This is a genomic window from Bradyrhizobium sp. 1200_D9_N1_1, assembly GCF_052075915.1.
GTDB classification, from domain to species: Bacteria; Pseudomonadota; Alphaproteobacteria; order Rhizobiales; family Xanthobacteraceae; genus Bradyrhizobium; species Bradyrhizobium diazoefficiens.
This window is the reverse complement of the sequence record NZ_CP197226.1, coordinates 5,690,073-5,746,407: the sequence shown is the minus strand read 5'-3', so window position 1 is coordinate 5,746,407 and position 56,335 is coordinate 5,690,073. Positions and strand designations below refer to the sequence as shown.

Here is a 56,335-nt window from a genome sequence, read left to right as displayed (position 1 = left end):
AGCCCGTAGGCGTGGCTGACTGCAACGCGCCCCTCCATGCCGAGCGCGCGCGTGCGTGCCGCAATCTGCTCGATCTCGAAGGCGCCCAATGTGCCCATGTCGTGCAGATGGATGTCAATGTCGACGCCGTGCTTATTGGCGACGCCGAACACGACGTCGAGATGCTTTTCAACGTCGCGATCGAAGCTCGCGGGATCGAGCCCGCCGACGAGGTTGGCGCCAAGCCCGATGGCCTCGTCGAGCAGTTGCGCCGTGCCCGGGCTCGACAGGATGCCGCTCTGGGGAAAGGCGACGAGCTGGATGTCGATCAGGCCGTTGTATTCCTCGCGCACGCGCAGGATCGTCTCGAGCGATTTCAAGCCGACCGAGCCGTCGACTATGACGTGGCTGCGCATCTGCGTAGTGCCGTGTCCGATGCAGAGATCGAGCTGGTTGCGCGCCCGCACGTCCATCGGCGCGGCCTCGGCCATGTTCTGCGCCTGGAAGGCGACGCGTTCGTGCACGTTGAATCCGTCGGCGCACGGCTTGTGCGGCCGCCAGGCGTCGCCATAGAAACTGGTGTCGAGATGAATGTGGCCTTCGACGAAGCCGGGAACGACGAGGGCATCTTTGAGGTCGATCGTCTCGGCACCGGCGGGTGGCTGGTCAACGGACGTGATTGCGGCGATGCGTCCGTCCTTGACCGCGATGTGATGGCGGGTGCCGCCGTCGAAGCGTGCGTTGAGGAAGAGTGTGTCGAAGGCCATCCGGTTCCTCCGTTGGATGATCTGCGGAGTGTTGCGCGGGCCGCGGGGCGGGCGCAAGGCACGGCAAGGCGAGGGCTGCTCAGCGTCCGGGGCTGAACAGAGTGGGCCGCTGCCGCGCAAAAGTCTGCCGGCCAGCCTTGAAGCCCATCATGACATCAGGAAGCTCGGCGATGGCGAAGCGGCTGTCTTGCGTGTCGAGCACGATGAGATCGGCGGGATTGCCGACCTTGATGCCGTAATCGCCGAGGTTCATCAGCCGTGCCGGCAGTTCGGTCACGAGATCGAGGCAGATGTCGAAGTCGCTGACCGAGGCGTGGGCGACGTTGGCGTAGAAATTCGCCATCCGCAGCAGCGAGGCGTCGCCGAACGGCGTGAACGGATTGAGCACGTTGTTGGTCGCGACCGAGCACAACACCCCGTCTCCGGCGAGCTTGTGGGCGAGCGTCAGTCCGCGCGGCGCGTTGTGGGTGGCCTCGCGCCCCATCAAATAGAGATCGGTCGCGGGCAGCACGGTGACGGCAACGCCGGCTTTCGCCAGTTGCGCGGTGGCAGCTTTCAGCGGCTCCGGCGGCAACGCGGAGAGTTTCGTGGCATGACCAACCGCCACGCGTCCCCCGTAGTTGCGCCGCTCGGTTTGCCGGCACACCTCGTCGAGGTGCCACCAGGACGGGTCGAGGTCGAAATCGAGATGGAGATCGACGTCGACGTCGAATTCCTGCGCGAGATTGAAGATGCGCTCGAGGTGAGTATTCGGGTCGGTGTCCATATAGGGACAGCCGCCGATGGTCTCGCCGCCGTCGCGCAGCGCCTGGATCAGCAGGTCCTCAGCTCCGGGGTCGTTGGTCAGGCCCTCCTGCGGAAAGACGCAGAGCGACAGGTCGATCGCCCAGGCATAGTCGCGCTTGAGCGCCTTGACAGCTTCGAAGCCACGCAAGCCGATACGCGGGTCGATCTCGACATGCGTGCGCATGCGCGTCGTGCCGTGCACGATCGCGCGCTCGAGCACGCGGGCGCCGCGCGCATAGACGTCCTCGACCGTAAAGTCCTTTTTCATCCCGGCAACGGCACGGATCGCCTCCGAGACGCTGCCGTGATTGTGCCCGCAGCGGCCGAGCAGGCAGGCCTTGTCGAGGTGGATGTGGGTGTCGACGAAGCCGGGCAGGGCGAGGTGTCCGCCGACATCGACCTCGACGGCCTCGCAGGTCAGCCCTGGCTCGATCGCGGCGATGCGGCCGCCCTTCACGCCGATATCGACGGGTGCGGCGGATGATCGCAACAGCGTGTTCCGGAAGATCAGGTCGAAGGCGGTCTGACTGGTCATGGCACTTGCGGGCGGAATTTAGAGCAATCAGCCGAGATTGGCGGCTCCAGATTGTCGGCAGTCTAGCGAAGGAAATGTTCAAAATATATGCACGGAATTCGCGGGAGTGGCGTTAGTATTCCGCAAACCCGGGAGAATTAGCATGTCCGTTGCCGCACGAGCCGAAACCGCTCCGTTGTCCGATGCCGCGATTGTGGAAGCCTATCTTACGGCATCGATGATCCCTGATCCCGATGCTGCGGCAGCCTATATGGCGCCGGGTACGGTGATTACCTTCACCGGCGGACGCGAGTTCGATCATCCGCGCGGCCCGACAGGCTTCAACGCCAAGCGCTACCGCTGGGTCAAGAAGAAGATGGACCGATTCGACGTCTGCCCCGGCGATGGCGAAACCATCGTTTATAGCGTCGGCACGCTTTACGGCGAGTGGAAGGACGGTACACCGTTCGAGGGCAACCGTTACATCGATCGCTTCGTGGTGCGGAACGGCAAGATCACCAAAATGGACGTCTGGAACGACAGCGCGGAGCGCATCCTGGTCCAACGGAGCATCGACGCGTAAGGGCTATCTCGGTGCCCGGGCCGAGCCGCTCCGCCGGAGACAACTGCCGCGCGTCATATCGAAAGTCGCGATAGCTGGTAGACGCGGCCTCGTCTGGCGGCTGGCGCATGTCTGGGCTATCACCGCCGCGATCGCGTCTCGACACGAGTCGACGACCCCCTTGAGGAGCAGCCGATGCGCTTACCCACCGTTATCCTGGCCCTGACATGTCTTGCGGGCGCAGCTTCAGCCGAAGACCTGTCGGGCACGCTCCAGAAGGTCAAGGAGACGAAGAAGATCACGCTCGGCTATCAGGAGGCGTCCGTTCCCTTCAGCTATCTGGACGGAAACCAGAAGCCGGTCGGCTTTGCCATGGACATCTGCCTGAAGATCGTCGACGCCGTGAAGAAGCAGCTTGGCATGCCCGACATCGTCGTCGAGACTCTCGCGGTGACGTCGTCGAACCGCATCCCGCTGATGGTCAACGGCACGCTCGACCTGCATTGCTCGGCGACCACCAACAACGCCGACCGCCAGAAGCAGGTCGCCTTCACCAACACGCACTTCCTCAGCGCGACGCGGTTTGCTGCGAAGAAGGCCGCCAAGATCAACACCATCGACGATCTCAAGGGCAAGGCGGTCACGGCAGTGGCCGGGTCGGTCAACCTGACCCAGCTCGCCAAGGTCAACACCGAGCGCACTCTCGGCATCAACATCATGCCGGCCAAGGACCAGGCCGAGGCCTTCCTGCTGCTTGAAACCGATCGCGCCCAGGCCTACGCGCTCGATGACGTCCAGCTCGCGGTCGCGATCGCGCGCTCGAAGGAGCCGGCGCTGTTCATGATCAGCGAAGAAACGTTCTCGAAGCCCGAGCCCTATGGGATCATGCTGCGGCGGGAGGACGCGCCGTTCAAGGCACTCGCCGATCGCGCCACGGCAGAGCTCTACGCAAGCCCGGAGATCGAGGTGCTTTACAGGAAGTGGCTGGAATCGCCGACGCCGCCGAACGGCCTCAACTACAACGTCCCGATGTCGCCGGCCCTGCGCAATGCCTACAAGAAGCCGAGCTCGAGCGCCGATCCGGATGTCTATGTGGTGAACTGAGGCGAGGGTGGTTTTCACCTCTCCCCGCTGGGGAGAGGTGGGCACTGCGAGCTCAGCTTGATCTAAGTTAGCGCGTCCGCGGCGTATCCAGTAACTGGCCGGCCAGCGCCGCGCCGATTGCTGCAATCGCAGCCATCGCCAGCGCCCAGGTCGCGAACAGCCGATGACCGATCAGCGCGCCGCTCAAGAGCGGGGCGCTGATGTTTGCGCCCGACATCAGGGACTGATTGAGGCCCATGATCATGCCCTGGCGGTTGACCGCGGTCGAGCGCGACAATTCCGCGGTCAGCGTGCTGCGGGCGAACATGGTGCCCACGATGATCAGCGTCAGATAGATCGCGAGCAGGCTGACATTGTTGCCGGCCGCCAACCCCGCGAATCCAAGGCCCATGCAGGCGAACGCTGCCATCACGATGGCGCGGTCGGAAGCGATCAGGTTCGCGCGCGCGATCAACAGTCCCTGGACCATCATGTTGATGAAGCCCGCATAGGCGAACATCCAGCCGAGCTCGCGTGCCCCGAAGGGATGCCCGTCCCAGGAGAACCGCGCCGAGAGGAACAGGCCGATCTGCGACAGGAACATCGAATTGACGAAGAAGAAGACGATGAGCAGGCCGAGCAGTCGCCAGGCGTAGCGCATGCCGAGCAGGCTGCGCGTCAGCGTCGGCTCAGGCACGCGATGCTGGTAGAGTGGCTCGGAGGCCGGATGATCGGGCGGGAGCAGGGCGATGGTCGCGAAAATGCTGATCAGCGAGAGCGCCGCCGCAGCCCAGACTGGCGCGGTCTGGCCATAGTGCACGAGGAAGCTCGACAGCGCGGGGCCGAGCAGCAGCCCGGTTCCGATCGCGCCGCTGGTCATGCCGAGCGCCTGCTTGCGCGTTGCCGGCGCGCTGTGCTCGGCGGCGTAGGCGTGAGCGACCGAGATGTTGCCTGATGTCAGGCCGTCGATGATGCGCGCCAGGAACACCATTGTCAGGTTGCCCGCCACTGCCAGCAGCACAAATCCAATGAACGTCCCGATTTGGCTGACCAGCAGGACCTTTCTGCGACCGTAGCGGTCCGAGAGCATGCCGACCACGGGGCCGGCAACGAGCTGGCAAACGGCATAGACCGAGATCAGCGCGCCGAGCTGGAAGGGCGTGGCGCCAAGTCGCTGCGAATAGAATGGCAACAGCGGCAGGATGATTCCCATTCCCGTGGCATCCACGGCTACGACGACGAAGGTCGGGACGAGCGCCAGCGCGCTCTCGCCCGCTATCTCCTCTCGCATCTCAGTCGCGGAACCCGGTCCCATCCTGCGTTGTTCCCGTTCGCATTTGCGTGATCGATCGCGCTACGTCGGGTTATATAGTTGCAGGCTAATAGTTCGTGTCCTATCTAATTTGCATGGCTCCCTCGCAAGGCTTTATCCATGCCGAAATCGGCCGGCTCATCACGCGCCTCGGCAGGATGTGGCGGCGCGAGTCCGATCAGGCCTTGTCCGATCACGGCCTGTCCTATGCGACCGCGATTCCGCTGCTGCTGCTGTCGCACCAGGGTGAGAACGTGCGTCAGGGCGTGCTTGCCGACGAGCTCGGCATCGAGGGGCCATCGCTGGTGCGTCTGATCGACCTGCTCCAGGCCGAAGGCCTGGTGGAGCGCCGCGAGGACCCGACCGACCGGCGTGCCAAAACGCTACATCTGACGAAGGCGGGCGAGGCGAAGGTCGAGGAGACCAATCGCGTGCTGCGTAGGGTGCGGGCAAGCCTGCTCAAGGATATCGGCGCGGATGAACTTGCGATAACCTTCGAGACGCTCCAGCGCATCGAGCAGCGGGCCGGTCGCCTGCATGAAGCCAAGATGTTTGCCAGGACGTTTGCAGAGTCGAAATAGTCATGCGCGCAGACGAGCCGTTCCTGGTCCGCCACGCGGACCTCGTTTTCGCTTTGAAGACGTTCGCCGCGTCGATGCTGGCGCTCGTCATCGCGCTCGCCATGGACCTGCCGCGGCCCTATTGGGCGATGGCGACAGTCTACATCACCTCGCAGCCGCTGGCGGGCGCGACCAGCTCGAAGGCGTTCTTCCGGGTGATGGGCACGCTGGCTGGCGCGGCCATGACGGTCGCGCTGGTGCCGAACCTGATCGATGCGCCGGAACTCCTCTGCCTCGCCATCGCGCTCTGGGTCGGGCTCTGTCTTTATCTCTCGCTGCTCGACGGCACGCCGCGCAGCTACGTCTTCATGCTGGCCGGATACACGGTCGCGCTGATCGGCTTTCCCTCGGTGTCGGAGCCCGGCGCGATCTTTGACACTGCGGTGGCAAGGCTTGAGGAGATCTCGCTGGGTATCATCTGCGCCAGCCTGGTCTCGACCATCGTATTTCCCCGCAGCGTCGCGCCTGCTGTCGCTCACCGGGTCGACGCCTGGCTGGCGGACGCGCGCCGTCTCAGCCAGGTCGTGCTGTTGCGCGAGGGCACCAGCGAAACGCATCGCGCCAAGCGCCTCAAGCTGGCGACCGACATCGTCGAGATCGACACGCTCTCCACCCATCTCGCCTATGACCGGCTGACCGATCGCAATGCGGTGACCGGCCTCGGTGAAATCCGGCTGCGCATGCTGACGCTGTTGCCGGTGATCGCCTCGCTGGAGGACCGGCTGGCGGCGCTCGGCGAGGAGGCCTTGCGGCGGCAACCCGGGCTGAAACGGCTCCTGGAGGATCTCGCGCAATGGATCGCGAGCGATGTCGGCGCGCGCCAGCCGGCCGAGCGAATCCGGGCCGCGATCTCGGGGCAGCAGGCGGTGCTCGACGACGGCGCCGACTGGGAGCGGATCATCACCACCAGCCTGTTGTTGCGGTTGCGCGAGCTGGTCGACCTCTCGCGCGATTGCCGTGCGCTGACCGAGGCGATTGCAGAGAGCCGCAATGTTGCAACGATCGACCTGGCCTTTCATTCCGAGGCCGGTGCCGCGCCCGTCCGCCACCGCGACCGCGGCCTTGCATTGTGGTCGGCGGCCGGCGCGGTCGTGGCCATCCTGATCTGCTGCGCGTTCTGGATCGGGACCGGCTGGCCGGACGGCGCATCGGCGCCGATGATGGCGGCGGTCGCATGTTCGTTCTTCGCCGCGCAAGACGAGCCCGCGCGCTTCATTCGCAGTTTTGGTCGGTGGTCGCTGGTCGCCATCGTCGTCGTTGCGGTCTATCTGTTCGCGGTGGTCCCTGCGATCTCCCATATCGAGGTCCTGGTGGTCGCACTGGCGCCGACCTTTCTGCTCTACGGCTTCTTGATCGGCCGTCCGGCTACGGCGGGAACCGGGACGGCGCTCGCGGCCAACACTGCAACCCTGCTTGCAATCCAGTCGACCTACAGCGCGGACTTTGCGTCCTACGCCAATTCCGCCGTTGCCTTCTTCGTCGGCATCGTCGTCGCCGAGATCGTGACGCGGATCGCGCGCGGCGTCGGCGCGGAATGGATCGCCAATCGCCTGGTGCTGTCGAACTGGAAGTCGATCGCGGTCGCCGCCGAACGGCGCGGCAAGCGCGACCGCGCGGAGTTTGCGGGTCTCATGCTGCACCGGCTCGGGCTTCTGGTGCAGCGTATCGCGTTTCTGTCGGAGAGCGATCGCCGCGATACCGACAGCCTCGTCCAGCTTCGTATCGGGATCAACATCATCGACCTGCGCCGCGCGCGTTACGGGCTTGCGGCATCCACCATTGCCGTCATCGACGACATGCTCGATCGGCTCGCCGTCGCTTGCCGCGGCTACGCGGGCGACGGAATGCCGGCCGAGCTGCTGACCAGCGTCGACCGGGCGCTGGCCCAGGCGGTGAAGGACCCCAATGACAGCGCGCGCGAAGACGCCCTGATCGGCCTCGTCGGCATCAGGCGTGGCTTGTTTCCGGATGCACCGGCCTATCGGCCGCGCGCAGAGAGTGTTGCGGCATGAGATATGTGATCGACATCTACGGCGTGCTCGTGCCGTCGCTGCTGCTGTGGATCATTGTTGCTTACGTCCTCAGCGCGATTCTGCGCCGGCTCATGCAGCGCTTCGACCTCTACCGGCTGGTCTGGCACCGCGCGCTGTTCGATTTTTCGATCTTCGTCTGCCTTCTCGGCGTCGTCGTCTACCTCTCGGAGTATCTTTCATGAAAGGCAATTTCGCCTGGCTCGGCCGCCTCGCGCTGACCGTCATCGTTGTCGTCGCCGCGCTCGCAGTGGGCCGCGAGCTCTGGGTCTACTACATGGAGCAGCCCTGGACCCGCGACGGCCGCGTCCGCGCCGACGTGGTCCAGGTCGCGCCCGACGTGTCCGGATTCGTGACCGAGGTGCTGGTCAAGGACAACCAGAAGGTCCGCCGCGGCGACGTGCTGTTCCGGATCGACCGCGAACGTTTCGCGCTGGCGCTGCGCCAGGCCGAGGCGTCGGTTGCGGGTCATCAGGCGACGCTCGATCAGGCCAATGCCGATCTGAAGCGTTACAACGCGCTGACGACCGACGCGGTGTCGCAGCAGAAGCAGGAGCAGGTTCTCGCCACCCAGCTCCAGGCCAAGGCGGCCTTCGATCAAGCCGTGGCCGATCGCGCGTTGGCGCAGCTCAACCTCGACCGCAGCGAGGTCCATGCCTCCGTGAACGGTGTGATCACCAACATGGACCTGCGCCCCGGCGCCTACGTCACGGCCGGGAAGGGCGTGATGGCGCTGGTCGATACCGACACGCTGCATGTGGAAGGCTACTTCGAGGAGACAAAGCTCGCGCGCATCCGCACCGGTGACAAGGTCCGGGTCCGCCTGATGGGCGAGAAGGTCACGCTGTCAGGCCGCGTCGAGAGCATCGCCGCCGGCATCGAGGACCGCGACCGCGCGGAGGGAGCCAGCATGCTCGCCAACGTCAACCCGACCTTCAGTTGGGTGCGGCTGGCACAGCGTGTCCCGGTGCGCATCGCGCTCGATCCGGTGCCGGAGAACATGTCGCTGGTCGCCGGTCGCTCCGCGACGGTGGAGGTATTGGACTAGCGCAGCGAGCAGATGGATCGCGCCTGGCTTGGGGAAAAGCCGGCAATAAGCGTTTCAATGCCAAATCGTAGGGCTAATCCTGATTCGCGTGTGTGAGTCGGGGGAGCGTATGGGCGTTTGGTTTTTAGTCCTAGCAGCCTGCGTCGTCGGCGCGTTGCTCCTTTTGGCATTCTGCCGATAGGGCCGACTGCGGATGTTCTTGTTGCCGCGAAACATCAGCGAGCCGCTGAATAGCGGTTCCAGACTGATGGTTTTTGACTGTGCATGGATGAGCGCGTTCACTTCCAGCGTTGGAGGCGGACGTGAGTTGGTTGCTTGTGCTTATCATCGCTGCGAGCGCAATGGTGTTGATCGCTCATGCGATTGACGCGATGCGTTCCTGATACTCTTTGAGACCCGGTTTCATCGGTAGTCAAGTAAGCCAAGAGAATGTTCCGCGGCCAGCGAGTGTCAATTTGAGGAACTTGGCCCCGCGAGCCAAGGTTGTCACAGCAGGAGGAATACGATCATGCTTATGTTTTACCTGCCGATCATAATCTTCAACGCAATGCTCGAAGCAATTACGAAGCAGAAGAATGTGCCGGTATCCATCGATGAGCCGCCAAGCTTCGATTAGACTCCGATCTCAATGCGTTGGCTTCGATGCTTGCTGAGGCCAACGTCTCCTCAGGCATTTGAATACTTCTTCAGCTCGAACCGTGCGATCTGGTTCCGGTGTACCTCGTCCGGGCCGTCAGCAAGGCGCAGCAAACGTGCGGTGGCATAGGCCTGAGTCAGGCCGAAATCGTTCGAGGTGCCGCCGCCGCCATGGGCCTGGATCGCCCAGTCGATGACCTGGCAGGCCATGTTGGGCACGGCGACCTTGATCATCGCGATCTCGCTTTTCGCCACCTTGTTGCCGACCGTGTCCATGGCGTAGGCGGCGTTCAGCGTCAGCAGCCGGGCCTGCTCGATCATGATGCGGGCTTCCGCGATGCGCTCCTGCGTCACCGTCTGCTCGGAGACCGGCTTGCCGAAGGCGACGCGGCTGCGCACGCGGCGGCACATCTTTTCCAGCGTGCGCTCGGCAAGGCCAATCAGGCGCATGCAGTGGTGGATGCGGCCGGGGCCGAGGCGCCCCTGCGCGATCTCGAAGCCGCGGCCTTCGCCGAGCAGCATGTTCTCCTTCGGGACGCGCACATTGGTGAAGACGACTTCGGAGGCGCGGTCGGGTACGCCGTAGAAGCCGAACACGGGGAGGGGACGCTTCACCTCGATGCCTGATGTATCCATCGGCACCAGGATCATGGATTGCTGCTTGTGGCGGTCCGGATTGTCAGGATCGGTCTTGCCCATGAAGATGCAGATCTTGCAGCGCGGGTCGGTCGCGTTGGTGGTGTACCATTTGCGCCCGTTGATGACGTAATGGTCGCCGTCGCGCACGATCGAGCTCTCGATGTTGGTCGCGTCGGACGAGGCGACCGCAGGCTCGGTCATGGCGAAGCAGGAGCGGATATCACCCGCGAGCAGCGGCTTCAGCCAGCGCTCCTTGTCCTCTTTCGTGCCGTAGCGCTCCAGCACCTCCATGTTGCCGGTGTCGGGCGCCGAGCAGTTGAACACTTCGGGCGCAAGATGCGAGCGGCCCATCACTTCGCAGAGCGGGGCATATTCGAGATTGGTGAGGCCCGCGCCGTGGCTCGATTCCGGCAGGAACAGGTTCCAGAGGCCTTCCGCGCGCGCGAGCGGCTTCAGTTCTTCGACGACGGGATAGACCTTCCAGGGCCCGAGCTCCTCGGCCTCGCGGTAGAACCGTTCCTCATTGGGATAGATGTGCCGGTCCATGAAGCTTTCGAGCTTGCGCTTGAGCTCGACGACTTTGGGCGACATCGGGTAAAGCATCTTACGTCTCCTTGATCGATGGACGGCGCGGACTTCAGCGTGATCGCGTGCCGCTTCAAGCGACGCGGTATTCCCTGAACTTCTCGCGCAACGCCGATTTGAGCACCTTTCCGGTGCCGGTCATCGGGAATTCGTCCAGAAACTCGACGGCGTCAGGCATCCACCAGCTCGCGATCTTCGGGCGCATGTGGTCGAGCAGCGCCTTGCCGTCAACGGTCGCGCCCTTCTTGCGAACCACGAGGAGCAGGGGGCGCTCCTGCCACTTCTCATGCGCAATCGCGACCACGGCAGCTTGCAGCACGTCGGGATGAGACAAGGCGACGTCCTCGAGCTGGATCGAGGAGATCCACTCGCCGCCGGACTTGATCACGTCCTTGGAGCGGTCGGTCAGCGTGACGTGGCCCTGCGGGTCGATCACGGCCATGTCGCCGGTGATCAGCCAGCCGTCGCGGTCGAGGCCTTCGTCGAGCTTCATATAGCCCGAGGCGACCCAGGGACCACGGGCGCGCAGGTGGCCGACGGTCTTGCCGTCGCGCGGCAGCTCAACGCCGCCGTCGTCGACGATGCGCAAGGCGGTGCCGAAACAGGCCCGGCCCGAGACCTGTCGGCGGTCGAACTTCTCCTTGTCGCTGAGGTGCTCCGAGCCGGGACGCAGGCCCGGCATCGAGCAGCCCAGAGCCTCGGTCATGCCCCAGGCCTGGATGTAGTCGATGTTGTAGTCGCGCTTCAGCTTCTCGACCATGGCGCGCGGCGGGGCCGAGCCCGACGACAGCGTTGCACGCAGGGTGGAGAATCTGTTGCCGGTGCGGCCGAGCCAGTCGAGCAGGATCAGCCAGAAGCTCGGCACCCCCGCCGACAGCGTCACCTTCTCGCCTTCGAGCAGCTCATACAGCTTGTCGGGCTCATAGTTGCGGCCGGGCAGCACCAGCTTCGAGCCGGTATAGGGCGCGGTGAACGGCATATTCCAGCCATTGCCGTGGAACAGCGGCGCCATCGGCATCATCACCTCGCGTACCCCTTCGATGTGTCCCGGAAGGAAGTCGAAATTGCAGCAGGTCATAGTCTGCAGGATCGCGGCGCGGTGCGAATAGATCACGCCCTTGGGATTTCCCGTCGTCCCCGAGGTGTAGCAGATGGTGGAGGCGGATTTTTCGTCGAACTCCGGCCAGGTGAAGCCGGTGTCGTTCTCTCGTCCGAGAAGCTCCTCGTAGCAATGGACGTTTACAAGCTTCGTCTCCGGCATCCGCTCGCGCGAGGACATCACGACGTAAGCCTCGATCGTCTTCAATTGCGGCGCGATCGCCTCGACGATGGGCAGCGTGGCGCGGTCGACGAACAGCAGGCGGTCTTCGGCGTGGTTGATGATGTAGACGAGCTGCTCGGGAAACAGGCGCGGATTGACGGTGTGCAGCACATAGCCCATGCCCGGCGCGGCATAGAACATCTCGAAATGGCGGTGGGTATTCCAGGCCAGCGTGCCGACGCGGTCGCCTTGCTGCATGCCGAGACGCTTCAAGGCCAGCGCCATGCGCTTGATGCGTGGATGAGCGTCCGCATAGGTGTAGCGATGGATGTCGCCCTCGATCTGGCGCGCGACGATCTCCGCCTCGCCGTGATAGTCGGCGGCGTACTGGATCAGGCCGCTGATCAGGAGCGGCATGTCCATCATCAATCCCTGCATCATTTCCTCCGGATCGCCATGTCGTTGCATGGCGCTTGTGATTTGCGCGCGAGGTTACCGGAACGTCACGCGCCGTTCACGCAAAAAACGGCAGACGTGATTGCATGCGTCACTTTTTCAAGGCTAACGTGAGGAGAGCTGCCGGCGAAGCAGCGTCTGTCGTGGAGGAAATGGATGTCAGCGGAAAGACACAAGACCGGCGCAGCCGGCGCACCTACGGTCGATCTTTCCGCACTTCGCGCGCGCTATCGCGACGAGCGCGATCGCCGTCTGCGCGCCGAGGGCAAGGCGCAATATGTCGAGGTATCAGGCGATTTCGGCCGCTATCTCGACGATCCCTGGGCCGATCCCGGATTTGCGCGCGAGGCCGTTAGCGAAGCGACCGAAGTGCTCATCGTCGGCGGCGGCTTTGGCGGTCTGCTCTGCGGCGCGCGCCTGCGCGAGGCCGGCATCGCGGATTTTCGTATCGTGGAAAAGGCCGCCGACTTCGGCGGCACCTGGTACTGGAATCGCTACCCTGGTGCGGCCTGCGATACCGAGAGCTACATCTATCTGCCGCTGCTGGAGGAGACCGGCTACATGCCGGTGCGCAAATATGCGCGGGCGCCGGAGATTTACGAACACTCCCGCCGCATCGGCCGCCACTTCGGCCTGTACGAGCGCGCGCTGTTTCAGACCGTCATCTCGCGCATGGAATGGCGGGAGCAGGAGGCGCGCTGGCTGGTCGAGACCGATCGCGGCGATCGCATCCGCGCGCGGTTCGTCATTCTGGCCGGCGGCCCGCTGAGCCGGCCGAAGCTGCCGGGCATTCCCGGCATCGAGAGCTTTGGGGGACACAGCTTTCACACCAGCCGCTGGGACTACGCCTACACCGGCGGTACGGCTGAAGGCGGTCTCGCCGGCCTTGCCGACAAGCGCGTCGGCATCATCGGCACCGGCGCCACCGCCGTGCAATGCGTGCCGCATCTCGGCCGCTCGGCGAAGGAGCTCTATGTCTTCCAGCGCACGCCGTCGGCGATCGGCGTGCGCGACGACCGGCCGACGGATCAGACCTGGGCGGAGAGCCTCAGGCCCGGCTGGCAGCGCGAGCGCATGGACAATTTCACCGCGGTGATCTCGGGCGAGCCGTTCGAGCAGGATCTGGTCCAGGATGGCTGGACCGGCCTGCTTGGCGAGATCCTGCTCGCGCCGCGCCGCCAGCCGCAGCCGGTGACCTCGCTGGAGGAGGCGTTGAAGGTTATCGAGCAGGCCGACTACCGCAAGATGGAGGAGATCCGCGCGCGCGTCGATGCGGTGGTGAAGGACGAGGCGGCCGCTTCAGCGCTCAAGCCCTGGTACAAGGCGTTCTGCAAGCGGCCGTGCTTCCACGACGAATATCTCGACACCTTCAATCGCCCCAACGTGCATCTCGTCGATACCAAGGGGCAGGGCGTCGAGCGCATCACGGAGAATGCCGTGATCGTCGATGGCAAGGCCTATGAGCTCGACTGCCTGATCTATGCCAGCGGCTTCGAGGTCGGCACCGATTACGCCCGCCGCATGGGCTTCGAGGTCTATGGCCGCGACGGCATGAGCCTGTCCGAGCGCTGGCGCGACGGCGTCAGGACGATGCACGGCTTCTACAGCCGCGGCTTCCCGAACTGCTTCCTGATCGTCACGGTGCAGGCCGGCCAGAGCGCCAACTTCCCGCACATCATCGACGAGCAGTCGCAGCACATCGCCTATGTGATCGATCAGGCGCGCAAGCGCGGCGCCAGAACGCTGGAGCCGACGCTCGCTGCCGAGAACGCCTGGGTCGAGGAGGTCGTGAAAGCCGCGCTCGGCCGTCAGACTTACTTGGCCGAATGCACGCCTGGCTATTACAACAACGAGGGCGTGTTCGATCCGATCGCGGCAAGAAACAGCCAATATTGGCGCGGGCCGGTGGCGTTCCTGCGGCTGCTCGACAAGTGGCGCAAGGAGGGCAACCTGGATGGACTGGAATTGACCTACGGGACGGCCGCGGAGGCGGGCGGCACCCCGGCTCCGGCTTGAGCGGCATGATCCCGGCCCCGTCAGGCGCCACGCGGCTCCACGTCATCGTCGGTGATCCCATCGCGCAGGTGCGCTCGCCCGCGGGCGTGTCAGCCGCCTTCGCCGCACGGGGGCACGACGGTATTCTCGTGCCCGTTCAGGTCGCCCCGGGGGATTTGCCCGACTTCCTCTCGGTGGCGGCGCGATTGAAAAATCTCGACGGCATCGTCGTTACCATCCCGCACAAATTTGCCTGCTACCAGGCCTGCACGAGTGCGACCGATCGGGCGCACTTCCTGCGCACCGTGAACCTGATGCGCCGGCGCGCCGACGGCTCATGGCATGGCGATATGGTGGATGGCCTCGGCTTCGTCGGCGCAGCGCGGGCAAAGGGGATCGATCCCGGCGGCATGCGCGCCCTTCTGGTCGGCGCCGGCGGCGCCGGCTCGGCGATCGCGCTCGCGCTGGTCGAGGCCGGCGTCGGTGAGCTCGCCATTCACGACAGCATGGCCGAGCGCCGCGACGCGCTGATCGGCCGGCTCAATGGGCTCGGCAAAGCGCCGGTGCGGACCGGCACCATGGACCCCGCCGGCTTCGACTTCGTCGCCAATGCGACGCCCGCCGGGATGAAGGACGGCGACCCGCTGCCGGTCGACGTCGCGCGCCTTGCGCCAGCCGCCTATTGCGGCTGCGTCATCACCAGGCCCCAAGTCTCCCCCTTCATCGCCGCGGCTCGCAAGATCGGCTGTGTCACCGGGACCGGTACCGACATGTACCAGCAGCACCAGAGCATCATGGTGGATTTCCTGCTGGGAGCGGAGGCTGGGTGACTTGCGGACGTCGCGACTTGCCGGTGTCAAGAGCTTTGCTTGGATCGATTGGTCCTGTCGGGACTTGAGCGATCGCAACCGACGTAGGATCATGCGCGCGCGCGAGCCGGTCGCGCCCTAAGGAGAGGAACGAGCAATGATCAAGGGCAGGATAGTCGCGACGGCGGTGATTGGCGCGGCCGCGCTGCTTCTCTCTCTGCCTGTGGCCAACGCCGCGCAATGCGGCAGCTCGCCGGCCGGGTTCGAAGGCTGGAAGCGCGAATTCAGCGCAGAGGCGCAGGGCAAGGGCATTGGCCCGACCGCGATCTCGGCCCTGATGCAGACGAACTACGCCAGCGCGACCATCGCAGCCGACCGCGGCCAGCGCAGCTTCTCGCTGTCGCTCGACCAGTTCCTGGCCAAGCGCGGTGCCACCACCATCGTCGCCAAGGGGCGCCAGCTCAAGCAGTCGCAGGCGGCCTTGTTCGCCTCGATCCAGCAGCGCTACGGCGTTCCGCCCGGGCCGCTGATCGCGATCTGGGGCATGGAGACCGGCTTCGGCAGCCAGCGCGGCAACCAGAACATGCTGTCGTCGATCGCGACCCTTGCTTATGACTGCCGTCGCCCCGAGTTCTTCACCGACCAGCTCTATGCCGCGCTGAAGCTGATCGACCGCGGCACCCTGTCGGGCGCGACCCGCGGCTCCATGCACGGCGAGGTCGGCCAGACCCAGTTCATGCCCAAGAACATCCTGGCCTATGGCACCGGCAATCTCGAGGTTGCCGCCAATGCGTTGAACTCGACCGCGAATTTCCTGAAGGCCCATGGCTGGCGTGCGGGAGCCGGTTACCAGCCGGGCGAGCCGAATTTCGCCGCGATCGAGGCCTGGAATGCGGCCGGCGTCTATCAGAAGGCAATTGCGTTGATGGGACGACAGATCGACGAGGGCGGAACGGCCGCCTCGCGCTGACGGGAGCCCCGTTTCAAACGGGGCTCTCGATGCTTGTTTTGATGCGTTTTCTTGACGCGAACCGGCATCCACTTCGCTCGAAAACGCTCTTGCTCAGCAAGGCGTGATGCGCCGGCGCGAGAAAGTTGTTGCTATCAGGAACTGACGGCATGAGGTTTGCTTTGATCAGATTCAGGGCTGGGCATGAGGAGACTCAACATGGCAACCCAGATCGTGATGGACCAGACTGGCGACACACGCCACGAGTTTGATCCTGGCAATGCCGAAGCGCTGGCGCGGGCCGAACAGCGCTTTCGGGAGCTGACCGGAGCCGGCTTCACCGCCGCCTTCCGTACCGGGCCCGGCGAAGTGACCCGTATCAAATCGTTCGACCCGACCGCGCAGGAAACGCTGTTCTATCCCCGCTTGGTCGGCGGTTGATCTGAGCTGCCCATGTTCGCGGCACTCCGGTTCCGCGCGCCAGCGCGTGCTCGTTTGCATGCGCTGCGCGAACTCTACCGTCGCTTCTTCGGCGAGAACACGCCGGATGCGCGCGGCCGTCGGCTTCTGGCCGATTGGCTGTCACCGGCGCAGCGCGCCCAGTTCGAGCAGCACCGGTATTTCGACGTGATCGGCTGCGATACCGGCAAGAGGTATCGCATCCACTACGGCACGGCCGCCAACGTCCACGAAATCGACGACGCCGGCATGGCAACGATGGGATGGTGCTTCGTCCCGACAGGCTTCCTCGTGCCCGGCGACGTGATGCTCGCGCAGAAGATCGCGCTCGAGACGGATGAAAAGTCAGCGCTGGCGCTCGCCAACAGGTTTCCGCCGGCAACGCATTCGGAGCATTTTTACCGGCGGCCGTTCTAGCGCAGGGCGCTCAGGAGTGCGTGGTGCGATAGGCATCCAGCGCATGCGCCGCGAAGACGCCGATGCTGCAAAGGGCGAGGAGGGCGGAGATCAGCTCGATCATAGCTCATCCTCCCGCGGCGGCTGGGCGACGAGATTTTGGCAGCAGGAATAGTCCAGGATCAGATTGAGAAGGAATTGCATGGTGGCCGTCCCTGTATGATTTTGACAACCAGATAACCGGCCATCTGTTTCAGGCGTGTTTCGTCGCTCCGGAAAAGGGGTTTCGCGGGGAACCCTGGGCTGGTTTGTGCGCGGCAGGCCCGCTACATCGCGCTTTTAGTTCAATTCCTTCGGGCCGCGCGTCTTCGCGGGCGGTCCTGCTTTGCGAGGCAAAATCATGGCGCAGGTCGAGTGGTTCGACGATCTCAGCATCGGGATGCGGTTCAAATCGCCGGAGGTCGAGGTCACCGAAGCCGACATCAAGCGCTTCGCGGCCGAGTTCGATCCGCAGCCGATGCACCTCGACCACGAGGCCGCCAAGGGGACCCTGTTCAATGGGCTCGCTGCATCAGGATGGCACACCGCCGCGATTGCCATGAACCTCGCGATCCAGACCCGGCCCTTCGGTCCGCATCCGCTGATCGGCGCGGGCGTCGACGGGCTGCGCTGGACCATTCCGGTGCGGCCCAATGACCGCCTGCATCTGGTCGGCGAAGTGATGAGCCTGACGCCGTCGAAGTCGAAGCCGCAGGGCATCGCGCTGGTGAAATGGACGATGTTCAACCAGAACGGCGAGGAGGTTTACACCTTCACCCCGATCGCGATCGTGCCGCGGCGAGCCTAGGACGCAAGCCGCCTGCCGCTGGCCTTGCCCGCGGCCTGAAGCCCTTGCGGGTCGTCGGCAGAGGTGGTCATCTCGGCCTCGGGAACACGCTGGAGGCCGACATGAGACGATTCCTTCTCGCCGCCGGAATGCTCGCAGGCGCCTTGAGCGCAGCCGCCTTGAGCTCGAGGCCCGCGCTGGCGCAACAATCCAAGGTCGGCGACTGGACCATCGAGAAGCGTACGCAGGATACGCATTGCAATGCGAGCCGCGGCTACAAGGACAAGGAGGACGAGAACCGCGACTACGTCATCGTCATCACCTATTCCGACAAGGCCATCGTGATCGTGATGATCTACGACGGCTGGGAGTGGGACAAGGTCGGCGAGATCCTCCGGGCCGACGTCGCCACCGATGACGCCGATATCATGAAGAAGGCGAAGTGGGAGGTGATGGACAAGACCACCGTGCGCGGCATCTTCGAGTTCGACCAGGCGATCATGGATCGCCTCTCGAAGGCCAGGCGTCTCACGCTCGATTTCGAGGACGATGACGAGGACAGCATCGAGATGCAGATCCCGCGCGCCGGCGAGGCGCTCGCCGCGCTGAAATTCTGCGAGGAGAACCGGAAGTAAGTCGCAGAGGCCGGTCCGCAAGGCAGGCAGGCGACAGCAGGCGATCGCCGCGAGCGGGCGCGTGACTCTTCGCACACTGTCCGGTCGCTGTTCGCATTAATCCTAGTCTTTGGCGGAAACGTCCAAGCCGCATCCTGCGGTTGACGTTACGCAAGGATGATGTTCGATATTCCAGCATTGCGCTGTCGCATTTTTTCTCCGTCCAAGGCGGCGATCGGCCGGCCTGCCTCCCTCAGTTCCCGACGCGCTCGTCCCCCTCGCCACCGGGGCAACACGCAGACCCCATCGTCCATCCGATGACGATCCTCCAGGCAAACCGGTTCTCGTCGCTCGTCGGCGAGATCTATGATGCAGCGGCCAATCCCGCGCTGCGGAGCGCCGCCTTGGAGCAGGTTTCGAATTTCGTCGGTGGATGTGCCGCGACCATCCTGTCCAGGGATGCAGCCAGGCTCTCGATCGAGATCCACGAGCATTTTGGCACAGACACTCGGTTCCGTCAGCTCTATCGCGACAGATATGTCGAACTTGATCCCTTGCTCGACCGCCATCTCGACTTCGCCGCGGGCCAGACGGTCGGCGTGGCCGACATCATGCCCCAGTCCGACTTCGAGGCAAGCAGCTTCTACCGAGAGTGGGTGGAGCCGCAGGGAGCGATAGACCTCGCAACCGTGACGCTCGAGAAAACGGTCGCGCGCACCACGATCTTGCAGGTGCTGCGTCACCGGTCCCGCGGGACCGTCGACGACGCGATGCGCGAGCGTATGCGCCTGCTCGCGCCTCACATCCAGCGGTCGCGGGTCATGGGTCGCCAGATCAGGGCGCGCTCGCATACCGTGGACGATCTTGCCGATGTCCTGGACGGACTGAGCACGGCGATCTGCCTGCTCGACGCAGAAGGGAGAGTCGTCCATGCCAACGCGTCGTGCCGTCAGCTCTTCGTCGACGCCAATCTCCTCGCAATGGTCGGCGACAGAATAGTTGGCCGCAACACCCAGGCTGACAAAATATTCCGCGGCCTGTTCGAATTTTCCGCGGATGCAGGAACTCATTCAAACGGTCGCCGTCAGGTCGAGCTCGTGACATCGTCCGACGGACATCATTATCTGCTCCATGCCGTTCCGCTGAGGCGGGAGCGCCATCTGCCGCGTGACGGAGCTGCCACCGTGCTCTTCGTTCAAAGGGCCACGATGGTGTCATCGCTCGTGCCCGATGCGATCGCAGTGGCGTTCAGGCTGACGCCGTCCGAATTGCGCGTGCTGATGGCGATCGTCGAGATCGGCGGGGTTCCCGACATTGCGGCCAAGCTCGGTATCGCCGAGACGACGGTGAAGACGCATCTCAGCCGGCTGTTCGAAAAGACGGGCGCCGGCAGGCAGGCCGACCTCGTCAAGATCGCCGCCGGATTTGCGGCACCGTTTGGGCGGCAGACCGGCGCCGGCGATGCGGTGTGATCCAATTCACATCGCGGATCATGAGTTCGCGCAATCTCAATCCATTGTGATGAGCAAGGTGCGTGTGTCCTCCGAACGTATGACGCGTATCATTTGATACTTTCGTATATGGCCGCCACTTGAAATGAGAAGGGCAGCGTGCGCCACGGAACATTGCGCACCGGCACCGAACGCGCGTGCGGGGAGACGACAGCGCGTGGCCGGGCCTGCTCGTTGGTTGGAGAGATTGCAGTGAGCGGCAAGGATGAATTTTCAATTTTCAATGTTTCAACGGACCACATTCCCGAAGACGAGCGCGTACCGCTCCTGCGCGAATTCTACTGCCGCGGCGTGCTGAAGGCGGAAGTCGAGGTAAGGGAAGGAAAGCCGGCCGCGGCGAGCTTCACGTCCCACGTCTTGCCGGAAGCCCAGTTGCTGATCGGCGGATTGTGCGGAGCGCGGGTCGTTCGCACGAAGCATCTGGTTGCAGATGGCGACGACAGTCTCGCCCTGATCGTGAACAGGTCGGGCGTTCTCGGTATATCCGAGCGAGGACACGATTTGAGGCTTCGGGCGGGAGAGGCGGTCCTGACCAGCGCGGAGGACGTCACGATCTTCGAGCGCCTCTCGCTCGGAAGCGGCTTCTCGCTGCGCGTGCCGAGACGCGTGCTGGCCCCGATGATCGTGGATGTCGACGATGCGGTGATGCGCGTCATCCCGGAGAGCACCACCGGGCTACGGCTGCTCGTCGACTACGCGATCGCGCTGGTGCACGAAAAGGTGCTGGCGGTGCCTGCGATGCGGCAGCTCGGCGTCGCGCATCTGCATGATCTCCTGGCGCTCGTTCTCGGCGCCACGGATCACGCCCGGGAATCGACCGGACGGCGCGGCATCAAGGCGGCGCGACTCCAGAAGGCGAAATTCCTCATCGTCAACAATTGCTGGCAGCAGGATATCTCGGTGGCAAATGTTGCCCAAGAGCTCGGCGTGACCCCGCGCTATCTCCAGCGGCTGTTCGAGGCCGACGGCAAGACCTTTTCGTCCTTCCTCACCGAGCAACGCCTCAAGCGTGCCCATCGCATGCTGCGCGAGCCTGACTTCGCCGAGCGGCCGGTGAGTTCGATTGCCTACGATGTCGGTTTCGGAGATCTCTCTTATTTCAACCGCTGCTTCCGGCGGGCCTATGGCGCGACGCCGAGCGACGTCAGGAGCGGCGAAGCGCTGTAACGCACCCCGACCGGATTTAGTAGATCATGACGCAGCGTTGCGTGCGGAAACGGCGCCTGAAGCCGGAGTGTTGAATGCACCGTTTCTTCTTCGACCTCCTGGTCGGCAATATCGTGAAGATCGACCCGGGCGGCATGGTGTTCGAACATGCCAAGACGACCATCGTGGTGGCTGACGAGATGGCGCGGCATCTTTTCGTCTGGCGCGACGACCTGCGCGATCGCGACGCCTGGATCCGCGTCAGGGACAACAGCGGGCGCGAGATCTATCGCGCCGCGGTCTGGGCCGAGAGCGCGGAGAGGGCGGGCTGGGACCAGGTGTAAGCCGCGCAGGCGGTGTCACAACTCTGCACCAGTTCCGGGCGAAGCGCGCTCGGTTCGTTCTGAGCCGCGACCCGGTCGCCTCCGTCCAAGTCGAATACGACGGACATTTCTGCTTTAGCGCTCAGCGAATCCAATTCGCAGCGGCAGCCTCCTCCGTTTGGAGGGGGCTGCCGACAACGTGCCTGTGCGCCGGTGGGGCGAGATGGCGGCGACCGAGGGACTGGAAATGAATGTGACGGCAACGGCGATCTGCTGACGCCGACGGCGCGGCTGCGCTACGTCGCGGGCCGGTTCGATGGCTACAGCGAGACCGGCTCGGCGCAAGGCCTCTCGGTCGGCGGCCGCACGCTGCAGGATTTCGAGGAGCGCGGCGAGGTCGATCTGTCCTGCGTGACCAGCCTCGCCGGCGGCGAGCTCAAGGCCAACATCCATTGCGGCGTCATCGCGCTCCAGCGCGTCGGCGACACCACCATCAGCACGGTGCTGCTCGGCCAGAACTTCTCTTTCGTGACGCCCGGTAGCCGCAGCACGGTGGTGCCGTCGCCGGCTTCGGCTTCGACTACCGTACCAGCCGCAACGTGTCCGTGTTCGGCGCGGTCGAGGGCATGATGATGTCCGACCAGAGGCGCACTGGCACCGCGAGGGGCGGCGTTCGCGTCGCGTTCTGAGCCGGCATTAGCCCCGGCGGCTTGAACGCGACGCCCGCCGGCCGGGCTCCATCCGCCCGGCCGGCGCATCCTCCGATCGGAGGATGCCGCGTGCCGCGGTTGTGGTACGCTTGGTGATATTGATCACTCATGCCATTCATTGCCATGCACGGACCTCGTAAGCTGCCCGTTGCTGGATTCTCGAATCCGCTCGTCAACTGATCGGTGAAATCACGATCGGAGTTGAACCTTTTGGTCCCGTGACAGACTCAACTAAGCCGCCGGGCACGAAGAACATTCCACAGTCTCGATGTTTGACCACTGGCTCTTCCAATGCCCCGACCTCCCAAACATGACGAGTTGATCGAGAGTATATATGACGCGGGTCTCCACCCTGAGTTGTGGAGCGACGTCGTCGTCATGGTTAATGCGTTCATCGGCAGCCAGGCCTGCGGCCTGATTTCGAAGGATCCGGTCAGCAAGTCCGGCGCGACGCATTTCTATTGCGGGGTCGATCCGCACTACATCCAGCTCTATTCCGAGACCTACGCCCGCTACGATCCTCTCGCCAGGCTCCCCCGGTACGGCGAGGTGCGCAACATCCCGGATCTCGTGAATTTCGAGGAATATCGCCGCGGCCGCTTCTATCAGGAATGGCTGCGTCCACAGGGCTATGTCGACGTGGCGAACGTGGTGCTGGAGCAGTCGAAGTCGCCGTGTCCGATGTTGCTGACGGTGATCCCGGGCAGGGAGATGCTCAATGCGGAGCAGCGCGCGCGCATGCAGTCGCTGGTCGCGCACGCCAGCCGGGCGCTGCTGATCAACCGGGCGATCGAGCGAAAGCAGCAGCGAGCGATCGCGCTGGCCGATGTCGTGGACCGGCTCAGTGCCGGCGTCATCCTGCTCGATGCCGCCTGCAATATCGTCCACAGCAATCCTGCCGCGGAAGCCATTCTGGCCGCGGCTGACGTCCTGCGGTCGGTCTCGGGCCGGCTCGTGGCGCGATCCGCCGAGGCAAATCTGGCCCTGCGCGATATCTTCCGCGACTCCGGCGAGGTTGCCGTAGCTGCGGCGGCCGGTCGAAAAATCCCGCTGAGATCCGATGGCGGTTCCTACTATATCGCGAACGTCATCGCGCTGCCGTCGTTGCTGCGTGATGGCGCGACGGAGCGCACGCCGGCCGTCGGAGCCCTGTTCGTCTGGAAGGCGGAACTCGACGGCCGCTCGTGTGCCGGCCTCGTCGACCGCACGTTCGACCTCACGCCGGCGGAATTGAGGGTCTTGCAGTCGATCGTCGAGGTCGGCGGCGTGCCGGAGACGGCGATTGCGCTCGGCATCGCAGAGACGACGGTGAAGACGCATCTGCATCGCGTCTTCGCCAAGACCGGCGTTTCTCGTCAGGCGGATCTCGTCAAGCTCGTGGCGGGATTTTCCAATCCGCTCGTGCACTGACGCGCATTCGCGTCGCGGGCGGCGTCGCTGCAGCCCGCCATAGGTTCAAACAGACACATCATTAGAAAGTTATCGCGGGTCATTCGATCGAATGACGCGATTTGCCGCGTGCCCCTCTAGGAGATGTCACACGATCTCTTGTTCGACGCGTTCGTGTTTTTGTGAAGCAACTCACAGCGAGCGGAAGTGAATCCCGTCAATCTCTGGTGTAGGTCGAAAGGAGATTGTCATGCGAACGACGTCACCGGTTTTGGCTCGCAAGTTCCGCGACATCGTCGCGCGTATGGGCGCGGCGTTCCGCGCGCAGCGCGCGATCGACGCGCGGCGCGCGTTGCTGCGCTATCGCCATCTGCTGGAGCAGCCGCACGACCCATTGCCTTTGAATGAAATCATTCCGGTCAGCAACAAAGAGGATATTGCAGACAATGCCCACGGATCTGATGCGCGCGAGCGCGCCGCCGGCGACCCCACGTTCGAGCGTGCGTAACGTCAACATCGTCGCAATCGCCGCGACCGTGGCACTCGTCACGCTTCAACTGGTTGGCCTTGCGATGCTGGAACGCTCTCACGCGAACGCGATGCATGTGTCGTTTCCGCGCGAACCGCAAGTTTGCTCGGAAAACGTCGACGCTGCCGTCTCGCAAATTCCCTACGATTGACCGGAGGACGGTCCGTGCCTGATGTCACGACACTGGCTCTGCTCAGCGTTGCCGTATTCGCCGGCGCCTTCGTTTCGGGGCTGTCGGGATTCGCATTCTCGGCCGTAGCCGGCGCCATCCTGCTCCGGGTGTTTCAGCCGCTGGAGGCCGTGCCGCTGATGATGGCGTGCAGCATCGGCGTGCAGGCGACCAATCTGTGGGCGCTTCGGCGCAGCATCCGCTGGGAAGGCAGTCTGCTGCTGATCGTCGGCGGATTGATCGGCGTTCCCATCGCTGTGTCGCTGTTGCAGTCCACCGATACGCATCTGCTCAGGCGCGGCTTCGGCGTCATCGTCGCGCTCTATGCCGCCTACATGCTGCTGCGGCCGACGCTGGTGACGGCCGGCGAGGCCGTCGGCCGGCACTGGGTGGCGCTGATCGGCTTCGGGGGAGGGTTGGTCGGCGGGCTGACGGCCATGCCGGGCGCGATCCCGACGATCTGGTGCGACATGCGCGGCATGCCCAAGAGCGAGCAGCGTGGCCTGGTGCAGCCGTTCATCGCGGCGATGCAGGTCTTCGCCATCGCGCTGCTGGTCGGACACCAGGACCTGTCGTCAAAGGTCTTCGTCGATCTCGCGGTCAGCCTGCCGGCGCTGTTCGCCGGCTCCGCGCTCGGCGTGATCGCCTTTCACCGCGTCAACGAGACGGTCTTTCGCAAGACCGTGCTCGTTCTGCTGCTGGTGTCGGGGATATCACTGATCTAGTGCGTGAGTCCCTGGACCGGCGCGGCGCTGATGTCGCTGCCGTGGTGCGTCAGCGGCTTCATGCCGGTGACGGTCCGCAGCAGCACGTAGAACACCGGCGTCAGGAACAGGCCGAACACGGTGACGCCGATCATGCCGGAGAACACCGCGACACCCATCGCGCGTCGCATCTCTGAGCCTGCGCCGGTCGAGAGCACCAGCGGCAGGACGCCCATGATGAACGCCATCGACGTCATCAGGATCGGACGGAGCCGCAGCCGGCTCGCCTCGATCGCGGCGCGGATCGGGGTGCGCCCGGCGAATTCGAGCTCGCGCGCGAATTCGACGATCAGGATCGCGTTCTTGGCCGAGAGCCCGACGAGAACGATGAGGCCGATCTGGGTGAAGACGTTGTTGTCGCCCTTCGAGAGCCAGACCCCGAACATCGCCGCGAGCAGACCCATCGGCACGATCATGATGATCGAGAGCGGCAGGGTCAGGCTCTCGTAGAGCGCGGCCAGCACCAGGAACACCAGCAGGATCGCCAGCGGGAACACCCAGATTCCGGAATTGCCGGCGATGAACTCCTGATAGGTCAGGTCGGTCCATTCGAAGGCAAAGCCGGGCGGCAGCACTTCCGCTGCGATCCGCGTCGCGACTTCCTGCGCCTGGCCCGATGAAAAGCCGGGCGCGGCCGCCGCGTTGATGTCGGACGACAGGAAGCCGTTGTAGCGGATCGCGCGCTCCGGACCCGCACTCTGGCGGATCTTGAGCAGTGCGGACAACGGCACCATGTCGCCGGAGGACGAGCGCACCTTGAGCTGCCGGATGTCGTCGGCCCGGGCGCGGAACGGCGCGTCGGCCTGGACGCGGACGGAATAGGTGCGGCCAAACTTGTTGAAGTCGTTGACGTAGTAGGAGCCGAGGTAGATCTGGAGAGTGTTGAACACCTCCGTCACGGGCACCCCGAGCTGGAGCGCCTTGGTGCGGTCGATGTCGGCGAAGAGCTGGGGCACGTTGACCTGGAAGCTCGAGAACACGCCGGCGATCTCCGGCGCCTTCTGCATCGCCGCCATGAACGCTTTGGTCGCCTCGTTCAGCGCCTCATAGCCGAGGCCGGCGCGATCCTCGATCTGCAGCTTGAAGCCGCCGATGGTGCCGAGGCCGTTGACCGGCGGCGGCGGGAACATGGCGATGAAGGCTTCCTGGATGCCGGCGTATTTCTTGTTCAGCTCGGCCGCGATGGCATTGCCGCTCAGGGCTGCACCCTTGCGCTCGTCGAACGGCTTCAGCGTCGAGAACACGATGCCGGCATTGGACGAGTTGGTGAAGCCTGAGATCGACAGGCCCGGGAAGGCGACAGAGCTCTCGACGCCTGGCTGGGTCAGCGCGACGTCGCTCATCTTGCGGATCACCTCTTCGGTGCGGTCGAGCGTTGCCCCGTCGGGCAGCCGCGAGAAGCCGACCAGATATTGCTTGTCCTGGCCCGGCACGAAGCCGCTCGGCACCTGCTGGAACAGGAAGGCGGTGAGGCCGACCAGCACGACGTAAAGACCCATCACCGCGGCCTTGCCGGAGATCACCTTGGTGACGGTGCCGCTGTAATTCTCGGATGAACGCGTGAAGGCCCGGTTGAAACCGCGGAAGAACCAGCCAAGGCCCTTTTCCATGATGATCGTCAGCCGGTCCTTCGGCTCATTGTGGCCCTTGAGCAGCAGTGCCGACAACGCCGGGGACAGCGTCAGCGAGTTGACGGCGGAAATCACGGTCGAGATCGCGATCGTCAACGCGAACTGCTTGTAGAACTGCCCGGTCAGGCCGGAGATGAAGGCGAGAGGCACGAACACCGCGATCAGCACCATGGCGATCGCGATGATCGGGCCGGAGACCTCGCGCATCGCCTGATAGGTCGCATCGCGCGGCGACAGCCCGGCCTCGATGTTGCGCTCGACGTTCTCGACCACGACGATGGCGTCATCGACGACGATGCCGATCGCGAGCACCAGGCCGAACAGGCTGAGCGCGTTGATGGAGAAGCCGAACACGTGCATCACGGCAAAGGTGCCGACGATCGACACGGGCACCGCCAGCAGCGGAATGATCGAGGCGCGCCAGGTCTGCAGGAACAGGATCACGACCAGCACCACCAGCGCGATTGCCTCCAGCAGCGTGTGGATCACCGCCTCGATCGAGGAGCGCACGAACTGGGTCGGATCGTAGACGATCTGGTAGGACACGCCCTCGGGCATGTTCTTCTTGATCTCGGCCATGGTGGCGCGGACGTGGTCGGAAATCTGCAGCGCATTGGAGCCGGGCGCCTGGAAGATCGGGATCGCCACCGCCTGCTTGTTGTCGAGCAGCGAGCGCAGGCCGTATTCGGACGCCCCTAGCTCGATGCGCGCGACGTCGCGCAACCGCACCACTTCACCGCGCGCGCCGGTTTTGACCACGATGTCGCCGAACTGCTCCTCGTTCGCGAGCCGCCCTTCCGCATTGACGGACAGTTGCAGGTCGATGCCTTTGACGTTCGGGGAGGAGCCGACCACACCGGCGGCGGCCTCGACGTTCTGCGCCTGGATCGATTTGACGATGTCGCTCGCGGTCAGCCCGTGTTCGGCCGCCTTCTGCGGGTCGACCCAGACCCGCATCGAATAGTCGCCGGCACCATACAGCTGGACGTCACCGACGCCGTCGATCCGCGCCAGCCGGTCCTTGACGTTGAGCACCGCATAGTTGCGCAAATACGTCATGTCGTAGCGGCCGTTGGGCGACAAGAGATGCACCACCATGGTGAGGTCGGGCGAGGACTTCTTGGTGATGATGCCGAGCTGGCGCACCACGGCCGGCAGGCGCGGCTCGGCCTGCTGCACGCGGTTCTGCACCAGCTGCGTCGCCTTGTCGGGGTCGGTGCCGAGGCGGAACGTCACCGTCAGCGTCATCGCGCCGTCGGTGGTCGCCTGGCTCGACATGTAGAGCATGCCTTCGACGCCGTTGATCTGCTCCTCGATCGGCGTCGCCACCGTCTCCGCGATCACCTTCGGATTGGCGCCGGGATAGGTCGCGCGCACGAGGACGGAGGGCGGCACCACGTCCGGGTATTCCGAGATCGGCATCGCGAACAGCGAGATGAGCCCTGCGAGGAAAATCAGGACCGACAGCACACCGGCAAAAATCGGACGATCGATGAAGAATTTTGAGAGATTCATGGCTTTGCCCCTGGGCAATATCTTGCGGCTCTCCGGACAGCTCCACCGTCATTCCGGGGCGCGCGAAGCGCGAACCCGGAATCCGGAAGTGATGTGCTCGGAGTTTCGTAACTTCGAGATTCCGGGTTCGCGACTTCGTCGCGCCCCGGAATGACGGTGATTAACGTTGCACCACGTCCTGGTTGCTGTGGTTGGATGCCGCTTGCTGCCCCCGCGCGCTCATCGCCGCGACCTCCGTCTTGAGGAGGGCGCCGGGACGCACGCGCTGCAGGCCGTTGACGACGATGCGGTCGCCGGGCTTCAGGCCCGCGGTGACGATGCGCAAGCCGTCGACCGCACCACCGAGCGTGATCGGACGGTAGACCGCGCGGCTGTCGTCACCGACCGCCATCACGAACTTCTTGTCCTGGTCGGTGCCGATCGCGCGCTCGTCGATCATCACCAGCGTCTGCTGCTTCGGCTGGCCCATGCGCACGCGGGCGAACTGGCCGGGGATCAGACGCCCGTCCTCGTTCCTGAACACCGCGCGGACACGGATGGTGCCGCTCTGGCCGTTGACCTGGTTGTCGATGAGCTGGATATGGCCTTTCGCCGAAAGGCCGCCTGAGGTCGCCATCTCCACCGGGATCTGGTCGAGATTGCCGCGCTTGCCGGAGGCGTCCGCGATCGAGTTCAGCGCATGCAGCACGACCTCTTCATCCGCATCGAAGGACGCGTAGATCGGATTGACGGAAACCAGCGAGGTCAGCACCGGGGAGGCGGTGCCGGCGGCAACGAGATTGCCGACGGTGACCTCGATCTTGCCGACGCGGCCGTCCACGGGCGCGCGCACTTCGGTGTAATCGAGATTGAGCTTCGCGGTCTGCAGCGTCGCTTCGGCCGCCTTGACGTTGGCGATGGCCTCGCGATTGGCGTTGTCGCGCTGGTCGTAGTCGCGCCGCGTGACGACCGCATTGCCGACGAGCTGCGCACCGCGCTCGAGCTCGCTCTGGGTGAACACCACGCGCGCCTTCGCCGCCTCGAGCTGGGCGTTGGCCTTGTCGACCTCGGCCGCGTAGGGCGCCGGATCGATCTTGAACAGCACGTCGCCGGCTTTCACCAGCGCGCCTTCGGTGAAGTTGGTCGACAGGATCGCACCGGCCACGCGCGGACGAAGCTCGACGCGTTGGATGGCCTCGAGCCGGCCGGAGAAATCATCCCACAGCACGGTCGGCCGTGGCTCGATCATCGCGACCGTGACGGAGACGGCCTGCTCGGCCGCGGCAGCCGTTGCGGTCGCCTGCGCAGCACGAAAGTAATGGCCGGTCGCGATCGAACCGGCCACGGCGAGGGCGCCCACGATGGCGGCGCCGCCGAGAAGGCGGCGGATACGGCCAGGGCGAGAGGTATTTTGGGAGGGGGGCATTTGCGCGCTCCAGATATGTAGTGTTCACTACAGATGTGGAGCTGGATACCGCAGCGCAAGATACTTATGTACCGTTTGCTAAGAAAATTGTAGCCACTTACCGCAAGCATTGGAAGGCGGAAGAGAAAATAAAGCTAGAACAAATAGATAGGATTTGACGTTAAGCTTCACGCAGAACGTGAATTCCGAGGAGACAGGCACATGGGCATGGGACGCCCCCGGGAATTCGACGCCGAAACGGCGTTGGACCAAGCGATGGAAGTGTTCTGGCGCCACGGCTATGAGGGCGCCACCATCGCGCAGCTCACCGAAGCCATGGGCATCAATCCGCCCAGCCTCTACGCCTGTTTCGGCAACAAGGAAGGCCTGCTGAAGGCCGCGCTCGACCGCTACACCAAGCTGCGTAACGTCTGGATGGACGGCGTGGTCTCGGCGCCAACCGCCCGCGAGGTCGCCGAGCGGATGCTGATGGGCATCGCCGACAAGCAGACCGATCCCGCCAATCCGCCCGGATGCCTGCTCGTGCAGGGCGGCATCGCCTGCGGCAGCGGCTCCGAGAATGTCCCCTTCGAACTCGCCGCCCGCCGCGCTCAGAACGAAGATCAGCTCCGCGACCGTTTTGTTCGCGCCAAGGCGGAAGGTGATCTCAAGTCGAGCTCTGATCCCGCCGCGCTCGCGCGCTACGTCTCTGCGGTCTCCGTCGGCATGGGCGTGATGGCGTCTTCGGGCGCAGATCGCGAAGCGCTGCGGCAGGTGGCGAGCGTGGCCGTGCAGGCGGTCGAGGCGCAATCGGCCGGGAGAACGTGACGGCTGCCAGCGTCGCCGGCTTCTGTCATCTCGTGGACTACATGGCAGGGAGCGACGGCGGCGGGACGAAGCCGCCGAACTCGCGCTCGATCAGCCCGGCCAGCGCAATCGTCGTGCGGTCCTCGAGGTAAGGCCCGATGATCTGGACGCCGATTGGCAAGCCCGTCGCCGTGCGCTCGATCGGAACGGCGGTCGCCGGCAGGCCGCAGGTCGATGCGGGATCAGCCCAGATGAAGCACGCATCGGAGTAGTTGTAGAGCTTTCCATCGATGTCGAGCTGCCGAGCGTCGAACGGTTCGGACTGGTCGTGCGGAAAGGCCGGCACGGCGGCCGTCGGGTAGATCACCGCGTCGAACTCGCGGAAGAAGAGCTGCCACCGCTGCTGCAACTGCAGGCGGGCCGCATCGGTCGCCAGCCACTCACGATGGATCATGCCCCAGCCGCGGGCGCGCTCGGCCTGCAGGCTGCGGTCGTCCGGCGAGAGTGCGGCGGCAAGTCCTTGCGCCTCCGCGAGGGCGGCCGGTGTCAGGCGCGGACTTCGCGCGGCGTTGAGCAGCTTCATGTAGAGCCGCGCGGATTCTGCGAGATCGGGCAACGACGTGCTCGCGCGCGCGACCCCCGCGCCGGATCGTTCGAGCCGTTTCGCCAGCCGTCCGATCGCGGAACGCACCGCGTCGCCCGTCGGCATCAGCGGATGGGTATCGATCACGAGGATCCTGAAATTCTTCAGCTGGTCATGTCGCGGCGCCGGCAGCGCAAGGCGATAGCCGATCCCGTCGCGCGTCTCGTCGGGTCCGGCAATCACGTCGAGCGCCAGCGCAAGGTCGGAGGCAGTACGCGCCATCGGTCCAACGACAGCCAGATCGCCCTGGCCGGGGACGGGCGGCGCCGGCGGCAGGCTGTATCCGCGCAGCGGGACCAGGCCGAGGCTCGGCTTGTGTCCGAACACACCGCAGAAATGCGAGGGGACCCGGATCGATCCGCCGATATCCGAGCCGATCGAGAGCGGACCGAACCCCGCGGCCAGCGCCGCTCCGCATCCGCCCGAGGAGCCACCGGGCGACCGGCCGAGGTCCCACGGGTTGTTCGTCGTCCCGTGGATGTCGTTGTAGCTCTGGAAATCCCGCAGCCCGATCGGGATATTGGTCTTGCCGATGATGATCGCGCCCGCCGCCTTCAACCGCGAGACGACGAGGGCATCTTCCTCCGGCTTGAAATCCCTGAAATGTGGAAAGCCCCACGTGGTCGGCAGGCCGGCGACGTTGAACGGTTCTTTCAAGGTCACGGGGATGCCGAGCAATGGCTGGCGCTCGCCGCGGCCAAGCGCGGCGTCGGCAGCGCGCGCGGCGTCCTTTGCGCGATCGAAATCGCGCACGATGACGGCATTGATCTTGCCGTCCAGGGCCTCGATGCGCGCGATCGTATGCGCGAGCAGCTCCGACGCCGAGATCTTGCGGGCGTGCAGGGCGCCCAGAAGAACGCTGATTGAGCCGTAGTCCAAGTCATCGGCATCTGCGGTCATCACGAACTCCATTGCATCTCATCGTCTCGGCGAGCCGATCCGGGGATGGAACATGCAATGTTGGGAGCGTGATGAGGAGGCAGCGCAACGGGAACCAGATCTGCCCGCCGGTCGGGGCGGGGGCTGGTCGCATTTGGGAGCCAGGAGACTGCCGGACGAACTCGGCCTGCATGGTTCGAGACGCCCGCTTTGGCGGGCTCCTCACCATGAGGGGCAGACATCCCGCCGCAAAACGCGATCTCATCCTGAGGGCCCGCCGTAGGCGGGCGTCTCGAAGGATGGGCCGCGGGCGAGCTTCCCGCCACGCCTTCTTATGCGATCGTCCCGACGTCGATGCCGGGGCGCCCGCAGACCAGCGAACAGTGATGCTCAGGAAGCTTCCTTGAGCACCGGCGAAGCCGATTCCTCGGCCTTGAGCTCCTCGAGGCTGCGATGCCGCGGCTCGATGCCGAGCGCCCAGACCGTGATGATCTGCACCACCAGCAGTCCGATCATCAGCGCCATCACGCCGGCCACGCCGCGCGTCTCGAACAGCGACACCACGAGGAATGGTGTGACGATCGTGGCGCCGCGCCCGAGCGTGTTGACGATGCCCGAAGCGCGCAGGCGGACCTCGGTCGGAAACAGCTCGGGGATGTAGATGCCGAACAGAAGCGCGACCAGGACGTAGATCGGCACCGTCAGCGCAAAGCCCACGGCCGGCAGCAGGATCGGATCGGAGATCATGGGGTAGAGGACGCCGAGCGCCACTGCGATCAGCGACGCGCCGATGATGGTCGGCTTCCTGCCCCAGCGGTCGGCGGTCAATGCGCCGATCGCCGCGCCGACGGGAGCGCCGATCGCCATCAGCAGCGAGTAGCCGAACGAGGTTGCGATCGAGAGCCCTTGCTTGACGAAGAACACCGGGAGCCAGGTCACGAAGCCATAGAGCAGGGTGTTGATCGTGATCAGGCAGACGGCGCCGACGATCATCCGCGACAGCAAGGGAGCAGTGAACAGCGTGCCGAGATCGGGGGACACTGGGGCCGGTGCCGTAGCTGCGGGAGGAGGCAAGGGCTGGCCTTGCGCCGCCTCCTTCTCGATGGCCTGCATCAGCGTTTCCGCTTCAGCGGTGCGACCGACCGCTTCCAGCCAGCGCGGGGATTCCGGCAACGACTTGCGCATGTACCAGACGACGAGCGCACCGACGCCGCCGAGCACGAACATGGAGCGCCAGCCGAACTGCGGCACGAGTACCGATGCGACCAGCAGGGCGACCGGCAAGCCGGTGACGACGCAGACGGCCGTGAAGCCGAGCCATTTTCCGCGGGTGCGCGCGGGCACGAATTCCGTCATCGTCGAATAGCCGACGACATTCTCCGCCCCTAAGCCGACCCCCATCACGAAGCGGCAGGCAATGAGGAAGGCCATGTTCGGCGAGAACGCGGCGGCGAGGGAAGCGATGCCGAAAAGCAGCAAATTGAATTGATAGGTGAAGCGGCGTCCGTAGCGGTCGCCGAGGAATCCGGTGCCGAACGATCCCAGCATCATGCCGACGAACGTCGCGGAGATGAAAGCCGCGTTCTGGGCGAGCGTCGAAAAGCCGGTCTTCAGCGTCACGCTGAGCACGGTCCCGGCGATGTAGATGTCGAAGCCGTCGAAAAACATGCCGATGCCGATCAGCAGCATGATGCGGCGGTGGAATGGCCCGACCGGCAGCCGATCAAGACGGCCGCCTGCGTTCACCGATGTCGACATTGACGCTCTCCCTTGACTGTTATCCCCGTTGATGCGGCCCACCTTCTCTGGGCGGTCTGCCGCTTGCAGTTTGGCTAGTTCAGTCGCTTCTGATTGGCCGTGTCGCGATACCAGTCGAACGGCTGCTCGTGGGTCGCGACCATCACGCTCTTGGTGTTGAAATGGTCGTTGAAGCTTTCGGTGCCGCATTCGCGGCCGATGCCGGAATCGTCGACGCCGCCCCAGGGCGAGGCCGGATCGAGCCGATGGTGATCGTTGATCCAGACGATGCCGGCCTTGACCGAGGCGGCGACACGATGCGCACGGGCGACGTCGCGCGTGCGGATGGCTGCGGCGAGGCCGAAGGGCGAGTCGTTGGCAAGCCGGAGCGCGTCGGCCTCGTCCTTGAACGGCGTTACCGACGTGAAGGGACCAAACACCTCCTCCTGGAAGATGCGCATGTCGGATGTGACGTCGGCGAAGACCGTCGGCTCGACGAAATAGCCGTTGTCGTGGCCCGGCACCTTCGCGGCAACACCGCCGGTGACGAGACGCGCGCCGTCTTCGTGACCGTAGCCCGCGTAGGTGAGAACGCGGTCGCGCTGCCGGGCGGAGATCACGGGGCCCATTTGGGTGCTCGCATCGAAGGGATCGCCGACGCGGATCGTGCGGGTCTTGGCCTGCAGCTTCTCGACGAACTCGTCGTAGATCGAGGCCTGGACGATGTGGCGCGAGGCGCAGACGCAGGTCTGGCCGGCGCCGATGAAGGCGCCGAATGCGGCGTAGTTGACGGCGCGGTCGACGTCGAAATCGTCGAACACCATCACCGGCGTCTTGCCGCCGAGCTCCATGGTCTGGTGCGCGAACACTCTCGCGGCTGCGCTGCCGGCGATGCGGCCGGCCTCGGTGCCGCCGGTCAAGACCAGCTTGTCGATGTCGCCGTGCTCGGCCAGCATCTTGCCGGCGCTCTGGCCGTGACCCAGCACGATATTGAAGACACCCGGCGGAAGGCCGGCTTCGGTGAAGATCTGCGCGAGCTTCAAGGTCGTCAGCGGCGTATATTCGGACGGCTTGACCACGGTGACGCATCCGGTCGCCAGCACCACGGCCAGCGACTTGCACAGGATCATCAGCGGATGGTTGAAGGGCGTGCAGTTGGCGACGATGCCGATCGGCGTGCGAAGCGTGTAGTTCAGATACGCGCCTTCCACGGGGATCACGGAGTCGCGGCGCGCCAGCGCAACGCCCGCAAAGTAGCGAAAGAAATCGGGCAGGCGGGAGAGCTGCGCGCGGGTCTCGTTGACCGGGCGGCCGTTGTTGAGGGTTTCCAGCCGGTACAGGCTGTCGAGATTGGCCTCGAAGGCATCGGCGAGCTTGTTGACCAGTCTGGCACGGGCGCGCGTATCCATGCCGCCCCAGGCCTTGCCTTCGAACGCGGCGCGCGCGCTCTTCATGGCGCGGTCGATGTCCTCGGCAGTTGAATTGGGAATGCGGGCAATGACGTCGCCGGTCGCGGGGTTGCGCACGTCGAGCATCGCGCCGTTGCCGGCTTCGACTTCACGTCCGTCGATGAAATTGCCGTGGGTTTCGACGTCGATCGACGCAGGTTTTGAAGGAATGTTCATGATGACCTCTCCTCGACGATGACGGCGTTGCGCTTGAGCGCCGGCAGAACGCGTTTTTCGGTGGCCCCGATATGAGCCTTGATGATGCGCGCCGCGGTTCGCGTCTCGCGGCTCTGCATGGCGTCGATCAGGGCGACGTGCTCGGCGACGAGCTTCGCGGGGTCGTGCCCCCTAAGGTTGGAGATGCTGACGCGGACCAGCCGGTCGGCCTGGCCGATCAGGTCGCACAGCGCCGTCGCCATCCGGCGATTGCCGGACGCATGCGCCAGCGCGGAGTGGAAGGCGCGATTGTAGGCGATGAAGTCCTCGTGGTTGCCGGCGAAGCGGCGAAATTCATCGAGCGATTTCAGGACACTGTCGGGCGCGCTCTCGATCGCCTCGGCAACGCAGGCCGGCTCCAGCGCAAGACGGAAGCGCAGGAGGTCGCGGGCGTCCGCCAGCGAGATCGGCGTGACCCGGTAGCCCTGGCGCGGCTGCACTGTCACGAGATGCTCGCGCTGCAGGCGCAGAAGCGCATCCCGGACCGGTTGCCGGCTCACTTCATAGCGCTCGGCAAGGTCCTGTTCGCGCATTTCATCGCCCGGCGCGAAGCGACAAGCTAAAATATCAGACCTGAGACGGTCGTAGATATTCTCGCGCAAAAGTATCATAGGTTCGGTCTCCTTGGCATTAATATCTCAATCGTGATATTTCACGTCAAGGGCCAAATGCTTGAATTCCCTGACAGTTGATTTATCAATCAGCGCCTCCGCGGCGCGCCAACGACCGACGAAGTGAGGGAAAGACCGGACATGGACAGGCTTCTTGCCAACGGGACCGTCAACGCCGCGCAATCGGGCGAGGGGCCGCCGCTGTTCCTCTTTCACTCGCTGTTGTCGGATCGCGCGAGCTTCGATGCGATCGTGCCTGAGCTTCAGAGGTCGTTTCGCACCATCGTGCCGGAGCTGCCGGGGTTCGGCCGTTCACGCCCGGTGGACGGCGGCCTTGCTGCGGTCGCGGACCGGATGGCCGAGGCCGTGCGCGAAGGCGCGGGCGGCGCGCCGGCGATCGTGCTCGGCAATGGTTACGGTGGGTTCGTCGCGTTGCAGATGGCGATCCGGCATCAAGAGATCGCCAGCAAGCTCGTTCTCGCCGACAGCGGCGCAGCGTTCTCGGAGCCCGGCCGCGAGGCGTTTCGCAACATGGCGAAGGCATCGCGCGAGAAGGGGTTGGAGGCCATCACCGACGTCGCGATGCGTCGCCTGTTTGCGCCCGAGTTCCAGGCGCAGCATCCGGAGTTGATGCAGGATCGTCGTGCCGCGTTTCTGCGGACGGATCCCGGCGTGTTCCGTGCCGCGTGCGATGCATTGGCGAGCCTCGATCTTCGAGCCGAGCTTGCCGCGGTGAAAGTTCCGGTCCTCGTTCTCGTGGGCGAGCACGACGAAGCGACGCCGCCGCCGATGTCGCGTGAATTGGCCGCCGGATTGCCACGCGCCGAGCTCAAGGTCATCCCGGGCTGCGCCCACGTGCCGCAGCTTCAATCGCCGCGACAGTTTCTCGGAGCTCTTCAAGGCTTCCTGTTTTGAAGACGCAGCGATGCCTTCCGAACGGTTAACGGTTCGGCCCGGCGGCGAATTCAGGTTTGGGGATCGTGCAATCCTGCGCCTGTCTTGCCCGACGTGTCAAACGTCCTCGCGGGCAAGGCGCGAGCCCGCGCGGCAGGAAATTCCTCATTGATTTGTACTGTGCATGGGGTTGTTTTCGCGTTTTTTGTTTGGACCCCCAGGTAGCGACGATCGGCACGTCAGCCGTCTGCATTGAACCGGTAGTCCTAAGAGTTTTTACACACAGTTCTGGCACGCTCCGCGCGTCCATATCCGCACCCCGCATCGTCGCCTCTCATTGCGCGCACGAAAAGATGGAACCCGCGGGCATCGAGGGGGCGTTGCCCATGACTGCACTTACTTCGGACGCCGGTCGTGCGAAGGGCGGGATCGTGCCGATCCTGTTGTGCGTCGTGCCGTTCAGCCAGATTCCGCTCGATGCCTATACGCCCGGCCTGCCGCAGATGGTGGTGGATCTTTCCGCCGATCCGGCGTCGATGCAGAACACCGTCACCGCCTACATGCTCGGCATGAGCCTCGCACTGGTGCCGGTCGGCATCGCCTCCGATACGCTCGGTCGCCGCAACGTCCTGCTCGCGGGGCTGTCGGTGCTCATCGCGATGAGCATTGCCTGCGCGCTCGCCACCAGCGCATCGCTGCTGCTTGCGCTACGCTTCCTGCAAGGCGTCGGCGGCTGCACCTGCCTCGTCGTTGCCTATGCGGTCGCGGCCGATTGCTTTCGCGGCTGCGAGCTCACCGCAATCTCCGGCCTGCTTGGCGCGGCCTGGGGACTTGCACCGGTGCTTGCGCCCGCGGCCGGCGGCTTCATCGTCGAGCTGACGTCGTGGCGCGGAGTGTTCGTCATCATCGCCATTGCCGCGGCGATCGTCGCCGCGATCGTCGTGCTGTTGCTGCCCGAGACGTTGCCGGGGGAGCGGCGCGCGCCGTTCGATCCGCGCCGCACGGCCGGCATCCTTCGCGCCGCGCTTGTTCGTCCCGGCTTCCTGGCCTTCGTGCTGGTCTTTGCCGCGGCGGCGAGCGCGCAACTGGCGTTCGGCGTCGTCGCGCCCTTCTTCTACCAGACCGGCCTCGGCTATTCGGCGGCCATCTACGGCCTCGTCGCGCTCGGCCTTGGCGGCGTCAATCTCGCCGGCGAGCTCGGCTGCGCACATTTCGCGCGCTTCATGCCGGCCCGCATGCTGGGGTTTGGCGCTTTCGCGCTGTTTCTCGCAGGCTCCGCGGTCCTGACCGTAACAGGCATGACCATCGGTCTCGATTTCGCATCGATCACGATCGGCGGCGCGCTGGTGCTCGGCGGCTGCGGAGTCCTGTGCCCGATGATGTACGGCATGGCGCTCGGCCTGTTCGAGCGTGACCACGGCCTGATCGGCGGCCTCATCAGCGCACTCTGCTATCTCGCGGTGAGCGGCGCCATGGCGATCGCGGCGGTGCTGCCCGAAGCAACGCAGGCGCCGATCGGCTGGCTTTATCTCGGCCTCTGCACTGTTGCGGGCACGCTGCTCGCGATCTCGCTGCCCGCGGCGCGCCACGCCACACAGACTTAAGGAAGGAACCAGTTCATGACCACCGTCGGTATTCGCGGCACGTTCTTCGATTTCGTCGACGATCCCTGGAAGCACATCGGCAACGAGCAGGCGGCTGCGCGCTTTCATCAGGACGGCCTCATGGTCGTCACCGACGGCGTCATCAAGGCGTTCGGTCCGTACGAGAAGATCGCCGCCGCGCATCCGGGCGTTGAGATCACCCATATCAAGGACCGCATCATCGTCCCGGGCTTCATCGACGGCCACATCCATCTGCCTCAGACCCGCGTGCTCGGTGCCTATGGCGAGCAGCTCTTGCCGTGGCTGCAGAAGTCGATCTATCCCGAGGAGATCAAGTACAAGGATCGCAACTACGCGCGCGAAGGCGTGAAGCGTTTTCTCGATGCACTGCTCGCCGCCGGCACCACCACCTGCCAGGCCTTCACCAGCTCCTCACCGGTCGCGACCGAAGAGCTGTTCGAGGAGGCAAGCAGGCGCAACATGCGCGTGATCGCGGGTCTCACCGGGATCGACCGCAACGCGCCGGCCGAATTCATCGATACGCCCGAGAATTTCTATCGCGACAGCAAGCGGCTGATCGCGCAGTATCACGACAAGGGCCGTAACCTCTACGCTATCACGCCGCGCTTCGCCTTCGGCGCCTCGCCCGAGCTGCTGAAGGCGTGTCAGCGCCTCAAGCACGAGCATCCGGACTGCTGGGTCAATACCCACATCTCCGAGAACCCGGCCGAATGCAGCGGCGTGCTGGTCGAGCACCCGGACTGCCAGGATTATCTCGGCGTCTACGAGAAGTTCGACCTGGTCGGCCCAAAGTTCTCCGGCGGCCACGGCGTCTATCTCTCGAACAACGAATTCCGCCGCATGTCCAAGAAAGGCGCGGCGGTAGTGTTCTGCCCGTGCTCGAACCTGTTCCTCGGCAGCGGCCTGTTCCGTCTCGGCCGCGCCACCGATCCGGAGCATCGCGTGAAGATGTCGTTCGGCACCGATGTCGGCGGCGGCAACCGCTTCTCGATGATCTCCGTGCTCGACGACGCTTACAAGGTCGGCATGTGCAACAACACGCTGCTCGACGGCAGCATCGATCCGTCGCGCAAGGACCTCGCGGAAGCCGAGCGCAACAAGCTCTCGCCCTATCGTGGCTTCTGGTCGGTCACGCTCGGCGGCGCCGAAGGCCTCTACATCGACGACAAGCTCGGCAATTTCGAGCCCGGCAAGGAGGCCGATTTCGTCGCGCTCGATCCGAACGGCGGACAACTGGCGCAACCCTGGCACCAGTCGCTGATTGCCGACGGTGCAGGTCCGCGCACGGTTGATGAGGCCGCGAGCATGCTGTTCGCCGTCATGATGGTCGGCGACGATCGCTGCGTCGACGAGACCTGGGTGATGGGCAAGCGCCTCTACAAGAAGAGCTGAAGCGGACGCGATGAACGGATCACCCGATACGGCCGGCCAGCCGGTCGCCCTCGTCATCCAGCGCCGCATCGCCGACGACGGCTTTGCGGCGTTTGCGCGGTGGAACGGCGAGGTCGGCGAGGTGCTCAAGACCTGGCCCGGCTTTCTCAGCCAGGAGGTGGTGCCGCCGCAGCCGCCGGCGCATGTGGACTGGGTGACGATCGTGCGCTTCGCGAGTCCGGCGGCGGCGCGCGCCTGGCTTCAGAGCGAGGTGCGGGCGAAGCTGATTGCGGAGATACAACGCTTCTTCGTTGGCTCGGAGGACGTCCATATCCTGCCCGACACCGGAGTGCAGCGCGACAGCGCGGTCTCCGCCGTGATCTCCTTCAAGGTGCCGGCAGGATTGGAGGACGCTTTCCTCACCTGGCAGCAGCGCATCCAGGCCGCGGAAGCCGAGTTCAAAGGATTTTTGCGGCACAAGATCGAGCGGCCCATTCCGGGCCTGCACGACGAGTGGATCGTCATCCTGTCATTCGACAGCGATGCCAACCTCAGCGCATGGCTCGACTCGCCGTTGCGGCAGACCCTGCTTAGGGAGGGCGCGCGCTTCAACGCGGGCATGAACGTGAAGCGGGCGAGCTACGGCTTCAATTTCTGGTTCCCGGCCGGCAAGACGCAGGCTCCGGAGCAGGGGCCTGCGTTGATCTGGAAGAGCAACCTCATCGTGCTCCTGGTGCTCTATCCCGTGGTCTACCTCTGGGGCTATTTCGTCAGCGCGCCCTTGATCGACAGCCACGGCGTGCCGGTCTGGCTGTCGCTCTTCGTCGGCAATCTCGTGAGCACCCAGCTGCTCGGCTGGTGGCTGGTGCCGGCCGCCTTCAGGGCGTTGGACTGGTGGGTGACGCCGAAGGCGACGCTCGGTCGCCAGATCGCGGGCTACGCACTGCTTGGCGCGCTCTACGCCGCGTCGATGGGCCTGTACGCGCTGCTGCTCGCGTGGCATTTGGGGCGGTGAGACCGTCCACCTTGCGCGCCGCTCCGGTGCTGTCGGGGAGAGCGGCGGTCTCGGGACACTGACGAGCATGTTCGCCCTGACATTTCTCGGGACCTCGGCCAGCGTTCCCTCGGCGGAACGCAACCATCCGGCCCTCCTGGTGGAGGCCGCGGGCAAGCGCATCCTGATCGATTGCGGCGAGGGCACGCAGCGCCAGTTGCTGCGCAGTGGCGCCGGCTTCCGGCGGCTCGACCGCATCCTGCTGACGCACGCTCATCTCGATCACGTGCTCGGCATCCCCGGTCTCTTCTCGACGCTGGGCTTGCGGCAATCCTCCGATGTGATGACCATTCATGGCGGCCCGGGCACACTCGACATCGTCATCCGGATGCTGGCGGGCCTGTGGGGCGCGGGCAGGGCGCCGATCCCCGTGGAGTTCGCAGCGCTGAGCGAAGGACAGGTCATCGATGCCGGCGGCTTCACCATCGACTGCTTTCCGGTCCGCCATCGCGACACCGACAGCTTTGGCTTCGTATTCCAAAGCCCCGCGCGCCGTCACCTTCTGCCCGATCGCCTCGCCTCGCTCGGTGTGCCCGACGGTCCCTTGCGCGGCGAATTGGCCCAAGGACGGCCGGTCGTGATCGAAGACGGCCGGACGATCGATCCGGAGGACGTTTTGGGGCCGGCGACCGGCGGCAGGAAGCTCGTCGTGATCGGCGACACCGAGACCACCGAGGGGCTGTCGCAATATGTCGCCGACGCCGACATGCTGGTGATCGAGGCGACGTTTCTCGATCGCGACGCGTCGATCGCGCGGGACTACGGCCACCTTACCGCAGCAGAAGCAGCCGCCTTTGCGGCCGCGAACAATGTCGGACAGCTCGTGCTGACCCATATGTCGGGACGCTACGAGGACGAAGAGATCCTGGCCGAGGCGGCAAGGATCTTCCCGAACAGCCGGATCGCCGCCGACTTCGATCACATCGTCGTCTAGTCCGCCGCCCTCAGCCCGACAATCCCGACTTGATCGCGATATCCTGCACCTGGCGCGTCAACTGCGTCAGTCGCGGCAGCGCCTGGTCGCGAAAGGCCGGCATGTCCATGCGCATCGCGTCGATGGTGACGCTCAATCCCCCGATCACGACACCCTGGGCGTCGAAGATCGGCGTGGCCAGCGTCCGCAAGCCATAGGCGTTCTCGCCGTCGGAGACGGCGTGGCCTTTCTTCCTCACCAGGTCGAGCCGGGCGAGCAGGGCGTCGAGATCGGTCAGCGTTCGTTCCGACAGCTTGACGCGAGGGCGCGCTTCCAGTCGCTCGATCTGCTCGTCCCGCGGCAGATGCGCCAGCATGACATGGCCGAGCGCGGCGCTGTAGGCGGGAATGCGCGAACCCGGCCGGCGATCCATCTTGTGACGGTCGAGGCCGGCGCCGACGCGCGCGAGATAGATCACGTCGCCGCCGTCGAGGATGCCGAGCGAGGCCGCATCGCCCACGTCAGGCACGAGGTCGCGCAGCAGCGGCTCGACGATGGCTCGCAGCGATCCGTGCGACAGCACCGTGTAGCCGAGGTCGAGACAGGCGAGCCCGAGGCGGAACCGGCGGCTTTGCGGAACCGGCTGGAGATAGCCGAGCTCGATCAGGGTCTGGATCAGCCGGAACGCGGTCCCGCGATCGAGATCGGCGCGTGCGGCGACTTCACTCAAGGTGAGTTCGAAGGCCTCGCTGGTGAAACTCCTGAGCACAGCGAAGGCCTTCCCAACGGAAGCGACATAATTCTTGGGATTCTTTGGGCTAGCTTCAGGTTTGCGCTTCGCGGCCTTCTTGTGGACCTTGGCCATGCTCGAATGCCCCCGTCATGACAGCATCACCCTTGACGCAGGGGTGCGCTGATTTTACTGACAGTATCAGTAAATAACAAATGTTCGCATTCCGAACAATATCGATTTGACGATCGGAGGAAGCTTGTCGACATCATCGCTGCACCCTCATGGCGTGTTCTCCGCCGCGCTGACCCCGCTCGACGCCGAGCTCGCGCCCGATCACGCGCGTTTCGTGGAGCATTGCCGCTACCTTCTGGATGAGGGCTGCAACGGCATCGCGCTGCTCGGCACGACCGGCGAGGCAAACTCCTTCTCAGCGGCCGAGCGCACCGCGCTGCTTGAAGCCGTGGTGGCCGCCGGCATCGCGCCGCAGCGGCTTCTGCCCGGCACCGGCGTTGCCGCGCTCACCGAGACCATCGCGCTGACGCGTCACGCGCTTTCGGTCGGCGTCGACACCGTGGTGATGCTGCCGCCATTCTACTACAAGAACGTCAGCGATGACGGCATCTACGCCTCCTACAGCGAAGTGGTGCAGCGCATCGGTGATGCGCGCCTGAAAGTCGTGCTCTACCACTATCCGCAGATGTCGGCGCAGCCGATCTCGCATGCGCTGATCGAACGGCTGCGCAAGGCCTATCCGGCCGTCTTCACCGGCATCAAGGATTCGTCCGGCGATTTCGCCAACATGACCGCAATGGTGGAGCGCTTCCCCGGGTTCGCGGTCCTGGGCGGCGCGGACCCGTTGATGCTGCCGTTGCTGCGCAAGGGCGGCGCAGGCTGCATCACCGCGACGTCCAACCTCGTCGCGCGCAGTCTTGCCCACGTCTACAAGCACTTTCGCGACGGCGATGACGATCCGGCCCTCAAGGCGGCGCAGGCGCGCATCGTGAAGGCGCGCGAGCTGGTCTCGCGGTTCCCGCAGATGGCATCGCTGAAGGCGCTGGTGGCCGAGCGCACCGGTCACGCCGGATGGCAGCGGCTGCGGCCGCCGCTGGAGTCGCTGCCGCCGGCTCAAATGAAAGAACTGCTCGCGGATGCTGCTGCATTCGCTGCCGCCGCCGTCTAGACTTGGCGCGGGCGACGAGGCGATCCGATGTCCGATTCTTTCCAGGGTGCGTTGGCCGGGCTCGCTGATATCGTCGGCGACAAGTACGTCATCGCGTCCGGGCCCGACCAGGAGCCCTATGTGGTGGACTGGCGCGGGCGCTATCACGGCCGCGCCGTGGCGGTGGTGAAGCCCGGCTCGACCGCCGAGGTCGCCTCCGTCGTCAAGTTCTGCGCGGCAAGGCGGCTCGCGATCGTGCCGCAGGGCGGCAACACCGGCATGTGCGGGGCGGCGACGCCGGACGATCGCGCGGGCAATGTCGTGATCCGGCTCGACCGCATGCGGGCCGTGCGCGACGTCAGCCCGCTCGCCAACACGATCACCGTGGAGGCCGGCTGCATCCTCGCCGAGGTGCAGAACGCGGCCCGGGACGTCGATCGCTATTTTCCCCTGAGCCTCGGTGCCGAGGGCTCCTGCCAGATCGGCGGCAATATCTCGACCAATGCCGGCGGCACGGCCGTGCTGCGCTACGGGCCGACGCGCGATCTCGTGCTCGGGTTGGAGGTCGTGCTGCCCGACGGGCGCGTCTTCAACGGCCTGCGCGCGCTGCGCAAGGACAACACGGGCTACGCGCTCAAGCAGCTCTTCATCGGCGCCGAAGGAACGCTCGGCATCGTCACCGCAGCGGTGCTGAAACTGTTCGCGCCGCCGCGCAGCTCGGCTTTGGCGCTATTGAAGTTGCAGGGCGTCGAGCAGGCGCTCGAGATCATGCAGCGCCTGCGCGGTGCCGTCGGCGACCGGCTCGGCAGCCTCGAGATCATGTCGCGGTCGCAGATCGAGGCGATCGCGAAGACGGTGCCGCATGTCACGATCTCCTTCGAGCTGACGACGCCGTGGTATCTGATCGTCGAGCTGACCGACACGCTCGCAGGCGTGGACCTGAGCGAGCCGCTGGCCGCGGTGCTTGCCGAGGCGATGGAGGCGGGGCTTGCCGAAGACGCCATATTGGCCTCCAACCTGGCGCAGGCGAAGGCGATCTGGGCGGTCCGGCACAGCGTGTCCGAAGGCAACAAGCGCAGCGGTTACGTGGTGTCGCATGACAGCGTCGTGCCGCTGGAGCGCCAGGCGGCCTTCGTCAAAAATGTCGAGGCCCGGATCAAGGCCGCCGTGCCACATGCGAACGTCGTCATGCACGGCCATATCGGTGACGGCAACATCCATGTCGTGGCACTGATCGATCGCGCGCATTGTCAGGACCCGGATGCGACGGCCGAGCTGGTGGCCGAGATCAACGAGATCGTCGACGAAGAGACCGCGGCGCAAGGCGGGGCCATCAGCGCCGAGCACGGCATCGGCATCACCAATCGCGGCCGGCTCGCCCGCGTCGCCGATCCGCTCGACATCGAGCTGATGCGCGATATCAAGCATCTGCTCGATCCGAATGGCCTGATGAATCCGGGCAAGATTTTCGACGCAGGAGGCGTGCGCCGATGACGAGTGTCCGCCTGCTTGCCGACGATCTCACCGGTGCGCTTGACACCGCGGCGGAGTTCGTCGGCCTGTGCGGATCGTTCGACGTTACCTGGCCGGAAGCGCCCGCGACGCAGGGCTCCCGGAGCCTTGCGATCGACAGCGGCACGCGGGAGCGCTCCAAGGCCGAGAGCGTCGAGATCGTCGGGCGGCTGGCGCCGCAGCTCCACGGGGCGACGATCGGCTACAAGAAGGTCGATAGCCTCCTGCGTGGCGCATGGGCGGCAGAGCTCGGCGCCTGCCTGCGCAGCGGCCATTGGGCATCTTGCGTGGTCGCGCCCGCCTTCGACTATCAGGGACGCCGTACCGTCGATGGCCAGCAATTCGCGCGCACGGTGCAAGGCGACTGGCATCGCGTCGGCGACAATCTCCTCGCCCAATTGCAGCTCGAGGGCATCGAGGCGCGGCAGGGGCAGGCCGACACGCTGGCGCAGGCCAGCGTTCAGGTCTTCGATGCCGAGAGCGACATCGATCTCGATCGTGTGGTGGAGATGGGACGGCGCATGCCGGGGCCCGTGCTGTGGTGCGGAAGCGGCGGCTTGGCCGGGGCGCTCGCCCGCAGCCATCGTGCCGACGCGCCGAGCCAGTTGAAGCTGCCGGTGCTGGGACTGTTCGGCTCGGACCAGGCTGCCACGGCGTCGCAGCTCGCCGCATGCGGCGAGGCGACCATCGCCCTTGCGGAAGGTGAGGGCGCGATGCGTGTCCAGCGCAAGCTGGCCGGTGACGGAATCGCATTGGTCAAATTCTCTCTCGCCGAAGGCCTGACGCGCGTCGAGGCGGCGCGGCGGATCGCGCGCGAAATGACGGCGCTGATCGCGGCGCTCGATCGACCCGGCACGTTGATCGTCGCCGGCGGCGAGACCCTGAAGGCCGCATGCGTTGCCCTTGGCGCGCATGCCCTTCAGGTGACAGGACGCATCGTGCCGGGGCTGCCGCGTTCAGTGCTGCAAGGCGGGCGCTGGGCCGGCGTTGACGTCGTCTCGAAGTCCGGAGCGTTCGGAACCCGCGATCTCTGGCGTGATCTGCTCCGGGACAATCATCTGCTCAGAATGGAGAGTCCGACATGACCTCTCGTCATCTTGCCATCACCATGGGCGATCCGGCCGGGATCGGGCCGGAGATCATCGTCAAGGCCTGCCTCGGGCTGAAGGGCCGGATCGCGACGGGCGATCTGCGCCTGCTGATCATCGGCAGCGGCGCGGCGTTGGACGGCGCGAAGGCCGCGCTCGGCACCGACGTTGCCATCCCGCAGGTGTCGGCGGACGATCGCGAATGGCCCAACCTCTGCTACCTGCAAGCCGACGCCGAGGGCGACCCGATCAAGCCGGGCGTGCTCAGCGCCGATGGCGGCCGCTTCGCCTATAAGGCGATCGAGCAGGGCGTGCGTCTGACGCAGGCGGGCCGGACCGCGGCCATCGTCACGGCCCCCCTCAACAAGGAGGCCCTCAACAAGGCCGGCTATCATTTCCCCGGCCATACCGAGATGCTGGCCCATCTGACCGGCGTGCGCGGCTCGGTGATGCTGCTCGCCCATGGCAACATGCGCGTCAGCCATGTCTCGACCCATGTCGCGCTGGAAGACGTGCCGAAGCGTCTGACGCCGGAGCGGTTGCGCATGGTGATCGACCTCACCAACGATGCGCTGCGCCGGCTCGGCATTGCCAAACCAAAGATCGCGGTCGCCGCGCTCAATCCGCATGCGGGCGAGGGCGGCCTGTTCGGCCGGCAGGATATCGACGTGTCGGCGCCGACGATCGCCAAAGCGGTCGCCGACGGCCTCGATGTCATCGGTCCCGTGCCCGGCGACACCATCTTCGTCAAGCTGCGCGCCGGCCAGTTCGATGCGGCGGTCGCGATGTATCACGACCAGGGGCACATTCCCGTCAAGCTGCTCGGCTTCCAGGTCGATCCCGCGACCGGCCGCTGGCAGGAGCTCTCCGGCGTCAACATCACGCTGGGCCTGCCGATCATCCGCACCTCCGTCGATCATGGCACCGCCTTCGACATTGCCGGCAAGGGCATCGCCAACGAGCACAGCCTGATCGAGGCCATCGACTATGCCGAACGGCTGGCCGCTGGCGCCTCCGCATCCAAATCATGAGATCGACCGCACGATGACCAACGCCTTCACGCCCATCGAAATCCTTCGTCCCACCATCCTGGAATTCGGCAACGGCACGATCACGGCCGCGGCGCGCTTCGCCGAGCGGACCGGCGCCAAGCGGCCGCTCGTGATTTCCGATGCGTTCAATGCGCGCCGCATCGACATGCTGGCGTTGCCGGGTGCGGTGAAGGTGTTCGGCGACGTCAAGCCCGAGCCGGACCTGCCCAATCTCGAGAAGGCGGTGGCGATGGCGCGCGAGGCCAAGCCCGATCTCGTGGTCGGCTTCGGCGGCGGCAGCGCGATGGATCTCGCCAAGCTGGTCGCGGTGCTCTGCACGTCCGACGTGGCCTTTGCCGACATCGTCGGGCCGGAGAAGGTGGCCGGCCGCAGCGTGGCGCTGATGCAGATCCCGACCACGTCGGGCACCGGCAGCGAGGCCGGCACTCGTGCGCTCGTCACCGATCCCGTCAGCCAGAACAAGCAGGCGGTGCAGAGCCGCTTCATGCTCGCCGACATCGCCATCGTCGATCCGGACTTGACGATGACCGTGCCGAAGGAGGTCACCGCGGCCACCGGCGTCGATGCGCTCGCGCATTGCGTCGAGGCCTATACCAGCCGCAAGGCGCATCCGACGATCGATCTCTATGCGCTCGAGGGAGCGCGGCTGGTCGGGCGCTATCTCAAGCGCGCGGTGGCCGACGGCGGCGACCGCGAGGCGCGCGCCGGTCTTGCCCTGGCTTCGCTCTATGGTGGCTACTGCCTTGGACCGGTGAACACCACCGCCGGCCATGCGGTGGCCTATCCGCTTGGCACGCGCCATCATGTCGCGCACGGGCTCGCCTGCGCGGTGATCTTCCCGCACACGCTGGCCTTCAACATGCCGGCGGTCGAGGCGAAGACGCGCGCAGTGCTCCAGGCGCTCGGACTGCCGGAGCAGGGCGATGCGAAACGCGCGTTCGACGCGACTTACGAGTTCTGCAGGGATCTCGGGATCGAGATGCGGCTGTCCGCGCTCGGCGTGCCCAAGGACGACCTCGGGGTGATGGCCGACGAGGCGCACGCCATTCGCCGCCTGCTCGACAACAACCCGCGCGATCTCGGCCGGGATGCGATCCACGGGATGTATGAGGTCGCGTTCTAAAACACCCGCCGCGCGCGGCGGCCAATCAATAACACAGTGAAAACAGAGGAAACTTCGATGAGATCGATGTGGCTTGTTCTTGCCTCAGTGATGCTGCTGGCGACGTCGCCGGCGAAGGCGCAGGACGGCTATCCGTCCAAGCAGGTGACGGTGATCGTTCCCTTCGCCGCCGGCGGCACCGCTGACATCTTCGCGCGCATGGTCTCCAACCATTTGCAGGTCAAGCTCGGCAAGCCCTTCGTGGTGGAGAATGTCGGCGGCGCCGGCTCGATCCTCGGCGTGACACGGCTGGCGAAATCGGCGCCTGACGGCATCACGCTCGGGCTTGCCAGCACGTCGGCGCTCGCCATCAACCCCTCGCTCTATGGGCCGAAGCTCAGCTACCAGCCGGACAAGGATCTGGTGCCGGTCGCCCAGATCAGCGTCGTGCCCAACGTTCTCGTCGTGAACCCCAACAAGATCAAGGCGCGCACCGTGCCGGAGCTAATCGCCTATCTGAAGGCGAATCCGGACAAGGTCTCGTTCGGCTCGGCCGGCGTCGGTACTTCGCAGCATCTGGCCGGCGAGCTGTTCCAGCAGATGACCGGCACGAAGATGGTGCACGTGCCTTACAAGGGCTCCAGCCAGATGCTGACCGATCTCCTCAGCGGTCAGATCGATCTCGCCTTCGACAACGTGCCGCTGCTGCTGCCGCAGGTGAAGACCGGCCAGCTCGCGATGCTTGCGACAGCAACGCCGAAGCGCGCCGCGTTCGATCCGGAAGTCCCGGCCGTCGCCGAATTCCTACCGGGCTTCGAGGCGGTCGCCTGGCACGGCTTCCTCGTCCCTGCGGGCACGCCGAAGCCGATCGTCGAAAAGCTCTCGGCCGAGATCCGCGCCTTCATGCAGCAGCCGGACACGGTACAGAAGATGGCCGAGCTCGGCGCGGCTGCGGTCGCGGTGGATTCGGAGCCGTTCGCAGCCTACATCGCCTCCGAGACGGCGCGCTGGAAGAAGGTGATCGAGGCCGCGGACATCAAGCTGGAGTAGGGGGCAGGCGTTCACCCCAAGGCTTGGCTGGCGCGTGTCGCCGACCAAGCTGTACCGCGCACGCGAGAACCAGCGCGATCGACCTCCAGGCGGAAGCCGTCCGGCATTCGCGGCGCGTCGCCGTCGGCCGGGATGTTGCAGGCCGGGCAGGGTGCGCCGGCGCCGCCGCAACCGCATGCGCGCGGGCCGTCCCATGGGTAGTCCGGGTGGTTCTCGCATACGCAGCCGAGATCGTCACAGGCCGTGCACTTAGCCACGGCCGGCGATTCGCAGCGGCAGCGCCAGTTGCACGCCGATCGCGCGGCCCAGCTGGCTTTCGATGAAATCGCGCAGCGCCTCCGGAATATCGCAGCCCTCGTCGTTGATGCGGCGCTCCAGCTCGCGCGCGATCTCCTCGGATACGTCGCGCGACCTTTGGCGCCAAGCTGAACGCCAAAGCCTATGGTCGGTGTCAGAGTTGTGGCCAGATCAGTAGCGGTATCGCCCAGGCGCGCGCCTCCAATTTGGATAGCAGCGTCCGTTGTCATAGTTGAAGTCGTACCCATCGGGGCAGGATCCGTACCCATAGGCTCTATAGCCTTGATAGTCCGGCTGCGGTCGGGCATAGGTACCTGGCGCTTTGTATTCGTTAGGATAACAGCGCCCATTGGAGTAGTTGAAATCATAGCCGTGCGGACACCCGCCACTCGGCGAGCCTGGAAACTGAGCCATGGCCGATGAGACTGATCCTAGGATTGCCAGCGCCAGAATTGCAGCACGAATAAACACTGTTCTCTCCTTTTGATTGATCTTCAACGAAGGGCGTGGATACGGGTTCCAATAGGCAGATTACGCCTATGATATGCAACGCTTATTGAATGGGGCATTCACCAGCCGTTCAGCTGCTACGTTGGATTGTGAGATTTCTCGATCTCTATTGACGCAAGACGTCCAGTCAACCAATTCCCGGCCCTTGGGCAAACCGTTAGAGCGCGCCGCGAAGCCGATGGGACTGAGAATTGCCAATTTTAGGGATAGCCTCAGGCGCCGTCCTGTAATTTGTTCTCTACCGGTCGTTTCATTATTGCCATTCCGAAGAGCCGCATGATCGGTTCATCGCGGTGATGATTGAGGGGGCCAAGTGGGGAATGAGCTGGCTCCACTAACCTCCAAGCCCTCCGACAGCGTTACTAGCGGATTGCCGTCGTCTTCAGGGGCGAGCGGTTACGGTTCGAAACGAAGCCATTCTCCGCAGTATCCAGCGAGCGAGTTGTTTGTGTCGGGCTTCGGTGACCATGGCGAAGAGCCAAGCGACGAAATTTGAGATGAGGATCGCCAGCACGAATCTCACCCAGAGCGGCGACGTCAAGTGCCAAACGACGATCTTCACTATCGTGAAGTGGATTAAGAACAGGCTATAGGAATAACCTGCGAAGAACCCGACGATTGATTGAAATCTTCGGAGCCAGTTTTGGCCCTGCGCTGCGATCGCAAGACTCACAAAAAACAGCGCAAAATAGGGTTGTGCAGCTAGCGCGTACTCGTCGCCGCGCACATGAGAGCCGCGCCACTTCCAGAACAACAGGATAGAGAGTATGGCGCAGGCGACTGTCACCAGCCGATCGATCCTCATATTGATCGCGACGAAGTACCCGCCGAAGCCCAGCAACCAGAGCACGAAGAGGCCGTGGGACGCGTCCGGCCTCTCAGCAAAATGGAACAGTGGAACGGTGGCGGTTGCGATTGCCAGCACGAGGCCAGCGATCTGGTCGCGACCTTTGCAGAAGAAGAACAGGCCGCCGACGAAGAAGTAGATGTGAAATTCGATGGCGAGCGTGCTGAGCTGGCCGGCTGAGCCGAATGTGTCTCCGCCCCACCTACCAGGATAACCCTGCAGCATCACCAAGTTCTTCAAAAAGCTTGCCGCGCTGTCGAGTCGAAACCGCTCAACTCCGAGCGCCCAGGCGGAATAGTCCAGTACGGCGATCAAGATCAGCGCCGGCGCGTATGCGGAGTATATGCGGGCGAAGCGCTCGACGGCATAGTTCAGCAGGGAATAATCATCAGCTTTGGTTCGCTCGTGGAGCGTGAATGCGATGACGAAGCCGGACAGCACGAAAAACAGAAGAACGCCGATATCGGGGATTAGCGTCTGCGTAGCCCCGCCGAAGAACGTGAAAGTCAAATTCCAAGTGTGCCCGACGCAAACCATTTGGGCGGCGAGCGCGCGGAGGAGATCCAGCAATGTGGAAGTATCGTTCTTCGTTCGATCGAGGCTGAACATTTTGATCTGCGCGGCGGCTTCGTGCTTTATGGAGCGTCAGCAAGTATCCGGTCATACGGCCCGCGCTCATGTAACTCAAGGCAGTCGTTCTCCACAGCATATTTGATGCCGGTGCCGAACTCGCTGCCTTGCCCGTTTCCGGGTTCGGCTCCGGCGCGTATTCGGAGAAGCTGTTCGCCGGCACTAGGCAACGGCTCTCCGGCTTCAACCAGCGACGCCAGTGTGGCGACGTCGTGTTACGCTCGTTGGTGACGGGGGGCCCCTTGATGCTCGGCGGCGACGGCATGCCCGGCGCATCAAGGCACGCTCGCGCTCGCCGTTGTCGGCGGCACGCACCACGGGCGCCGGATTGTCCTGGTAGGCCGAGGGCATCGCCGGCAGGTTGCCGACGTAGCGATTGACGACGCGAAACAGCGCGCTGATCGCCGCCTGGCTGGCGGTGACGCTCTAGAGATTGCACATCGTCAGGAGGCCTTCTTGATGCGGCGAGATGGTGCGGCGGGTTGCGGATCGCCGGCCTGACGCAGGACGATCAAATCCGGCCGGCGCTTCTTCGCTGGCACGGACTGCCGTACAGAAGTTACGCATGAGCGCGACCTGCCGATCGCGCGGCTGCGTGAGTCGCCGCGCGTCCTCGAGACGTTGTGCGGAAGGTGACTTCCGCCTTGCGGATCTCACGGGCGTAGTATTTGCGATCGCCGCCGGAAAGCGGTGGCGCCTTGATGATGCGGGCGGCGGACATGGCGCCGAGTCATAGGTGAGAACGTAAAGAGAACGAGCCGCGATAGTCACAGAGGGGCTGGACCGCGAACGCCGACGCGGCTATATGAGCGCCAGCGCGCCGCTGACTTGCAAAACTTTTGCTGCGGTTTGCAAAACTTCCGAAGAAAGTCTTGTTATATCAAGAGCTTCGGTGGGGAATGGTGTAACGGTAGCACAACAGACTCTGACTCTGTTTGTCTTGGTTCGAATCCAGGTTCCCCAGCCAGTTCAGGCGCTTTTCCCAAGCCATGATTGACCCGCCCCGCGGCCGCGCCATTTGCGAAGCCCCGCTCGCCGTGCCGCCGCTCGCGACGGTTTGCCTCATCTGAAAGCGCATCCGCGGCGTCGGATCGCGGCGCGCTCCATCGTCCTTGGGACATACAACCCAAGGAGATCCGTGATGCCCTATGTCGATGGTTTCGTGCTGGCCGTGCCGAAGGACAAGATCGAGGCCTACAAGGCGCTGGCGAAGACCGCCTGCGCGGTCTGGATGGAGCACGGCGCGCTCGATTATGTCGAATGCATCGGCGACGACGTTCCCTATGGCGAGCTGACATCGTTTCCGCGCGCGGTGATGGCGAAGGAGGATGAGCTCGTGGTGTTCTCCTGGATCGTCTATCGCGACCGGAAGACGCGCGATGCCGTCAACAAGAAGGTGATGGCGGACCCTCGGCTGAAATTGGACGGCATGCCATTCGACGGCAAGCGCATGATCTATGGCGGCTTCACGACGCTGCTGCGCGCGAGCGATGTTATCAGTTGAGTGAGGTCGAGCAGGGAGGCTCGTGGCCCGGATGGAGCGTAGGCGAAATCCGGGTCCGCTGTCCGTGCTCCAGGTCGGCAGAAGCGTGCTGTCGGGCACCGCGGCCGCGCTCGCCGAGGACCCGCAGGTGCAGAAGGCCTATCTCGGTGTCGGGTGACCCATCTCCGCCTGAAGCAGCAGCAACAGGCAACCGGCGAGCCGCCTCTCCATCTCTTTCGACGAAAGCGACAGCGGTCCGGGATCGTTGAGGATCGCGTTCACCAGCGTGCCCAGCACGACCTGGAAGCCGAAGGCGATGGTGCGGGTCTTGGCGGCCTTGCGCCTCTTGCCCATTCCCTTGCCCATGGCTGGCAACAGGAGAGGGGTGGCGCGCATCGTGGTGGCTTGGGCGAGCGCCTTGAACGGCGTCCATTTGTCCGGGCGGGTGTCGTCATGCTGAAGCGCTGCGCGCAGCACGCCCTCGTGGTTGCGCATCCAGGCGATGATGCCGCCGACGATGACATGGCAGAGCTTGTCGAGGCCGGTGTCGGGTGACGGGCGCCTGATCTCGCCCAGCCGCTGCTCGCCGTCGCGCGTGGCCAGCGCCATCAGGGCGTTGAAGTAGGCCTCTTTGCTCTCGAAGCGGCTGTAGAAGGCGCCGACGGTGACGCCGACCTCGGCGCAGAGCGCCTCGATCGAGAGTTCGGCAAGGCTGCGCGCCCGCAGCATGTCGGCGCCGGCGCGCAGCAGCGCCAGCGTCGTCTCCCGGCTGCGCTTCTGGCGCGACGGGGCGACGCCCGGCAGGTCGAAATCGCGAAATCCGGGCTCTTCAGAACGTGCTCGCATCCGCGCTTGCATCCGTTTCAAATCATAATCATAATTCTGATTATAATTTAAGCGTGGTCAGACCGCGGGTCAACCGTCCGGTTCACGCAACAAGCAGGGAGAAGCAGATGAGCGCAGGCAGCGGCACGCCGTTCCGCGGCACCGTCGGCAAGACGGTTGCGGAGTCCAAACCCTGGTGGCCGCAGGCACCGAGGCCGCCAGAGGGCGCGCCGAACATCCTCATCGTGCTGTTCGACGATGTCGGCTTCTCCGATTTCGGCTGCTACGGATCGTCCATCAAGACGCCGGCCATCGACCGGCTCGCTGCGGAGGGCCTGCGCTATTCCGGCTTCCACACCACGGCGATGTGCTCGACGACGCGTGCGGCGCTGCTCACCGGGCGCAACCACCATTCGGTCGGCGTCGGGTGCCTTGCCAATTTCGATTCCGGCTATCCCGGCTATCGCGGCAAGATCGCGCGCGAGGCGGGGACGCTCGCCGAGATGCTGCGGGTGCACGGCTATCGCAACTACATGGTCGGCAAGTGGCACGTCACCCCGCTGACCGAGAGCGGCGCCACCGGCCCGTTCGACGGCTGGCCGCTCGGGCGTGGTTTTGATCGTTTCTACGGCTTCCTCGATGCCGAGACCGACCAGTATGCGCCTGAGCTCGTCTCGGACAACACGCACATTGATCCGCCGGGCACCTATGCCGACGGCTATCACCTGACCGAGGACCTGATCGACCAGTCGATCCGCTTCATCGGCGATCACGTCGCCGACCGGCCGGATATTCCCTGGCTCACCTGGGTCGCGCTGGGCGCCTGCCATGCGCCGCATCAGGCGCCCGCCGATATCATCAGGAGCTACGACGCGGCCTTCGCGCACGGCTGGGACGTCGAACGGGAGCAGCGCCTGGCGCGCCAGAGGGCGATGGGCCTCGTGCCGGCGGCAACGCGGATGCCCGCGCGCAACGACGGCGTGAAGGCCTGGGAGGAGCATACCGCGGACGAGCGCCGCGTCTTCACGCGCCTGCAAGCAGCCTTCGCCGGCATGCTCGACCATTCCGATCGCCATCTTGCCCGGCTCGTTGCGTTTCTCGAGACGGCCGGCATCCGCGACAATACTGTCATCATCGTGATGTCCGACAATGGCGCGAGCCAGGAGGGCGGGCCGCTCGGTTTCGTCAACGCGATGGGGCCGTTCAACTTCAAGCCGGAGCCAATCGCGGAGAAGCTCGCCCGCATCGACGACATCGGTGGGCCCGACACCCACAGCAATTTCCCGCATGGCTGGGCGATGGCGTCGAACACGCCGCTGCGCCGCTACAAGCAGAACACGCATGGCGGCGGCATCCGCGATCCCTTCGTCATCAATTGGCCGAAGAAGATCGCAGGCAAAGGCGAGCTGCGGCACCAGTTCGTGCACGCCTGCGACCTCACGCCGACGCTGCTGGAATTGATCGGCATCGAGGCGCCGCCGACGATCGCGGGCTGCCGGCAGATGCCGCTCGAAGGCGAGAGCTTTGCGCGCTCGATCACGGACGCGTCCGCGCCCTCAAAAAGCTCGCCGCAATATTTCGAGATGTTCGGCCATCGCGGCCTCTGGCAGGCGGGGTGGAAGGCGGTCGCCTTCCATCCGCCCGGCACGCCGTTCGAGAACGACAGATGGGAGCTGTTCCATCTGGATCAGGATTTCTCCGAGACGAATGATCTCGCCACCAAGGAGCCGGAGCGTCTCGGCCGCATGATCGCGACTTGGTGGGAGGAGGCGGAGAAGCACAACGTGCTGCCGCTCGACGACCGTTTCGGGCCGCGCTTTGCGGAGAACGCCGCGCGCTTCCACGGTGCGCGCCACCATTTCGTCTTCCACCACGGCATGGGTCACGTGCCGACCGATGTGGCGCCCGACGTGCGCAGCCGCAGCTACACGATCGAGGCGCATGTCGAGATCGACGAGGCGGGCGCCAACGGCGTGCTGATCGCGCACGGCGATGCGACGTCGGGCTACAGCCTCTACGTCAAGGACGGCCATCTCGTGCACGACCTCAACATCGGCGGCAGCCACCAGGTCGTGCACTCGAACCGCAAGGTGCCGTCAGGTGCGCGGCGGCTCGGTGTGCGCGTCGAGCGCCTCCTGCGCAAGGAGCCGCCGGCCAAGGGCTCGCGCACCGGCGTTACCGAATACACGCTGCTGATCGACGGCGAGCCGGCGGGCACGCTCCAGACCCAGCTCGGCTTCCACACGCTGATCTCGTGGTCCGGCCTCGACATCGGCCGCGACCGCGGCAGCCCGGTGTCGCATTACGAAGCGCCGTTCGAGTTCGAGGGCCGGCTGCTGCGCGTCACCGTCACCATGCACAACGACCAGAAGCTCGACGGTGATGCCGTCGGCAACGCGCAGATGGCGCGGCAGTAGGGGCGAAACGTCCCGTTACTTGATCTTGTCGTAGG

General features: G+C 64.9%; 50 protein-coding genes, 1 tRNA gene and 2 pseudogenes (2 of these 53 only partly in view). 37 read left to right on the top strand and 16 right to left on the bottom strand.

Features of this window, described 5'->3' with window-relative positions:
• Positions 1-746, bottom strand: the 5' portion of a protein-coding gene (locus tag AB5K84_RS27895; protein WP_011086627.1) for an amidohydrolase family protein. 460 nt of this gene lie to the left of the window's left edge; 746 of the gene's 1,206 nt are visible here — the first part of the coding sequence; its start codon is at positions 744-746; the stop codon falls past the left edge of the window.
• 79 nt (positions 747-825) lie between these two features.
• Entirely contained in the window at positions 826-2,067 is a 1,242-nt protein-coding gene (locus tag AB5K84_RS27890) for an amidohydrolase family protein (RefSeq protein ID WP_011086628.1), read from the bottom strand.
• A 142-nt stretch (positions 2,068-2,209) separates the two neighbouring features.
• Here AB5K84_RS27890 and AB5K84_RS27885 point away from each other — a divergent pair, with 142 nt between their 5' ends.
• A complete protein-coding gene (locus tag AB5K84_RS27885; RefSeq protein WP_028170906.1) occupies positions 2,210-2,629 on the top strand; it encodes a nuclear transport factor 2 family protein in 420 nt (139 codons plus the stop codon).
• 174 nt (positions 2,630-2,803) lie between these two features.
• A complete protein-coding gene (locus tag AB5K84_RS27880; protein WP_011086630.1) occupies positions 2,804-3,712 on the top strand; it encodes an amino acid ABC transporter substrate-binding protein in 909 nt (302 codons plus the stop codon).
• A 67-nt stretch (positions 3,713-3,779) separates the two neighbouring features.
• On the opposite strand, the pseudogene AB5K84_RS27875 reads toward AB5K84_RS27880, so the two are convergent.
• Positions 3,780-5,015 (bottom strand): annotated as a pseudogene (locus AB5K84_RS27875) (MFS transporter); the annotation flags it as partial.
• Positions 5,016-5,098: 83 nt separating this feature from the next.
• Here AB5K84_RS27875 and AB5K84_RS27870 point away from each other — a divergent pair.
• The 4 genes from AB5K84_RS27870 to AB5K84_RS27855 are packed head-to-tail and all read left to right on the top strand — an operon-like array spanning position 5,099 to position 8,701.
• Positions 5,099-5,584: a MarR family winged helix-turn-helix transcriptional regulator gene (locus AB5K84_RS27870; RefSeq protein ID WP_038966268.1), complete on the top strand. Its 486-nt coding sequence runs from the start codon at positions 5,099-5,101 to the stop codon at positions 5,582-5,584.
• A 2-nt stretch (positions 5,585-5,586) separates the two neighbouring features.
• Positions 5,587-7,635 (top strand): FUSC family protein, encoded by a 2,049-nt coding sequence (locus AB5K84_RS27865; RefSeq protein WP_011086633.1) that lies wholly within the window; start codon positions 5,587-5,589, stop codon positions 7,633-7,635.
• Complete coding sequence (locus AB5K84_RS27860) at positions 7,632-7,838, top strand: DUF1656 domain-containing protein (protein WP_011086634.1); 207 nt, start codon at positions 7,632-7,634, stop codon at positions 7,836-7,838. Before AB5K84_RS27865 ends, AB5K84_RS27860 begins: the two co-directional genes overlap by 4 nt.
• The gene (locus AB5K84_RS27855; protein WP_011086635.1) at positions 7,835-8,701 is read left to right on the top strand and encodes an efflux RND transporter periplasmic adaptor subunit; all 867 of its coding nucleotides are present in this window, start codon (positions 7,835-7,837) and stop codon (positions 8,699-8,701) included. Before AB5K84_RS27860 ends, AB5K84_RS27855 begins: the two co-directional genes overlap by 4 nt.
• Before the next feature lie 666 nt (positions 8,702-9,367).
• Here AB5K84_RS27855 and AB5K84_RS27850 read toward each other — a convergent pair.
• Together AB5K84_RS27850 and AB5K84_RS27845 are read right to left on the bottom strand one after the other, a co-directional pair.
• Positions 9,368-10,579, bottom strand: coding sequence for an acyl-CoA dehydrogenase family protein (locus AB5K84_RS27850; RefSeq protein WP_011086636.1), 1,212 nt, complete (start codon positions 10,577-10,579; stop codon positions 9,368-9,370).
• A gap of 55 nt (positions 10,580-10,634) precedes the next feature.
• Positions 10,635-12,260, bottom strand: a complete 1,626-nt coding sequence (locus AB5K84_RS27845; protein WP_011086637.1) for a long-chain fatty acid--CoA ligase — start codon at positions 12,258-12,260, stop codon at positions 10,635-10,637.
• Positions 12,261-12,434: 174 nt separating this feature from the next.
• Between AB5K84_RS27845 and AB5K84_RS27840 the strand changes: the two genes are divergently transcribed.
• The 15 genes from AB5K84_RS27840 (at position 12,435) to AB5K84_RS27770 (ending at position 24,828) form a co-directional block, all read left to right on the top strand.
• Entirely contained in the window at positions 12,435-14,294 is a 1,860-nt protein-coding gene (locus AB5K84_RS27840) for a flavin-containing monooxygenase (RefSeq protein ID WP_011086638.1), read from the top strand.
• Between the two features lie 5 nt (positions 14,295-14,299).
• Complete coding sequence (locus AB5K84_RS27835) at positions 14,300-15,103, top strand: shikimate dehydrogenase family protein (RefSeq protein ID WP_011086639.1); 804 nt, start codon at positions 14,300-14,302, stop codon at positions 15,101-15,103.
• 136 nt (positions 15,104-15,239) lie between these two features.
• Positions 15,240-16,052 carry a lytic murein transglycosylase gene (locus AB5K84_RS27830; RefSeq protein ID WP_011086640.1) on the top strand — a complete coding sequence of 271 codons (813 nt, stop codon included), beginning with the start codon at positions 15,240-15,242 and terminating at the stop codon, positions 16,050-16,052.
• A gap of 198 nt (positions 16,053-16,250) precedes the next feature.
• Positions 16,251-16,472, top strand: a complete 222-nt coding sequence (locus tag AB5K84_RS27825) for a hypothetical protein (RefSeq protein WP_008137329.1) — start codon at positions 16,251-16,253, stop codon at positions 16,470-16,472.
• 12 nt (positions 16,473-16,484) lie between these two features.
• Positions 16,485-16,907 carry a hypothetical protein gene (locus AB5K84_RS27820; protein ID WP_011086641.1) on the top strand — a complete coding sequence of 141 codons (423 nt, stop codon included), beginning with the start codon at positions 16,485-16,487 and terminating at the stop codon, positions 16,905-16,907.
• Positions 16,908-17,286: 379 nt separating this feature from the next.
• A complete protein-coding gene (locus tag AB5K84_RS27815; RefSeq protein WP_011086642.1) occupies positions 17,287-17,733 on the top strand; it encodes a MaoC family dehydratase in 447 nt (148 codons plus the stop codon).
• Between the two features lie 101 nt (positions 17,734-17,834).
• Complete coding sequence (locus AB5K84_RS27810) at positions 17,835-18,347, top strand: hypothetical protein (RefSeq protein ID WP_011086643.1); 513 nt, start codon at positions 17,835-17,837, stop codon at positions 18,345-18,347.
• A 296-nt stretch (positions 18,348-18,643) separates the two neighbouring features.
• Positions 18,644-19,798 carry a helix-turn-helix transcriptional regulator gene (locus AB5K84_RS27805; protein WP_011086644.1) on the top strand — a complete coding sequence of 385 codons (1,155 nt, stop codon included), beginning with the start codon at positions 18,644-18,646 and terminating at the stop codon, positions 19,796-19,798.
• Positions 19,799-20,029: 231 nt separating this feature from the next.
• Positions 20,030-21,004 (top strand): helix-turn-helix transcriptional regulator, encoded by a 975-nt coding sequence (locus tag AB5K84_RS27800; protein ID WP_038966269.1) that lies wholly within the window; start codon positions 20,030-20,032, stop codon positions 21,002-21,004.
• A 74-nt stretch (positions 21,005-21,078) separates the two neighbouring features.
• Positions 21,079-21,327 (top strand): DUF6894 family protein, encoded by a 249-nt coding sequence (locus AB5K84_RS27795; protein ID WP_038966270.1) that lies wholly within the window; start codon positions 21,079-21,081, stop codon positions 21,325-21,327.
• A gap of 192 nt (positions 21,328-21,519) precedes the next feature.
• Positions 21,520-21,936, top strand: coding sequence for an autotransporter domain-containing protein (locus AB5K84_RS27790; protein WP_011086646.1), 417 nt, complete (start codon positions 21,520-21,522; stop codon positions 21,934-21,936).
• Between the two features lie 371 nt (positions 21,937-22,307).
• Positions 22,308-23,426: a helix-turn-helix transcriptional regulator gene (locus AB5K84_RS27785; RefSeq protein WP_011086647.1), complete on the top strand. Its 1,119-nt coding sequence runs from the start codon at positions 22,308-22,310 to the stop codon at positions 23,424-23,426.
• 229 nt (positions 23,427-23,655) lie between these two features.
• Positions 23,656-23,913, top strand: a complete 258-nt coding sequence (locus AB5K84_RS27780; protein WP_038966271.1) for a hypothetical protein — start codon at positions 23,656-23,658, stop codon at positions 23,911-23,913.
• Complete coding sequence (locus AB5K84_RS27775) at positions 23,906-24,085, top strand: hypothetical protein (protein WP_244944546.1); 180 nt, start codon at positions 23,906-23,908, stop codon at positions 24,083-24,085. Before AB5K84_RS27780 ends, AB5K84_RS27775 begins: the two co-directional genes overlap by 8 nt.
• A gap of 14 nt (positions 24,086-24,099) precedes the next feature.
• The gene (locus AB5K84_RS27770; RefSeq protein ID WP_011086649.1) at positions 24,100-24,828 is read left to right on the top strand and encodes a sulfite exporter TauE/SafE family protein; all 729 of its coding nucleotides are present in this window, start codon (positions 24,100-24,102) and stop codon (positions 24,826-24,828) included.
• Here AB5K84_RS27770 and AB5K84_RS27765 read toward each other — a convergent pair.
• Both AB5K84_RS27765 and AB5K84_RS27760 read right to left on the bottom strand, forming a co-directional pair.
• Positions 24,825-28,013: an efflux RND transporter permease subunit gene (locus AB5K84_RS27765; protein ID WP_011086650.1), complete on the bottom strand. Its 3,189-nt coding sequence runs from the start codon at positions 28,011-28,013 to the stop codon at positions 24,825-24,827. The two genes, AB5K84_RS27770 and AB5K84_RS27765, sit on opposite strands and share 4 nt — an antisense overlap.
• 160 nt (positions 28,014-28,173) lie before the next feature.
• On the bottom strand, positions 28,174-29,418 hold the full coding sequence (locus tag AB5K84_RS27760; RefSeq protein WP_011086651.1) for an efflux RND transporter periplasmic adaptor subunit: 1,245 nt from the start codon (positions 29,416-29,418) through the stop codon (positions 28,174-28,176).
• Between the two features lie 201 nt (positions 29,419-29,619).
• Here AB5K84_RS27760 and AB5K84_RS27755 point away from each other — a divergent pair, with 201 nt between their 5' ends.
• The gene (locus AB5K84_RS27755; RefSeq protein ID WP_038966275.1) at positions 29,620-30,225 is read left to right on the top strand and encodes a TetR/AcrR family transcriptional regulator; all 606 of its coding nucleotides are present in this window, start codon (positions 29,620-29,622) and stop codon (positions 30,223-30,225) included.
• A 37-nt stretch (positions 30,226-30,262) separates the two neighbouring features.
• Here the strand turns inward: AB5K84_RS27755 and AB5K84_RS27750 are convergent, their stop codons facing one another.
• From AB5K84_RS27750 to AB5K84_RS27735, 4 genes are all read right to left on the bottom strand, one after another.
• Positions 30,263-31,747 carry an amidase gene (locus AB5K84_RS27750; protein ID WP_236842237.1) on the bottom strand — a complete coding sequence of 495 codons (1,485 nt, stop codon included), beginning with the start codon at positions 31,745-31,747 and terminating at the stop codon, positions 30,263-30,265.
• A gap of 369 nt (positions 31,748-32,116) precedes the next feature.
• Complete coding sequence (locus tag AB5K84_RS27745) at positions 32,117-33,484, bottom strand: MFS transporter (protein WP_038966276.1); 1,368 nt, start codon at positions 33,482-33,484, stop codon at positions 32,117-32,119.
• Positions 33,485-33,558: 74 nt separating this feature from the next.
• Entirely contained in the window at positions 33,559-35,088 is a 1,530-nt protein-coding gene (locus tag AB5K84_RS27740) for an aldehyde dehydrogenase (protein WP_011086655.1), read from the bottom strand.
• Positions 35,085-35,738, bottom strand: coding sequence for a GntR family transcriptional regulator (locus AB5K84_RS27735; protein ID WP_011086656.1), 654 nt, complete (start codon positions 35,736-35,738; stop codon positions 35,085-35,087). The genes AB5K84_RS27740 and AB5K84_RS27735 overlap by 4 nt, the downstream gene beginning before the upstream one ends.
• A 141-nt stretch (positions 35,739-35,879) precedes the next feature.
• Between AB5K84_RS27735 and AB5K84_RS27730 the strand changes: the two genes are divergently transcribed.
• From AB5K84_RS27730 to rnz, 5 genes are all read left to right on the top strand, one after another.
• Entirely contained in the window at positions 35,880-36,653 is a 774-nt protein-coding gene (locus AB5K84_RS27730; RefSeq protein WP_038966277.1) for an alpha/beta fold hydrolase, read from the top strand.
• A 365-nt stretch (positions 36,654-37,018) separates the two neighbouring features.
• Positions 37,019-38,236, top strand: a complete 1,218-nt coding sequence (locus AB5K84_RS27725) for a multidrug effflux MFS transporter (protein WP_038966278.1) — start codon at positions 37,019-37,021, stop codon at positions 38,234-38,236.
• Positions 38,237-38,251: 15 nt separating this feature from the next.
• Entirely contained in the window at positions 38,252-39,649 is a 1,398-nt protein-coding gene (gene guaD / locus AB5K84_RS27720) for a guanine deaminase (RefSeq protein WP_011086659.1), read from the top strand.
• 10 nt (positions 39,650-39,659) lie between these two features.
• Positions 39,660-40,643: an antibiotic biosynthesis monooxygenase gene (locus AB5K84_RS27715; protein WP_011086660.1), complete on the top strand. Its 984-nt coding sequence runs from the start codon at positions 39,660-39,662 to the stop codon at positions 40,641-40,643.
• A 67-nt stretch (positions 40,644-40,710) separates the two neighbouring features.
• Positions 40,711-41,616, top strand: coding sequence for a ribonuclease Z (rnz, locus tag AB5K84_RS27710; RefSeq protein ID WP_011086661.1), 906 nt, complete (start codon positions 40,711-40,713; stop codon positions 41,614-41,616).
• Positions 41,617-41,626: 10 nt separating this feature from the next.
• On the opposite strand, the gene AB5K84_RS27705 is transcribed toward rnz, so the two are convergent.
• Positions 41,627-42,460 carry an IclR family transcriptional regulator gene (locus tag AB5K84_RS27705; protein ID WP_011086662.1) on the bottom strand — a complete coding sequence of 278 codons (834 nt, stop codon included), beginning with the start codon at positions 42,458-42,460 and terminating at the stop codon, positions 41,627-41,629.
• A gap of 124 nt (positions 42,461-42,584) precedes the next feature.
• Between AB5K84_RS27705 and AB5K84_RS27700 the strand changes: the two genes are divergently transcribed.
• Genes AB5K84_RS27700 through AB5K84_RS27675 form a run of 6 tightly spaced genes read left to right on the top strand, consistent with a single transcriptional unit; the run spans position 42,585 to position 49,291 of the window.
• Positions 42,585-43,508 carry a dihydrodipicolinate synthase family protein gene (locus AB5K84_RS27700; protein ID WP_028170938.1) on the top strand — a complete coding sequence of 308 codons (924 nt, stop codon included), beginning with the start codon at positions 42,585-42,587 and terminating at the stop codon, positions 43,506-43,508.
• A 27-nt stretch (positions 43,509-43,535) separates the two neighbouring features.
• Entirely contained in the window at positions 43,536-44,981 is a 1,446-nt protein-coding gene (locus AB5K84_RS27695) for an FAD-binding oxidoreductase (RefSeq protein ID WP_011086664.1), read from the top strand.
• Entirely contained in the window at positions 44,978-46,084 is a 1,107-nt protein-coding gene (locus AB5K84_RS27690; protein WP_011086665.1) for a four-carbon acid sugar kinase family protein, read from the top strand. Before AB5K84_RS27695 ends, AB5K84_RS27690 begins: the two co-directional genes overlap by 4 nt.
• Entirely contained in the window at positions 46,081-47,118 is a 1,038-nt protein-coding gene (pdxA, locus tag AB5K84_RS27685) for a 4-hydroxythreonine-4-phosphate dehydrogenase PdxA (protein ID WP_011086666.1), read from the top strand. The genes AB5K84_RS27690 and pdxA overlap by 4 nt, the downstream gene beginning before the upstream one ends.
• A 13-nt stretch (positions 47,119-47,131) precedes the next feature.
• Positions 47,132-48,262: an iron-containing alcohol dehydrogenase gene (locus AB5K84_RS27680; protein WP_028170942.1), complete on the top strand. Its 1,131-nt coding sequence runs from the start codon at positions 47,132-47,134 to the stop codon at positions 48,260-48,262.
• A 57-nt stretch (positions 48,263-48,319) separates the two neighbouring features.
• Entirely contained in the window at positions 48,320-49,291 is a 972-nt protein-coding gene (locus AB5K84_RS27675; RefSeq protein ID WP_038966280.1) for a Bug family tripartite tricarboxylate transporter substrate binding protein, read from the top strand.
• A 1,189-nt stretch (positions 49,292-50,480) separates the two neighbouring features.
• Here the strand turns inward: AB5K84_RS27675 and AB5K84_RS27670 are convergent.
• The gene (locus AB5K84_RS27670; protein WP_011086669.1) at positions 50,481-51,554 is read right to left on the bottom strand and encodes an acyltransferase family protein; all 1,074 of its coding nucleotides are present in this window, start codon (positions 51,552-51,554) and stop codon (positions 50,481-50,483) included.
• Positions 51,555-51,681: 127 nt separating this feature from the next.
• Positions 51,682-51,977 (bottom strand): annotated as a pseudogene (locus AB5K84_RS27665) (SOS response-associated peptidase); the annotation flags it as partial.
• A gap of 491 nt (positions 51,978-52,468) precedes the next feature.
• Here AB5K84_RS27665 and AB5K84_RS27660 point away from each other — a divergent pair.
• The 3 genes from AB5K84_RS27660 to AB5K84_RS27650 all read left to right on the top strand — a co-directional run bounded on the left by AB5K84_RS27660 (position 52,469) and on the right by AB5K84_RS27650 (position 53,236).
• A tRNA-Gln gene (locus tag AB5K84_RS27660) sits at positions 52,469-52,542 on the top strand.
• A gap of 174 nt (positions 52,543-52,716) precedes the next feature.
• Positions 52,717-53,079, top strand: a complete 363-nt coding sequence (locus AB5K84_RS27655; protein ID WP_038966868.1) for a DUF1428 domain-containing protein — start codon at positions 52,717-52,719, stop codon at positions 53,077-53,079.
• 31 nt (positions 53,080-53,110) lie between these two features.
• The gene (locus AB5K84_RS27650; protein ID WP_236842238.1) at positions 53,111-53,236 is read left to right on the top strand and encodes a hypothetical protein; all 126 of its coding nucleotides are present in this window, start codon (positions 53,111-53,113) and stop codon (positions 53,234-53,236) included.
• Here AB5K84_RS27650 and AB5K84_RS27645 read toward each other — a convergent pair.
• Entirely contained in the window at positions 53,218-53,904 is a 687-nt protein-coding gene (locus AB5K84_RS27645) for a TetR/AcrR family transcriptional regulator (RefSeq protein ID WP_038966869.1), read from the bottom strand. The two genes, AB5K84_RS27650 and AB5K84_RS27645, sit on opposite strands and share 19 nt — an antisense overlap.
• A gap of 107 nt (positions 53,905-54,011) precedes the next feature.
• Here AB5K84_RS27645 and AB5K84_RS27640 point away from each other — a divergent pair, with 107 nt between their 5' ends.
• Positions 54,012-56,300, top strand: coding sequence for an arylsulfatase (locus AB5K84_RS27640; RefSeq protein WP_011086677.1), 2,289 nt, complete (start codon positions 54,012-54,014; stop codon positions 56,298-56,300).
• 15 nt (positions 56,301-56,315) lie between these two features.
• Here the strand turns inward: AB5K84_RS27640 and AB5K84_RS27635 are convergent, their stop codons facing one another.
• Positions 56,316-56,335, bottom strand: partial view of an invasion associated locus B family protein gene (locus AB5K84_RS27635; RefSeq protein ID WP_038966870.1) — the final stretch only. The gene runs 544 nt beyond the window's last position; the window shows 20 of its 564 coding nt (coding positions 545-564); its start codon lies off the right edge, out of view; its stop codon occupies positions 56,316-56,318.

Excerpts from the sequence above, each read along its gene's own strand:
- AB5K84_RS27845 (WP_011086637.1), bottom strand. The coding sequence starts at position 12,260 with ATGCAGGGATTGATGATGGACATGCCGCTCCTGATCAGCGGCCTGATC.
- AB5K84_RS27890 (WP_011086628.1), bottom strand. The coding sequence starts at position 2,067 with ATGACCAGTCAGACCGCCTTCGACCTGATCTTCCGGAACACGCTGTTG.
- pdxA (WP_011086666.1), top strand. The coding sequence starts at position 46,081 with ATGACCTCTCGTCATCTTGCCATCACCATGGGCGATCCGGCCGGGATC.
- AB5K84_RS27750 (WP_236842237.1), bottom strand. The coding sequence starts at position 31,747 with ATGACCGCAGATGCCGATGACTTGGACTACGGCTCAATCAGCGTTCTT.
- AB5K84_RS27725 (WP_038966278.1), top strand. The coding sequence starts at position 37,019 with ATGACTGCACTTACTTCGGACGCCGGTCGTGCGAAGGGCGGGATCGTG.
- AB5K84_RS27675 (WP_038966280.1), top strand. The coding sequence starts at position 48,320 with ATGAGATCGATGTGGCTTGTTCTTGCCTCAGTGATGCTGCTGGCGACG.
- AB5K84_RS27820 (WP_011086641.1), top strand. The coding sequence starts at position 16,485 with ATGTTCGCGGCACTCCGGTTCCGCGCGCCAGCGCGTGCTCGTTTGCAT.
- AB5K84_RS27850 (WP_011086636.1), bottom strand. The coding sequence starts at position 10,579 with ATGCTTTACCCGATGTCGCCCAAAGTCGTCGAGCTCAAGCGCAAGCTC.
- AB5K84_RS27860 (WP_011086634.1), top strand. The coding sequence starts at position 7,632 with ATGAGATATGTGATCGACATCTACGGCGTGCTCGTGCCGTCGCTGCTG.
- AB5K84_RS27735 (WP_011086656.1), bottom strand. The coding sequence starts at position 35,738 with ATGATACTTTTGCGCGAGAATATCTACGACCGTCTCAGGTCTGATATT.
- AB5K84_RS27795 (WP_038966270.1), top strand. The coding sequence starts at position 21,079 with ATGCACCGTTTCTTCTTCGACCTCCTGGTCGGCAATATCGTGAAGATC.
- AB5K84_RS27715 (WP_011086660.1), top strand. The coding sequence starts at position 39,660 with ATGAACGGATCACCCGATACGGCCGGCCAGCCGGTCGCCCTCGTCATC.
- AB5K84_RS27880 (WP_011086630.1), top strand. The coding sequence starts at position 2,804 with ATGCGCTTACCCACCGTTATCCTGGCCCTGACATGTCTTGCGGGCGCA.
- AB5K84_RS27695 (WP_011086664.1), top strand. The coding sequence starts at position 43,536 with ATGTCCGATTCTTTCCAGGGTGCGTTGGCCGGGCTCGCTGATATCGTC.
- rnz (WP_011086661.1), top strand. The coding sequence starts at position 40,711 with ATGTTCGCCCTGACATTTCTCGGGACCTCGGCCAGCGTTCCCTCGGCG.
- AB5K84_RS27745 (WP_038966276.1), bottom strand. The coding sequence starts at position 33,484 with ATGTCGACATCGGTGAACGCAGGCGGCCGTCTTGATCGGCTGCCGGTC.
- AB5K84_RS27640 (WP_011086677.1), top strand. The coding sequence starts at position 54,012 with ATGAGCGCAGGCAGCGGCACGCCGTTCCGCGGCACCGTCGGCAAGACG.
- AB5K84_RS27760 (WP_011086651.1), bottom strand. The coding sequence starts at position 29,418 with ATGCCCCCCTCCCAAAATACCTCTCGCCCTGGCCGTATCCGCCGCCTT.
- AB5K84_RS27830 (WP_011086640.1), top strand. The coding sequence starts at position 15,240 with ATGATCAAGGGCAGGATAGTCGCGACGGCGGTGATTGGCGCGGCCGCG.
- AB5K84_RS27840 (WP_011086638.1), top strand. The coding sequence starts at position 12,435 with ATGTCAGCGGAAAGACACAAGACCGGCGCAGCCGGCGCACCTACGGTC.
- AB5K84_RS27680 (WP_028170942.1), top strand. The coding sequence starts at position 47,132 with ATGACCAACGCCTTCACGCCCATCGAAATCCTTCGTCCCACCATCCTG.
- AB5K84_RS27645 (WP_038966869.1), bottom strand. The coding sequence starts at position 53,904 with ATGCGAGCACGTTCTGAAGAGCCCGGATTTCGCGATTTCGACCTGCCG.
- AB5K84_RS27865 (WP_011086633.1), top strand. The coding sequence starts at position 5,587 with ATGCGCGCAGACGAGCCGTTCCTGGTCCGCCACGCGGACCTCGTTTTC.
- AB5K84_RS27870 (WP_038966268.1), top strand. The coding sequence starts at position 5,099 with ATGGCTCCCTCGCAAGGCTTTATCCATGCCGAAATCGGCCGGCTCATC.
- AB5K84_RS27810 (WP_011086643.1), top strand. The coding sequence starts at position 17,835 with ATGAGACGATTCCTTCTCGCCGCCGGAATGCTCGCAGGCGCCTTGAGC.
- AB5K84_RS27670 (WP_011086669.1), bottom strand. The coding sequence starts at position 51,554 with ATGTTCAGCCTCGATCGAACGAAGAACGATACTTCCACATTGCTGGAT.
- AB5K84_RS27765 (WP_011086650.1), bottom strand. The coding sequence starts at position 28,013 with ATGAATCTCTCAAAATTCTTCATCGATCGTCCGATTTTTGCCGGTGTG.
- AB5K84_RS27785 (WP_011086647.1), top strand. The coding sequence starts at position 22,308 with ATGCCCCGACCTCCCAAACATGACGAGTTGATCGAGAGTATATATGAC.
- AB5K84_RS27835 (WP_011086639.1), top strand. The coding sequence starts at position 14,300 with ATGATCCCGGCCCCGTCAGGCGCCACGCGGCTCCACGTCATCGTCGGT.
- AB5K84_RS27705 (WP_011086662.1), bottom strand. The coding sequence starts at position 42,460 with ATGGCCAAGGTCCACAAGAAGGCCGCGAAGCGCAAACCTGAAGCTAGC.
- AB5K84_RS27730 (WP_038966277.1), top strand. The coding sequence starts at position 35,880 with ATGGACAGGCTTCTTGCCAACGGGACCGTCAACGCCGCGCAATCGGGC.
- AB5K84_RS27815 (WP_011086642.1), top strand. The coding sequence starts at position 17,287 with ATGGCGCAGGTCGAGTGGTTCGACGATCTCAGCATCGGGATGCGGTTC.
- guaD (WP_011086659.1), top strand. The coding sequence starts at position 38,252 with ATGACCACCGTCGGTATTCGCGGCACGTTCTTCGATTTCGTCGACGAT.
- AB5K84_RS27755 (WP_038966275.1), top strand. The coding sequence starts at position 29,620 with ATGGGCATGGGACGCCCCCGGGAATTCGACGCCGAAACGGCGTTGGAC.
- AB5K84_RS27825 (WP_008137329.1), top strand. The coding sequence starts at position 16,251 with ATGGCAACCCAGATCGTGATGGACCAGACTGGCGACACACGCCACGAG.
- AB5K84_RS27885 (WP_028170906.1), top strand. The coding sequence starts at position 2,210 with ATGTCCGTTGCCGCACGAGCCGAAACCGCTCCGTTGTCCGATGCCGCG.
- AB5K84_RS27780 (WP_038966271.1), top strand. The coding sequence starts at position 23,656 with ATGCGAACGACGTCACCGGTTTTGGCTCGCAAGTTCCGCGACATCGTC.
- AB5K84_RS27740 (WP_011086655.1), bottom strand. The coding sequence starts at position 35,088 with ATGAACATTCCTTCAAAACCTGCGTCGATCGACGTCGAAACCCACGGC.
- AB5K84_RS27690 (WP_011086665.1), top strand. The coding sequence starts at position 44,978 with ATGACGAGTGTCCGCCTGCTTGCCGACGATCTCACCGGTGCGCTTGAC.
- AB5K84_RS27650 (WP_236842238.1), top strand. The coding sequence starts at position 53,111 with ATGGAGCGTAGGCGAAATCCGGGTCCGCTGTCCGTGCTCCAGGTCGGC.
- AB5K84_RS27855 (WP_011086635.1), top strand. The coding sequence starts at position 7,835 with ATGAAAGGCAATTTCGCCTGGCTCGGCCGCCTCGCGCTGACCGTCATC.
- AB5K84_RS27805 (WP_011086644.1), top strand. The coding sequence starts at position 18,644 with ATGACGATCCTCCAGGCAAACCGGTTCTCGTCGCTCGTCGGCGAGATC.
- AB5K84_RS27655 (WP_038966868.1), top strand. The coding sequence starts at position 52,717 with ATGCCCTATGTCGATGGTTTCGTGCTGGCCGTGCCGAAGGACAAGATC.